Origin of the sequence: Escherichia sp. MOD1-EC6842 (assembly GCF_002965705.1) — a bacterium.
In the GTDB taxonomy this organism is placed as follows: Bacteria; Pseudomonadota; Gammaproteobacteria; order Enterobacterales; family Enterobacteriaceae; genus Escherichia; species Escherichia ruysiae.
In genome coordinates this window covers 111,398-169,068 of record NZ_PTRF01000007.1, presented here as the reverse complement: position 1 = coordinate 169,068, position 57,671 = coordinate 111,398, and the positions used below count along the sequence as shown (strand labels likewise).

47 protein-coding genes and 1 pseudogene (2 of these 48 running past the window's edge) are annotated in these 57,671 nt (G+C 49.3%); 9 read left to right on the top strand and 39 right to left on the bottom strand.

Translation table 11 applies throughout. The features are described from left to right. A protein-coding gene (locus tag A7Z29_RS11095) for a methyl-accepting chemotaxis protein (RefSeq protein ID WP_105290232.1) crosses the window boundary here: on the bottom strand, window positions 1-1,428 show its 5' portion. The gene continues 213 nt to the left of window position 1, outside the view; 1,428 of the gene's 1,641 nt are visible here — the first part of the coding sequence; its start codon is at window positions 1,426-1,428; its stop codon lies off the left edge, out of view. Window positions 1,429-1,828: 400 nt separating this feature from the next. On the opposite strand from A7Z29_RS11095, the gene A7Z29_RS11090 reads away from it, so the two are divergent. Both A7Z29_RS11090 and A7Z29_RS23925 read left to right on the top strand, forming a co-directional pair. Further along, entirely contained in the window at window positions 1,829-1,978 is a 150-nt protein-coding gene (locus tag A7Z29_RS11090; RefSeq protein ID WP_024165206.1) for a type I toxin-antitoxin system Hok/Gef family toxin, read from the top strand. Between the two features lie 346 nt (window positions 1,979-2,324). Further along, the gene (locus A7Z29_RS23925; RefSeq protein WP_024165206.1) at window positions 2,325-2,474 is read left to right on the top strand and encodes a type I toxin-antitoxin system Hok/Gef family toxin; all 150 of its coding nucleotides are present in this window, start codon (window positions 2,325-2,327) and stop codon (window positions 2,472-2,474) included. Window positions 2,475-2,547: 73 nt separating this feature from the next. Here A7Z29_RS23925 and A7Z29_RS11080 read toward each other — a convergent pair whose 3' ends face one another. Continuing rightward, window positions 2,548-2,721 (bottom strand): YdcA family protein, encoded by a 174-nt coding sequence (locus A7Z29_RS11080; protein WP_000717309.1) that lies wholly within the window; start codon window positions 2,719-2,721, stop codon window positions 2,548-2,550. Window positions 2,722-2,994: 273 nt separating this feature from the next. Then, entirely contained in the window at window positions 2,995-3,525 is a 531-nt protein-coding gene (cybB, locus tag A7Z29_RS11075; protein ID WP_105290231.1) for a cytochrome b561, read from the bottom strand. Between the two features lie 188 nt (window positions 3,526-3,713). Between cybB and gap the strand changes: the two genes are divergently transcribed. Beyond that, a complete protein-coding gene (gap, locus tag A7Z29_RS11070) occupies window positions 3,714-4,715 on the top strand; it encodes a type I glyceraldehyde-3-phosphate dehydrogenase (RefSeq protein ID WP_000048677.1) in 1,002 nt (333 codons plus the stop codon). A 95-nt stretch (window positions 4,716-4,810) separates the two neighbouring features. Here the strand turns inward: gap and A7Z29_RS11065 are convergent. The 6 genes and pseudogenes from A7Z29_RS11065 to hrpA form a co-directional block, all read right to left on the bottom strand. Then, window positions 4,811-5,051 (bottom strand): annotated as a pseudogene (locus A7Z29_RS11065) (aldehyde dehydrogenase family protein); the annotation flags it as partial. A 69-nt stretch (window positions 5,052-5,120) separates the two neighbouring features. Then, complete coding sequence (locus A7Z29_RS11060; RefSeq protein WP_105290230.1) at window positions 5,121-5,807, bottom strand: DUF2931 family protein; 687 nt, start codon at window positions 5,805-5,807, stop codon at window positions 5,121-5,123. A 10-nt stretch (window positions 5,808-5,817) separates the two neighbouring features. Beyond that, a complete protein-coding gene (locus A7Z29_RS23695) occupies window positions 5,818-6,432 on the bottom strand; it encodes a hypothetical protein (RefSeq protein ID WP_286135334.1) in 615 nt (204 codons plus the stop codon). 74 nt (window positions 6,433-6,506) lie between these two features. Continuing rightward, window positions 6,507-7,175 carry a DUF2235 domain-containing protein gene (locus A7Z29_RS23690; protein ID WP_286135333.1) on the bottom strand — a complete coding sequence of 223 codons (669 nt, stop codon included), beginning with the start codon at window positions 7,173-7,175 and terminating at the stop codon, window positions 6,507-6,509. A gap of 527 nt (window positions 7,176-7,702) precedes the next feature. Further along, window positions 7,703-8,503 (bottom strand): DUF218 domain-containing protein YdcF, encoded by an 801-nt coding sequence (gene ydcF / locus A7Z29_RS11050; RefSeq protein ID WP_105290229.1) that lies wholly within the window; start codon window positions 8,501-8,503, stop codon window positions 7,703-7,705. Window positions 8,504-8,774: 271 nt separating this feature from the next. Beyond that, on the bottom strand, window positions 8,775-12,677 hold the full coding sequence (hrpA, locus tag A7Z29_RS11045; RefSeq protein WP_105290228.1) for an ATP-dependent RNA helicase HrpA: 3,903 nt from the start codon (window positions 12,675-12,677) through the stop codon (window positions 8,775-8,777). Window positions 12,678-12,877: 200 nt separating this feature from the next. On the opposite strand from hrpA, the gene azoR reads away from it, so the two are divergent. Beyond that, on the top strand, window positions 12,878-13,483 hold the full coding sequence (azoR, locus tag A7Z29_RS11040) for an FMN-dependent NADH-azoreductase (protein ID WP_032225131.1): 606 nt from the start codon (window positions 12,878-12,880) through the stop codon (window positions 13,481-13,483). Between the two features lie 139 nt (window positions 13,484-13,622). Here azoR and A7Z29_RS23480 read toward each other — a convergent pair whose 3' ends face one another. From A7Z29_RS23480 to A7Z29_RS11020, 4 genes are all read right to left on the bottom strand, one after another. Beyond that, window positions 13,623-19,688 carry a BigA/YdbA N-terminal beta-barrel domain-containing protein gene (locus A7Z29_RS23480; protein WP_198599423.1) on the bottom strand — a complete coding sequence of 2,022 codons (6,066 nt, stop codon included), beginning with the start codon at window positions 19,686-19,688 and terminating at the stop codon, window positions 13,623-13,625. A 405-nt stretch (window positions 19,689-20,093) separates the two neighbouring features. Further along, window positions 20,094-20,417: a YdbL family probable chaperone protein gene (locus tag A7Z29_RS11030; protein WP_000831643.1), complete on the bottom strand. Its 324-nt coding sequence runs from the start codon at window positions 20,415-20,417 to the stop codon at window positions 20,094-20,096. A 7-nt stretch (window positions 20,418-20,424) separates the two neighbouring features. After that, on the bottom strand, window positions 20,425-20,610 hold the full coding sequence (locus A7Z29_RS11025; RefSeq protein WP_000706311.1) for a YnbE family lipoprotein: 186 nt from the start codon (window positions 20,608-20,610) through the stop codon (window positions 20,425-20,427). Further along, on the bottom strand, window positions 20,607-23,246 hold the full coding sequence (locus tag A7Z29_RS11020) for a YdbH family protein (RefSeq protein WP_105290227.1): 2,640 nt from the start codon (window positions 23,244-23,246) through the stop codon (window positions 20,607-20,609). Before A7Z29_RS11020 ends, A7Z29_RS11025 begins: the two co-directional genes overlap by 4 nt. A 207-nt stretch (window positions 23,247-23,453) precedes the next feature. Between A7Z29_RS11020 and ldhA the strand changes: the two genes are divergently transcribed. After that, window positions 23,454-24,443 (top strand): D-lactate dehydrogenase, encoded by a 990-nt coding sequence (ldhA, locus tag A7Z29_RS11015; RefSeq protein ID WP_000762235.1) that lies wholly within the window; start codon window positions 23,454-23,456, stop codon window positions 24,441-24,443. Between the two features lie 156 nt (window positions 24,444-24,599). Then, entirely contained in the window at window positions 24,600-25,022 is a 423-nt protein-coding gene (hslJ, locus tag A7Z29_RS11010) for a heat shock protein HslJ (protein ID WP_010348254.1), read from the top strand. On the opposite strand, the gene A7Z29_RS11005 is transcribed toward hslJ, so the two are convergent. Next, entirely contained in the window at window positions 25,019-25,285 is a 267-nt protein-coding gene (locus tag A7Z29_RS11005) for a putative hemolysin (protein WP_001200698.1), read from the bottom strand. The genes hslJ and A7Z29_RS11005 overlap by 4 nt on opposite strands. A gap of 273 nt (window positions 25,286-25,558) precedes the next feature. On the opposite strand from A7Z29_RS11005, the gene nifJ reads away from it, so the two are divergent. The 3 genes from nifJ (at window position 25,559) to uspF (ending at window position 31,158) form a co-directional block, all read left to right on the top strand. Then, the gene (nifJ, locus tag A7Z29_RS11000; protein ID WP_105290226.1) at window positions 25,559-29,083 is read left to right on the top strand and encodes a pyruvate:ferredoxin (flavodoxin) oxidoreductase; all 3,525 of its coding nucleotides are present in this window, start codon (window positions 25,559-25,561) and stop codon (window positions 29,081-29,083) included. 366 nt (window positions 29,084-29,449) lie between these two features. Continuing rightward, a complete protein-coding gene (ompN, locus tag A7Z29_RS10995; protein WP_000836968.1) occupies window positions 29,450-30,583 on the top strand; it encodes a porin OmpN in 1,134 nt (377 codons plus the stop codon). 140 nt (window positions 30,584-30,723) lie between these two features. Next, window positions 30,724-31,158: a universal stress protein UspF gene (gene uspF / locus A7Z29_RS10990; RefSeq protein ID WP_001082294.1), complete on the top strand. Its 435-nt coding sequence runs from the start codon at window positions 30,724-30,726 to the stop codon at window positions 31,156-31,158. A gap of 975 nt (window positions 31,159-32,133) precedes the next feature. Here the strand turns inward: uspF and A7Z29_RS10985 are convergent. From A7Z29_RS10985 to A7Z29_RS10865, 25 genes are all read right to left on the bottom strand, one after another. Next, entirely contained in the window at window positions 32,134-32,739 is a 606-nt protein-coding gene (locus A7Z29_RS10985; protein WP_105290225.1) for a tail fiber assembly protein, read from the bottom strand. Beyond that, window positions 32,736-34,139, bottom strand: coding sequence for a prophage tail fiber N-terminal domain-containing protein (locus A7Z29_RS10980; protein ID WP_105290224.1), 1,404 nt, complete (start codon window positions 34,137-34,139; stop codon window positions 32,736-32,738). The genes A7Z29_RS10985 and A7Z29_RS10980 overlap by 4 nt, the downstream gene beginning before the upstream one ends. Window positions 34,140-34,183: 44 nt before the next feature. Next, the gene (locus A7Z29_RS10975) at window positions 34,184-35,224 is read right to left on the bottom strand and encodes a tail fiber domain-containing protein (protein ID WP_105290223.1); all 1,041 of its coding nucleotides are present in this window, start codon (window positions 35,222-35,224) and stop codon (window positions 34,184-34,186) included. 9 nt (window positions 35,225-35,233) lie between these two features. After that, complete coding sequence (locus tag A7Z29_RS10970) at window positions 35,234-35,515, bottom strand: hypothetical protein (RefSeq protein WP_105290222.1); 282 nt, start codon at window positions 35,513-35,515, stop codon at window positions 35,234-35,236. Beyond that, window positions 35,512-37,908: a prophage tail fiber N-terminal domain-containing protein gene (locus A7Z29_RS10965; protein WP_105290221.1), complete on the bottom strand. Its 2,397-nt coding sequence runs from the start codon at window positions 37,906-37,908 to the stop codon at window positions 35,512-35,514. Before A7Z29_RS10965 ends, A7Z29_RS10970 begins: the two co-directional genes overlap by 4 nt. Before the next feature lie 58 nt (window positions 37,909-37,966). Beyond that, on the bottom strand, window positions 37,967-41,365 hold the full coding sequence (gpJ, locus tag A7Z29_RS10960) for a phage attachment tail tip protein J (protein ID WP_105290220.1): 3,399 nt from the start codon (window positions 41,363-41,365) through the stop codon (window positions 37,967-37,969). 60 nt (window positions 41,366-41,425) lie between these two features. Beyond that, window positions 41,426-41,974 (bottom strand): tail assembly protein, encoded by a 549-nt coding sequence (locus A7Z29_RS10955; RefSeq protein WP_286135332.1) that lies wholly within the window; start codon window positions 41,972-41,974, stop codon window positions 41,426-41,428. Continuing rightward, window positions 41,971-42,714, bottom strand: a complete 744-nt coding sequence (locus tag A7Z29_RS10950; protein WP_105290218.1) for a C40 family peptidase — start codon at window positions 42,712-42,714, stop codon at window positions 41,971-41,973. The genes A7Z29_RS10955 and A7Z29_RS10950 overlap by 4 nt, the downstream gene beginning before the upstream one ends. 5 nt (window positions 42,715-42,719) lie before the next feature. Next, on the bottom strand, window positions 42,720-43,418 hold the full coding sequence (locus tag A7Z29_RS10945) for a phage minor tail protein L (protein WP_105290217.1): 699 nt from the start codon (window positions 43,416-43,418) through the stop codon (window positions 42,720-42,722). Then, window positions 43,418-43,756 (bottom strand): phage tail protein, encoded by a 339-nt coding sequence (locus A7Z29_RS10940; protein ID WP_000024051.1) that lies wholly within the window; start codon window positions 43,754-43,756, stop codon window positions 43,418-43,420. Before A7Z29_RS10940 ends, A7Z29_RS10945 begins: the two co-directional genes overlap by 1 nt. Continuing rightward, a complete protein-coding gene (locus tag A7Z29_RS10935) occupies window positions 43,749-46,982 on the bottom strand; it encodes a phage tail tape measure protein (protein ID WP_105290216.1) in 3,234 nt (1,077 codons plus the stop codon). Before A7Z29_RS10935 ends, A7Z29_RS10940 begins: the two co-directional genes overlap by 8 nt. 69 nt (window positions 46,983-47,051) lie before the next feature. Further along, window positions 47,052-47,609 (bottom strand): Ail/Lom family outer membrane beta-barrel protein, encoded by a 558-nt coding sequence (locus A7Z29_RS10930; RefSeq protein ID WP_105290215.1) that lies wholly within the window; start codon window positions 47,607-47,609, stop codon window positions 47,052-47,054. 486 nt (window positions 47,610-48,095) lie between these two features. Next, complete coding sequence (gene ydaY, locus A7Z29_RS10925) at window positions 48,096-48,455, bottom strand: protein YdaY (RefSeq protein WP_122984268.1); 360 nt, start codon at window positions 48,453-48,455, stop codon at window positions 48,096-48,098. A 149-nt stretch (window positions 48,456-48,604) separates the two neighbouring features. Further along, a complete protein-coding gene (locus A7Z29_RS10920) occupies window positions 48,605-49,567 on the bottom strand; it encodes a phage tail tube protein (protein ID WP_105290214.1) in 963 nt (320 codons plus the stop codon). A gap of 26 nt (window positions 49,568-49,593) precedes the next feature. Beyond that, entirely contained in the window at window positions 49,594-49,986 is a 393-nt protein-coding gene (locus A7Z29_RS10915) for a phage tail terminator-like protein (RefSeq protein ID WP_105290213.1), read from the bottom strand. Further along, on the bottom strand, window positions 49,983-50,363 hold the full coding sequence (locus tag A7Z29_RS10910) for a hypothetical protein (RefSeq protein WP_105290212.1): 381 nt from the start codon (window positions 50,361-50,363) through the stop codon (window positions 49,983-49,985). Before A7Z29_RS10910 ends, A7Z29_RS10915 begins: the two co-directional genes overlap by 4 nt. Next, the gene (locus A7Z29_RS10905) at window positions 50,364-50,747 is read right to left on the bottom strand and encodes a glutamate 5-kinase (RefSeq protein ID WP_105290211.1); all 384 of its coding nucleotides are present in this window, start codon (window positions 50,745-50,747) and stop codon (window positions 50,364-50,366) included. It abuts the gene before it with no gap. Continuing rightward, on the bottom strand, window positions 50,747-51,142 hold the full coding sequence (locus A7Z29_RS10900) for a protein singed (RefSeq protein ID WP_105290210.1): 396 nt from the start codon (window positions 51,140-51,142) through the stop codon (window positions 50,747-50,749). Before A7Z29_RS10900 ends, A7Z29_RS10905 begins: the two co-directional genes overlap by 1 nt. A gap of 3 nt (window positions 51,143-51,145) precedes the next feature. After that, the gene (locus A7Z29_RS10895) at window positions 51,146-51,370 is read right to left on the bottom strand and encodes a hypothetical protein (protein WP_000908083.1); all 225 of its coding nucleotides are present in this window, start codon (window positions 51,368-51,370) and stop codon (window positions 51,146-51,148) included. A gap of 42 nt (window positions 51,371-51,412) precedes the next feature. Beyond that, the gene (locus tag A7Z29_RS10890; RefSeq protein ID WP_001526967.1) at window positions 51,413-52,552 is read right to left on the bottom strand and encodes a P22 phage major capsid protein family protein; all 1,140 of its coding nucleotides are present in this window, start codon (window positions 52,550-52,552) and stop codon (window positions 51,413-51,415) included. Between the two features lie 98 nt (window positions 52,553-52,650). Continuing rightward, on the bottom strand, window positions 52,651-53,415 hold the full coding sequence (locus A7Z29_RS10885; RefSeq protein ID WP_105290209.1) for a DUF6651 domain-containing protein: 765 nt from the start codon (window positions 53,413-53,415) through the stop codon (window positions 52,651-52,653). A gap of 104 nt (window positions 53,416-53,519) precedes the next feature. Continuing rightward, window positions 53,520-54,632 carry a phage minor head protein gene (locus A7Z29_RS10880; protein ID WP_105290208.1) on the bottom strand — a complete coding sequence of 371 codons (1,113 nt, stop codon included), beginning with the start codon at window positions 54,630-54,632 and terminating at the stop codon, window positions 53,520-53,522. Further along, window positions 54,616-56,022, bottom strand: coding sequence for a DUF4055 domain-containing protein (locus A7Z29_RS10875; RefSeq protein ID WP_105290207.1), 1,407 nt, complete (start codon window positions 56,020-56,022; stop codon window positions 54,616-54,618). The genes A7Z29_RS10880 and A7Z29_RS10875 overlap by 17 nt, the downstream gene beginning before the upstream one ends. Before the next feature lie 2 nt (window positions 56,023-56,024). After that, window positions 56,025-57,326 carry a terminase large subunit domain-containing protein gene (locus A7Z29_RS10870; RefSeq protein ID WP_105290206.1) on the bottom strand — a complete coding sequence of 434 codons (1,302 nt, stop codon included), beginning with the start codon at window positions 57,324-57,326 and terminating at the stop codon, window positions 56,025-56,027. Next, window positions 57,307-57,671: the 3' portion of a terminase small subunit gene (locus A7Z29_RS10865; RefSeq protein WP_105290205.1), read on the bottom strand. Its footprint extends 721 nt past the window's final position; the window shows 365 of its 1,086 coding nt (coding positions 722-1,086); the start codon falls outside the window, past its right edge; its stop codon occupies window positions 57,307-57,309. Before A7Z29_RS10865 ends, A7Z29_RS10870 begins: the two co-directional genes overlap by 20 nt.

Genomic DNA, 57,671 nt, shown 5'->3' with positions numbered 1-57,671 from the left:
CCTGCTTTGCTCATCCGAAGCAGCGGCAATTTCCTGCATGATATGTGTGACGCTCGCCACTGCATCCACAATGGCACTCATCGTTTTACCTGCTGTTGCCACTTCATCAGCCCCTTGTCCAATCAACTCAACTGATTCGCTGATTAAGCCTTCAATTTCTTTCGCTGCCTGGGCGCTGCGACTGGCAAGTGTACGCACTTCGCTGGCAACAACCGCAAATCCGCGACCTTGCTCACCAGCTCGCGCGGCTTCAACGGCGGCATTGAGCGCCAGAATATTTGTCTGGAAAGCAATACTGTTGATCACGGCGGTGATTTCGGAAATTTTTTTCGAGCTACTGGAGATATCGCCCATCGTTTTCACCACGCCGGAAACTGTCTTCCCGCCATCGCTGGCTTTAACGGAAGCCTCTTGTGCCAGACGGCTCGCGTGGTGTGCATTATCCGCATTCTGTTTCACCGTCGCGGTGAGTTGCTCCATGCTGGCAGCGGTTTGTTCAATCGCCGCCGCCTGTTCTTCAGTGCGTGAAGAAAGGTCAGCATTGCCAGCGGAAATTTCGCTGGTGCCGCGATAAATCTCCTCCGCCCCCTGGCGTACCGTCCCGACGGTCATCACCAGCGAATGCTGCATTTTCTGTAGATGGCGGCTCAAACGTCCAATTTCACTGCGCCCCGTCGGTTCGTCGTTCATTGTCAGATCGCCACTGGCGATTTGTTCAATACGGTGCGCGGCATGTTGCAGAGGTCGAATCACAATCCGACGCAAAACAATGAAGGTCATCAGCGTCATGACCAGGGCAAGCATAAACGCACCTATCATAAACATCACACCCAGTCGAGTGCGCTGATGCGCCTGCTCCGCCAGGTGGTTCGCTCTGGCGCTACGTATTTCAACGGCTTTGTTTAATATATGGGTATAAGTATTATCCAGCGTTCGGATATGCTCACTTTCATGATTAATAATCGCTTCAAACATGCCATTTTTGGCATATTTCAGCATAGGCTGGAGGCCAGTTATATAAGCCTGAAAACGTTGATTTAATTCAGCGTTCAGAGCTTCATCTGCAGCCGTTTTCACCTGGCGATTCTGGTAAGTACGATAACCTTGCTGCGATTGTTTAATCTGCAATTCCGCTTGTGCGATATTTCGCTTCATCTCTTCCATTTCTGCGATACGGCTCGCCGCCCCGGCCTGAATCATATTGATCCGGGCTGAACGCAGATAATCAGAGCTATTTGCCAGACCGGTGCGAGTCTGGATCTCCGCAGTAGCGTCACGCTGATCGCGGTCAGCCTGCCAGAGAAAATACCCAGCCAGAGCTGAACTCAGGGCAAAAAGAAGTAATATGCCGCCCAGAATACAGGCAAATAGCGGAACCAGCCTGATGTGATATAAAAAACCTAAGCGGTGTGAGGGTGTTGTATGCATGGTCGTTGTCTCTCTTCCAGATTTACTCCCGAGAGAGAATCATCGGCAATCGGTGGTAATTACTTACGACCAAAAACGTTTTCACTTCACATTTTTACAACATGTTATGCGTTAAGAGATCATCGGGCGCTGCAATGAATAAACTGGCGAATAAGAATGCTTTGTGAGGTGTATTGCGTGAAATTCTGGAAAGCGTTACGCAATTCCGTAAAGTGATTATTTCCCTGCTAAGAGAAACTGCATAGGATGATCGCGGGTGCCTGAGACTTTCTGTTTTCAGGCTAACCGGGAATCAGAAAGACGAAGGCCCCGACCGATATTTCTATCAACCGAGGCCGACGAATGAACCCAACAATTCAGATGTTAGCCTCTTACCCGCCATCCGGCAAGGAGAAAGGCTATGAAGCGCAACCCTCTGGTGGTGTGTCTGCTCATTATTTGTTTCACAATACTGGCATTCACACTTCTGACCCGACAAACGCTCTACGAACTGCGGTTCCGGGACGGTAATAAGGAGGTGGCGGCTCTCATGGCCTGTAAGTCCAGGTAAGGGCTAGCGCGGGGAGTTTTCCCCGCGCATCTGGCGGCAGGTTCATTTTCTCATGGCACCCCTTTTCATACTGCAATCGGAACCTGGCTCGCATTTAATCCTGTCGTTTATGTTATCTGATTAAAATTTGCCGGAAATCGTTACGCAATTCCGTAAAGTGATTATTTCTCTGCTAAGGGAAACCACATAGGATGCTCGCGGGTGCCTGAGACTTTCTGTTTTCAGGCTGACCGGGAATCAGAAAGACGAAGGCCCCGACCGATATTTCTATCAACCGAGGCCAACGAATGAAACTCGCAATTCAGATGTTAGTCTCTTACCTGCTATCCGGCAAGGAGAAAAGGCTATGAAGCGCAACCCTCTGGTGGTGTGTCTGCTCATTATTTGTTTCACAATACTGGCATTCACACTTCTGACCCGACAAACGCTCTACGAACTGCGGTTCCGGGACGGTAATAAGGAGGTGGCGGCTCTCATGGCCTGTAAGTCCAGGTAAGGGCCAGCGCGGGGAGTTTTCCCCGCGCATCTGGCTGGCAGGTTCATTTTCTCATGGCACCCCTTTTTTCCTTTCAGTTAGTACATGTCTTTTTCGATGCGCTGATAGATCCATCGTTACAAACAAATTTGCCACCAGCAGTACAGTGGGATATCCCACCTTTCGAACCAGAACACGGCTTGCGCCCGGCATCGGCATAAAACGAAACAAGCATTCCCACAAACAAGATAAGTGCAATTTTTTTCATATAACCTCCATTGTTTACCAAATTTTATGTTCGGTATAAAAGTTATACGCTGGGTGGATTTGATTTCACTTAGAGTGATCAAAAATTGAGGAAATTGGATTTCAATCTTAACTGAAAGATAAATTGGTTAAATATAATCCAGATAAACACATAAAGGCTAATTATGGTTTTATTTGTCATACAAATAAATATAATAGATGCTTCCGATGTAGACCCGTATTCTTCGCCTGTACCACGGGTCTGGTTTAGTACAGGCGCTTTCTTTTATTGTCGTCAGGAACGCTTACGCGGCATCATGCGCAGAAGCGTGTTGTCCTTCCAGAAATAGTGGTGTGCCAATGCAGCAGCAGCATGTAGCCCGATAACGAAATATCCCAAATTTGCCAGCGTTTCATGCCACGACTTTAAAATATCCACCAGTTCGAAATTTGGCTCTGATGTGTAAGGCATCGTTACACCGAACGCAAACCAGGGATTGCCACGGTTATACATCATCACGATACCAATCAGTGGCAACGCGATAAACAGCAGGTAAATGACCAGATGCCCAAGATGCGCAAGCCCCGTCATCATCGGTTTCGGTTTAGGCACAATTGGCGGGGTTGGGTATTTCAGTCTTAGCACAAGACGAAGCACCATTAGTACGAGAATCGAAATGCCGCAGGAAACATGGATCATGTTGATGAGCGGCCGATCGGCTCGCGGGAAAAAGCCACGAAACTCCATTGCGCAATACGCTGCAATAACCAGCAAAAAGACCAGCCAGTGAATGCCAATTTGTAACCTTGAATATTTCTTTTCCATAACATTTCCTGCTTTAAAACAATTTTCCGTTAACATAACCAGCTTTTCTTAAAATTTCATTAAATATTGTTCGCCCTTTTTCAGTACGTTACGTTTCGCTGCACGAATGTAGATTGCTCATCCCGCCATCCTGGTCTAAGCCTGGAAAGGATCAATTTTCACCCAAGAGTTCCTTACAGGAGAAAACCATGAGTAAAGTTGGCATTAACGGTTTTGGTCGTATCGGTCGACTGGTGTTGCGTCGATTACTTGAGGTCAAAAGCAACATAGACGTTGTCGCTATTAATGATCTCACATCACCGAAAATTCTCGCCTATCTGCTGAAACACGATTCAAACTACGGCCCGTTCCCCTGGAGCGTTGATTTCACTGAAGATTCACTTATCGTCGATGGGAAAAGCATTGCGGTTTACGCCGAAAAAGAGGCGAAAAATATTCCGTGGAAAGCAAAAGGTGCAGAAATCATTGTCGAATGTACAGGCTTTTATACCTCTGCAGAAAAATCACAGGCGCATCTGGATGCTGGCGCCAGGAAGGTACTGATTTCCGCCCCTGCCGGTGAGATGAAAACTATCGTTTATAACGTCAATGACGACACTCTGGATGGCAACGACACCATTGTTTCCGTGGCGTCATGCACCACCAACTGTCTTGCGCCGATGGCCAAAGCCTTGCACGACAGTTTCGGAATAGAAGTCGGCACGATGACGACTATTCATGCCTATACCGGCACCCAGTCACTGGTGGATGGTCCGCGTGGTAAAGATCTACGCGCTTCACGTGCGGCGGCAGAAAATATCATTCCCCACACCACTGGCGCGGCAAAAGCCATTGGCCTGGTGATCCCGGAACTGAGCGGCAAACTGAAAGGCCATGCGCAGCGTGTACCCGTGAAAACCGGTTCGGTCACCGAACTGGTGTCTATTCTCGGGAAAAAAGTCACTGCCGAAGAGGTGAACAACGCGCTTAAAAAAGCGACAAACAATAACGAGTCATTTGGTTATACCGATGAAGAAATAGTCTCTTCCGATATCATTGGTAGCCATTTCGGTTCGGTGTTTGATGCCACGCAAACGGAGATTACCGCCGTGGGCGATTTACAACTGGTGAAAACAGTCGCCTGGTACGATAACGAATATGGGTTTGTTACCCAGCTTATTCGCACTCTCGAAAAATTCGCCAAACTCTGACAGATACAGGCGGAGAAAAATGCCTCCGCCTGTTTTACACATTATGACTGTAAATAGACTACCTGGGTTTGAAGGTACTCATGCAAGCCATGTTTACCGGTCACTAGAGCAGGCGACATTTTGTGGGCAATAAGGAAGAACGGGAAGTTCCACGGCAGAATACCGGTGGTCACGCCAAGAGCACGTTTAAACAGAAGAATATGATCGCTTTGAATAATTTTTCCCTCATAACGCCACGCCCACTTCGATTTCAGTCAATTGCTGGCTCTTGCCCCCTTACTCGACAATCAGCGTACTGATTTCTCTGGCGCGTTCGCGGTATTGAAGTTTAACCCGTTAAAACAATCAGATTGATGCTCAAAAGGATCTCAAGAAGATCTTTTTGAGTTTTCTAATCGTTATGCCCTACCAGTTACCATACGGATAGGTTTTCCCTTTGATGAAATCTGGTGTCTTTCCGTAATAAACATACCCGTTAGGATGTTTCGTTACCCCTTTGCATATCAGCATATCATCCCCCGTCAGGGTAAGCTGCCGTGCTGGTTGCTGGAGTACGGATGGGTTCCCGTTATCCTCAAGCCAGACCCGTACAGTACCGCCTGGAGCCAGACCAACAGCCATTCGCTTCCGGTAGTAAGGTTTACCTGGATGATACGGATCAGGATATGCCGTAGCCATCTGCTGCCACGTCTCCCGGCTGAACCAGATCTCCGTTTCATACGCTTTCTTGTCGATAACCGAGTCCCAGCACACCGTCATTCGTACCGGCAGTGCTTTTCCCCGGTTAAAATACCCGCCATACCCCCCTATCAAATCATGCCAGCGCCCGACACTCAGATCACTGATGTCCATAGGATCTAACCGACGGAAGATACTTTCCCGAATATCCCCGTCCTCCAGGTACACCATCGTCACTAGTGCAGGCAGATTTTTCGGGTATATAAAACTAAAATTCCAGTTATCGTAAGGCAGCTTCTTTCCCCACTGCTCCACGCCGTCTCCCAGCAGCGTCTTTACGCCTGCCCGGCGGTCATGGCAGCCTGAAAGCAGAATGCCCCCCAGCACGGCCACCATCAGCGGTAATCGTCTCATCCCTTCCTCCTCAGAACAGTTCGTCCAGCACGTCCACGTTCGCCCGCGCCCGGTCTTCCCACTGCTGCTGGTCATCCATCCTCCACACCGTCCGCACCCACCCTTTGCCCGGAGCCATCGGCCACACGAACGAGCGGTCGTCAGTCGGCGCATAGTGGTTTCGCAGAAAAACCTCTCCCGAGGACGGACTCACCCACAGGCTCAGGTTCGAGTCGATGTTCCAGTTCGCCGAACAGTGCAGATAACGCCCGATGGTTCGCATCTCCTCCGCCGTGAAGCCCTCCGGCTCTGCGCCACGCCGGATCGCACGCCCCTGGGCTGTTGCTTTGTCACACAGGGGAACCAGCTCAGCAGGAAGAGCTGTGTCAGGGTTTTGCGGGTCAATATCTCCAAATATTACCCCGGCGTCCTGTGCCGCATCGAGCATCACCCGCATACACACCTTTTCCCAGTCGTTCGGCACCGCCCTGCGCGTCATAAACACCGCCGCGCCGGCTTTCTTCTCAAAAATAAAAGCCCGAGCCTTGTCAAGGTTAACCAGCGGCCACGAAATCATTTTTGTCTCCACCTTACCGTGTGGCATCAGGTACTTCAACGCCGGCAGTGAAAACAGCGCCTGACGCATCTTCTCCGCCTGACGGTACACCGCAGTCTGCGTCTCGTCCGCGCTCTCCGGTATCACATCAAAGTCCGGCATCGTCAGCAGGGAAATCTCATCCTCGCCCGGTTGGCAAAGTGCCGTGCCGCTGCCGCGCCGCGACTGAACCCGAACACATCAAACTGCACCTTCGCGATCGCCGCTTTATCGCGGTTACGACTGATAAATATATTCAGTGCAGAAGCTATTTCCTCAAGAACTTCATCGGTCTTAGTTACCACTCCCTCAAACTGCCGGATAAGGCTGCTGCCCAGCCCCATCCCCAGCAACGAGTCGCTTTTCCCATCTGCCGTCCCGATGCCGCTGACGTAGGCTTTCACCTGCGCCTCCATCTCATCTTCACCAAGGGCAGTATCAGATTTGTAAAGGTCATTGAGCCGGGAAATATTGGTGATGCCGCCCTGCCAGCTGGCGTTGCCTGCCCCCTCTCTGGCGTGTTCTTCATACTTCGCGCACGCCCTGGCTCGTTCTTCACCGACCAAACCGGCGCAGTGGGCATACGCCAGCCGCAGATCGTCTGCGTTTGCCCGGTTATTCCCGGTACCATCAAAGAACACCCCCACCGTCAGCGTGATCCCTCTGACCGGCACCTGCCGGCACCGGATGACTTTTCCACTGCATAAAACATCGGTGTAGTGCGTGTTCTCCCCGGTAGTTTCATACCGGTGATAGCCGGTATTACCCGGCTCAGTATTCTCGCCTGCTGCCATAAAAAATCCATTTTGTCTGAAAGGTTAAATCAGGCACATCATACTCCCCCCTTCAGTTCTTAAATAAAATCAACGCTCTATCTTCTGCACAAGATGCAGTTGCCATATTCAAATGTATGAATTCCTGGTTGTTCACTGACAGCAACGGAGCCACTGATATGCTCTGTCGCCCGGATTTAACGGGAGGATACAAGGTGCGGAGCCTGCCGTCCCTGAAGCGGAAGAGATACCGGAGTGCATCCGATCTGCTGAGCAATAGCATTCACAACAACTGAAGGTGTATTCAGGATAATGGCCCTGTATTGGTCATTCCAGCTAGCAGGGAAAGCTCGTCAGTAAGCAAACGCGACTCGTCCCGGTCAAAAAAGTCTGTTCCTGTGTAAACATCAATCATCGTAGATGACGGCATCGTGGAAAAACGATTCTGTGAAGGGCTTCATAAAAACAAGTGTGAAAGGAATAAAAGGCAGAAGTAAAAGTAAAGAATCATGCCCGTTTGCCAACGGTATTTCACAAACGGGCAATTTTTAACGTAGTGAACGACTTTCCATCGCTTCAATAAGCACAGCGTCGTGTTTCAGCGTCTGCCAGGCCTGGGTGACTTCAGCGGGAAAGTCAACGTGAACGATAAAATCGCGCCCGCGTGGCCCATAGCCATCGCTATCATCACGCAAACGAGGTAGCTCGCCAGTAAGAAGCGATAAATAACGCTCAACTGGCCATAATCCTTGCAACGGATTAACAAAGATTACACTGTCTGCGTTATTTCCTAACTGAGGAACGAATCCCGGATAACTTAACCAGCGTGGTGCATCGGGGTTGTCCCCGGTCATACGGCGGAACGTCGCCATCGTGCGCCGCTGCATGGTGGGGTCCTGCACGACGATAGCCGTGTGAACCCGTTCTTTGGCCTGATTCAGTAACGCGATACTGAAGCGGGCATTTTCTCCGCAGTTTGTTGACTGGTCTTCAATCAAGATTTTTTCATGTGGAATATGCCAGAACTGATGGGCAATATCCGCCAGGATGGTAGCTTCTGACCTGCCTGTTGTGCGAATGGTGTTGTAATGCGGATGCCGGGCGATGGCACTGTATAAAAACGTTGTCGAGTGACCGATACCACCGCTGATCAGTAAAGGAATTTGCTGATCTCTGGCAATCTTGCAAGCGGCGTCGATAGTAGGGATAACCGCATTACCTGCAAGGATCACGCAATCAGCCTGATACGGAGCAGCACCGGAGAAATCATCCTGCGCCAGCCATCGACCGATAACGTTTATGGCATCGATGGTTGCCGCCGAAAGCGTCGGAAACGGGGTAATATTCATGGTTCCTCCTTCTCGTTCCCTTAAGAATACTGCGTGAGATAATAATGAGAAGCGGAGCACTCTGAAAGGAGGAAGTCGTATTTCGTTAACCGCCTCTGCGCAAACATGGCATATGTTTTACAGAAAAGCTGTAGATAAACATTATTCATCTTGCAGCAGAGAATTGTATTTTTCTGAACTCCTGAATTTTGCCCTTACCGTTTTTAGAATTAATATAAAACCCGGCGCTAAATGCTTACCGGGTTTTAGATTTATCAACCAGATTGCAGCGTTATCCGCTAATCTGCTCCATCGCCTGCAAAATACGCTTGTCAGAAATAGGATAAGGCGTACCAAGTTGTTGAGCGAAGTAACTGACGCGCAACTCCTCTATCATCCAGCGAATCTCTTTCACGTCTTCATCCTCACGACGTGCTGGCGGCAGTTTGTTGATCCACTGCTGCCACGCCTGCTGGACGTTTTCGACTTTCAGCATCTGAGCACGGTCACGATGCGGGTCAACCGCCAGTTTTTCCAGTCGTTTTTCAATCGCCTGCAAATAACGCAGCGTGTCACCCAGACGTTTGAAACCGTTACCGGTGACAAAACCGCGATATACCAGCCCGCCCATCTGCGCTTTGATATCTGAAAGTCCCAGCGCCATCGTCATATCAACGCGCCCTTTCAGGCGTTTATTGATATTGAACACCGCTGTGAGGATTTGCTCGACCTGCTTCGCAATATCCACCACCGTATCGTTCAGTTCGGCACGCACTTTTTCATGCAGCGCAGCAAAGCCTTCTTCCGTCCAGACAGGGCCACCATTGGCATCGATCAATTTATCCACACCGCAGGAGATACAGTCGTCGATCAGATCCAGCACTTTGCCATACGGGTTAAAGTACAGCCCTAACTTGGCTTTGTTTGGTAACTTTTCATGCAAGTACTTGATCGGCGATGGAATATTCAGCAGTAGCAAACGGCGAAGACCGTTCCACATTGCCTGCTTTTGCTCCAGCGGGTTATCAAACAGTTTGATCGCCACACTGTCGCGCTCATCCACCAGCGCCGGCCACGCCTTCACTTTGTAGTTGCCGCGCTTCTGCTCGTAGCTTTCCGGCAGTTGCCCAAAGCTCCAGATATGTAAGCCGCTCTGCTCGATACCGTCATCCGCCACCGCAGACAGCGTTTCCTGCACTTTGCCTTTCAGCGCGTCTTTCAGATCTTGTAGCGAGCGCCCTTCTTTTAGCTTCTTGTTTTTGTCATCCACCACGCGGAAGGTGATTTTCAGGTGATCGGGCACCTGATCCCAGTGCCAGTCCTCGCGGTCAACGGTAACGCCGGTCATCCGCCGCAGCTCGCGCTCAAGGCTGTCGAGCAACGGCAGCTCCAGTGGCGTGACGCGGCCTAAGAACGCTTCGGCGTAGTTTGGCGCGGGTACAAAATTACGCCGTACCGGTTTCGGCAACGATTTAATCAGAGCAATCACCAGTTCGCGGCGCAGACCGGGGATCTGCCACTCAAAACCGCTCTCTTCCACCTGGTTAAGTAACGGCAGCGGAATATGTACCGTCACGCCGTCCGCATCCGCCCCCGGCTCAAACTGATAACTTAAACGCAGCTTGAGATTGCCCTGATGCCAGAAGTTTGGATAATCCAGCTTGCTGATTTTTTCCGCACCTTCTTTGATCAACATGCTCTTTTCAAAGTTCAGCAAATCAGGCGTTTCGCGGCTGACTTTTTTCCACCAGCTGTCGAAGTGACGTGCGGAGATCACATCGTGGCTGATGCGCTGGTCGTAAAACTCAAACAACGTTTCGTCGTCCACCAGAATATCGCGCCGACGTGATTTGTGTTCCAGCTCTTCTACTTCCGCCCGCAGTTTCAGGTTTTCGCGGAAGAATACGTGCCGCGTCTGCCAGTCACCTTCCACCAGCGCGTGGCGAATAAAGAGTTCACGACATAATGCCGGATCAATCTGGCTGTAGTTGACCTTACGCGCAGCAACAATTGGCAACCCGTAAACGGTGACTTTTTCCGTTGCCATCACCGCGCCTTGCGCCCGTTCCCAGTGCGGTTCGCTGTAGGTGCGTTTAATCAAATGCTGAGCGACGGGTTCTACCCATTCCGGATCGATGCGTGCCGCAATACGCCCCCACAGACGGCTGGTTTCTACCAATTCCGCCACCATTACCCATTTCGGCGGCTTTTTGAATAAACCAGAACCGGGGAAGATGGAGAAACGCGCGTTACGTGCACCGGTATATTCCTGTTTATCGGCATCTTTCATGCCGATATGGGAAAGCAAACCGGTCAGTAAGGCGATGTGAATTTCGCGATACTCCGCCGGTTCGCTGTTGACCGGAATGCCAAGTTCTTTCACCACCTGACGCAACTGGGTGTAGATATCCTGCCATTCGCGCACACGCAGATAGTTGAGATAATCGGTACGACACAGGCGTCGGAAGGCATTCGAGGAGAGCGCCTTTTGCTGCTCGCCAAGATAATTCCACAGATTTACAAACGCGAGGAAGTCGGACTCTTTATCGTGGAAACGACGATGTTTCTCATCCGATGCCTGCTGTTTGTCCATTGGTCGCTCACGCGGATCCTGAATGGATAGCGCGGAAGTGATAATCATCGCTTCCCTTACACAGCCATGTTTCTGCGCTTCCAGTACCATCCGCGCCAAACGAGGATCGACAGGCAGCTGTGAGAGCTGGCGACCGAGCGGCGTCAGTTTGTATGCGGTTTGCTGTTCGTCGGTGGTAATAGCACCCAGTTCTTCCAGTAGACGCACGCCATCCTGGATATTGCGTTTATCCGGCGCTTCGACAAACGGGAACGCGGCGATATCGCCCAGCCCCAGCGCGGTCATCTGCAAAATAACCGAGGCCAGGTTGGTACGCAGAATTTCCGGGTCGGTAAACTCCGGGCGCGAGAGAAAATCGTCTTCGGAATAGAGACGAATACAGATCCCTTCTGACACACGTCCGCAGCGACCTTTACGCTGATTAGCAGAAGCCTGCGAAATCGGCTCAATCGGCAAACGCTGCACTTTCGTGCGATAGCTATAGCGGCTGATACGCGCCGTACCGGGGTCGATAACGTATTTAATACCCGGTACGGTCAGCGACGTTTCCGCGACGTTGGTCGCCAGCACAATGCGCCGTCCGCTGTGCGACTGGAAGACGCGGTTTTGTTCGCTGTTAGATAGTCGTGCGTAAAGCGGCAAGATTTCGGTATGACGCAGATTCAGCTTGTTCAGCGCATCGGCGGTATCGCGAATTTCCCGCTCGCCGCTCATAAAGATCAGGATATCACCAGGGCTTTCCTGGCTTAGCTCTTCTACGGCATCGAAAATAGCCTGCAACTGGTCGCGTTCGGTGTCATCCGCTTCTTCAACAATCGGACGATAGCGCACTTCCACCGGATAAGTGCGACCGGAGACTTCGATGATCGGCGCATTATTAAAGTGGCGTGAGAAACGTTCAGGATCGATGGTCGCCGAGGTGATGATCACTTTCAGATCTGGACGACGCGGCAGCAACTCTTTCAGATAACCGAGCAGAAAATCAATGTTCAGGCTACGCTCGTGCGCTTCGTCGATGATGATAGTGTCATACTGCATCAGCAGGCGATCCTGCTGGATTTCCGCCAGCAAGATACCGTCAGTCATCAGTTTGACCATCGTATTGTCGCTTACGTGATCGCTAAAACGAACCTTATAACCGATACAACCACCGGGCTCGGTCTGCAACTCTTCAGCAATACGGTTCGCTACCGTTCGTGCCGCCAGGCGACGCGGCTGGGTATGGCCGATCAGCCCTTTAATCCCGCGCCCCAGTTCCATACAGATTTTCGGTAACTGGGTGGTTTTACCGGAACCCGTTTCACCGGCGACAATGACGACCTGGTGATCGCGAATCGCTTCGAGAATGTCCTGTTTTTTCTGACTAACCGGTAAATTTTCCGGATAAGTAATCTCCGGACGCGCCGCTTCACGCAGCAGGACTTTCCCTGCTGCCAGGTCAATCTCTTTTGCCATTTCCTGGAAAATAGCCTGTTGTGCATCAGGATTTTTAACCTTCTTCACACCATGCAGACGGCGGGAAAAACGCAGTCTGTCGCGCAGCATCAGCGAATCCAGCCGCTGCTGCAAAGCAGTAAAGGTCAATTTTTGTTGTTCTGTCATAACGTTAGTGGGCAGTAGTCTGCCTGATTAATTTTCTTTTAAATGATAGATATAGAGTACCACATCGCGGCTTTCTATGCGTTGTTCAATAAATTCGAACATAGACTTCGATTTATTGCGCTATCTCTGTGGCAGGATTGTGAATAAAGTGTCAACAAGCAACGGGGCATCGCCCATTCAAACATCTATAAGGAAACACCATGAGCAAGGTATTAGTTCTTAAATCCAGCATCCTGGCAGGGTACTCTCAGTCTAATTTGTTGTCCGATTATTTTGTTGAACAATGGCGCGAAAAGCACACTGCTGATGAAATCACCGTGCGTGATCTGGCTGCAAATCCGATTCCGGTGCTGGATGGCGAACTGGTTGGCGCTCTGCGTCCGAGCGATGCGCCGCTGACCCCGCGTCAGCAGGAAGCTCTGGCTCTTTCCGATGAGCTGATTGCCGAGCTGAAAGCCCATGACGTTATCGTAATTGCGGCACCGATGTACAACTTCAACATCTCGACTCAACTGAAAAACTATTTTGACCTGGTTGCGCGTGCAGGCGTTACTTTCCGCTACACCGAGAACGGTCCGGAAGGTCTGGTAACCGGTAAAAAAGCCATCGTGATTACCAGCCGTGGCGGTATCCATAAAGATGGGCCGACGGATCTGGTGACGCCGTATCTGTCTACATTCCTGGGCTTTATCGGTATTACCGATGTGAAATTCGTCTTTGCGGAAGGTATTGCCTACGGTCCGGAAATGGCGGCGAAAGCGCAGGCAGACGCCAAAGCAGCAATTGACGAAGTTGTTACAGCATAAGTTTTAAGAGGCCTCCTGCAACTGTGGGAGGCTTTTTATTGTTATCCCTGAACGACCTCTTGAGGAGGTTGTTTAGTGATAACAATAAAAAAACCGCAACCTGTATCAGCGTTGCGGTTTTTGTGTCGCAGATTAAAAATCAGAACGTTTTCTTAAAGTTCAGCATCACGCCTTTATCGCTGATGCCGTCCTCTTTCCAGTGGTAAGCGTCCAGATGCAGCGAACTTTCTTTGCTGCTGTACTTCACGCCAACGCTTGCCAGGCTATTGATACCGCCGCCCTTCTGCCCGTCGTCAACATTAAAGTACTGGCTGCCAGCTCCGGCAAGACTTGCTGTACGCTGGCTCTTCGCATAACTCAGGTTTGGGCCACCTTCCAGCGTCGCGTTCGCGCTCCAGCCGTCTTTACCTGCGTAGTCCAGTTTCAGGCCAACGATGCCGTCCACCGCCGTTTCGCTGCCGCTGTTCATATTCAGGTTAAAGTCACCGGCGTTGCGTTCCTGATAACCGCCTTCCAGCGTGTGGCGCAGTTTCACTCCGGCATACGGCGTTATTTTCAACCCTTCGCGTGGTTCAAAGGTTTTCGCCCCTTCGCTGCGGAACTCCAGGTACTGCTGTTTCACGTTGGTATCGGCTGTTTTACTGACGTCGCCGTAGGCTACGGCACGGCTGCTGTCGAGGTTATGAACATCATAACGCAGGGCGTTATTCCAGCTCATCCCGTTTTCGAACGCCATCTGGTGCTTCAGTCCAAAGAACTGGCTGTAGCCGCCGGTTACGCCGTTGTCCCCTGCCGTGTCAGAACCGTTACCATCCAGACGGGCGATCCCATACTCCAGGCTCAGGCTCTGGCTTTCACTCAGGTCGAGAGTTTTACGCAGCGCCAACATGTCATATTGCGTGTCGTTGCCCAGTTCCGCGCGCGGATCGCCTTTTGCCACCACGTTGAACGCCAGACCGTTGCCCACCTTCGGTGCGGCATCCGCCAGCATACTGAAGCGGTTGCTTAACACCCGTGCTTCACGGAATACGGTGGTCGCCTGACTGCCGCTGATTTGCTTAAGCGCACTGTTAAGCTCCGCCGTGGTGCCTACGTTCAGACTGGTGTATAGCTCGTTATTGGTGTAACCCGCGTCCAGCGCCTGCGCAACATCATTCACCGAGGCATCGGTAGTCACATCGGTATAAGCGTTTTTGTTCATGGTGACGTCAACGTTACCGCTGGCATCGGTGCTACCCTGCGCATTCCACACCACAGAGGTGGAGGTGATGGCATCAGCATCCGTCAGGTTACTGCCCTGCACCACGTTATCGAAGGTGACTGTAGTGTCTGCTGTGCCTGCGGCGAAGCCGGTGTTGATTTCCACGCCGCTCATGCTGGCATTGTTTACTTTCAGCTTACCGGCGCTACCATCAGCGTTGGTTCCCACAACGTAGCCGTTGAGGCTGTTGGTGCCGCTCTCTTCGCCCGTTGTATTATCAACAAACGATGTCACCGTGGTATTCGGCACATCCGGCAACGTGTAATCGCCGTAATGGACTTCGGTGGAGTTACCGTTGTTACCGTTAATACCTTCCACGTTCACGCTGTCGCCCTGTTTGATCAGGCCTGACCCGGTTACGCCATCGGCGATCACTACCGTACCGTTGTTGACTACGTGGCCATTCGTCCCCAGCATACTGAACGCATAAGAATCATTGGCATAGATATTAATGGTGCCATTGTTCTCAATAACTGCGTCCGCCGTGGCATTGGCATCCAGTTGCATACCAATCAGGCCGGTATCGGTCGTGCCTTCCGTTCCCAGATTAATAATGCCCTTATTGACCAGTTGCGCGTTATTATTCCCTTCCATCGCCACGGTATTATTGCCGCTGATGTTCATGGTGCCGTCATTCTGCGCGACATAGTTGGTGTGCGTGAATTTCACGGCGCTGGCGTTATCATGATCGAAATTAATCTCACCTTCACTCATGTTCCAGAAGAACGCGTCCGTAGCTGCGGCGTTACTGGCGCTGACAACGACTGATTTGGCGGTTGAATCTACTTTACCATTGTTAATAAAGCGCCCGTTACCCCCCCAAATATTGACTGCGCCGTTGTGGGAGGAGTTCGTCAGTGACATATGCCCGGTGTTGTAGAGTGTGCCAGACTGGTTGATGTGAACGGCGTTTTTGTTGTTATCGAGAATAAATTCGCCGTGGTTGTTAAAAACGGCATTGTTATCGATTTCCAGCATCCCGGCATTACTGTCTTCGCTGCTGTTGCCCAGAATCCAGGTGCCGTCGTTATTCACCACTGCATTATTGGTTAATTTAGAACCATGTTTTACAATGCCGTCTTTTTGGTTATTGAAGATGCCGTTCTGTTGGTCGATGCGACTGGTGACGGTGCCACTGTTGTTAAAGACGCCTGCTTTCTGCACCAGTTTATTAATCGTGCCGTTATTGTTCACCTGCGAAGTATTTTTGCCAGCATACATTGTTATCTGGCCAGAAACCGTGCCATCGTTATTCAGCGTGCCGCCATCAATATCGATATTGCTCAGTGTGCCCGCGTTATCGACCTCGCCACCTTCGTTCAGTTTTATCAGGTTATTGATAATTCCTGTTGCGGTATTTTCCAGTTCACCGTTCAGCACCGTCACCACTGGGCCAGAAATCGTACCGGAGTTGATGACGCTGCCTGGCGTGGTGTTAGTAATCACCACAGACTGAGCGAAATTCGTTGACTGCCCTTCGGTGCTGAGCGTGTCTCCCCCGGTGTAGACCAGGCTAACTGCCGGATCGGTCGGGTTATACTCACTGGAATTTTCACAAACGCCCAGCGTGCAAATGGTACCGTAATTAATAATGGTGCCTGAACCGTCGGTATAAAAAGCCTGGCCGACACCGGTATTAATATTAATCACGCCGGTCTTGTCGTTAATCGCCACGCCACTGCCAATCGCGCCCATCGCAAATAGCTGGTTATCCTGCTGCTTAGTGACGTTTTCATCCGCCGTCAGGTTAATGGTGCCCTGGTTTACCGCTGTACCGCCATTAAGTGCTAGCATACCAAAACCTTCATTCTTGACGTTGATGGTTCCGGTATTTAGCCCGGTAGCATCAGCCCAACCGGCGTCGGTTGAGCCTATCAGCATACCACCGCCCATCAAGTAAACAGTATCAGTTTGCCAATAAGTTTCACTGGTGATATCGCCGTTCTCATCCATAGTCGGAATAAAGCTATCGACGTTTATTTCTCCGTCATTGCTGGCGGTACCTTTTGATGCAGAAACCCCATAGGTTCCTGCGCCGTGCAGATTGATTGTCGCGCCACTTTGGTTTTCGGCTTCCCCATAACCGCTTGCGAGCACCGCGTAGTAGGTTCTGTTAAGCCATCCCAGGGGATAAGCGCCTTCTCCCCCTCCACCAACCGGAGAGAGCGTAGATGTCAGATTAATTACCCCACCTGAGGCATTGGATGCGAAGCTATCTTGCCCGTTAGAGCGCATTACTGCTGTTTTACCATCACTCGAACTGTCTGTTCCGGTTTTAACATTCATTGTTCCAGTATTGACGATCCTGGCACCGCTAACAGCAGTCATGATTTCTTTCGCCGCCGAGGCGTTAATGATTCCTTTATTCTCTGCACTCGAACCAATACCATTCGCCGAAATGATCGAGTTATGACCAAAAAAATTGGAGTCGCGAACCGGACTGAAAATATCCGTAACGGAGTTTTCATCAATTATAACCTGACCGCCTCCCGTAACATAAAAAAGCGACACTGTACTGCGCACTGCGGTAACATCCAGAACAGAATGCCCACTGATATTAACCGTACTCTTACCAGAGACATTAATACCATTAATAACATGACCGCCGGTATCCCCTGTTATATTTATACCGCCATTCAGATTAATGACATTATCATCCCCAATAACAACCACACCATCCAGTTCAGGCTGTTCGTCGTGTGCAGCACCAAATAAAGGAGAGTAGGCTTCAATATTTAAATTACCGCTTAAATTAACCGTGTTATTTTCACCGGTAACAATTAAACCGTTAAGATGTTCATCGGATGTCGTCGGCGATGTGCTCATATCTGAGGCCAGATTGATGTCACCCTCCAGCGTTACCTGGCTATCATTTCCGGCAATACTTATGCCCGTCGCCCCCTGGAAATTACCGCTGTCATCCCGCTCATGCGTGACATTTATATCGCCACGCAGAGACACCAGTTCACGATCGCCAACGAGGGAAACACCAATGGCATTTTGCGAAACATTAAGTTCACCGATGTTACCGAACTGCTCATCATCACCTTCGATCAGTACACCAACAGAATCTTTGTCGATAACGGTGATTTTACCAGTATTGCCAATTTTGGCATTTTTACCTTTTATATCAATACCATGCGAGGAACCACTGACGTAAAGATCGCCGTTCTGAAGAATGCTTACATCATCACCCATAACTCGCGTTCCGACGGTATTTTTACCATCTACGGACATATCACCGGAAATTTCAAGATTGTTGCCGTTGCCAGATAAATTTACGCCCGTCGCATTTTCGCCCGCAATGCTCAGCTCATACGTTGTCAGCGTGATGCTGTTATCGTTGCCGTTTACTTCCAGACCCGTAGTGGCGTCGTTAACAGACATCTTGCCTGAAAGTGAAACACTACCTTCGTTACCGGCAACTTTAATTCCTGTACCGCTATTGTTAGTGGTGATATCCCCCACGTTGACAAAGGTTGCATTATCGCCATCGATCAGTACACCGAATGGATTACCTTCGTGCCCCTTATCACCAACAGTAATATCACCAATGTTCATGAACGTGGCGTCACTGCCATCCAGCAATACGCCGATGGATTTATCATCCACCACGGTAATATTGCCTTTGTTACTGACAATGGTGCCATTCCCCGTAACGTCAATACCGTGTGCAGCGCCACTGACGTAAAGATCGCCTTCCTGCCTGATAAGTGCGTCATTACCAACAATTTTGGTCGCCGCCGAGTTTTCGCCATCGACGGTCATATTCCCTTTATTATCGATAGCGGCATCGTCACCGTTAATCAGACTACCTGTACCGCCGTTGGTAAATATGGCGTCGCCCTGGGTATTAATCGTCGAGTTGTTGCCGTTAACAATAACGGCTGTACCGCCATCCACTTCGGTTTCGCCATTGTTATTGATGGTGATGTCATCACCAGTCAGGATGCCCACCACGGAACCTTCGCCAATCGCAGTGGTTTTCCCGTCATTGTTCAGAACAATATTATCGCCTTCCACGGTCATTACCGTACCGCCATTCAGCGCAGTGTTGCCGCCCAGGTCGGTAATAATGGCGTCACTCACTTTGATATCGTTGCCTGTTGTTCCATCAACCACCACGCCGGCTTCTTTGGTGATGTGGATTTTGCCTTCGTCGTCGTAGCTCCAGATGATTCCGCCCGCTTTGTTAACGCCTTCGAAGACTGCCGTGTTGCTGTCTTCATTTACTTTCCACTGCTTAACGATTGTCTGGCGACCATCTTTTGCCGTCAGGGTATAGCTGCCATCCGCATTCTCGGTGTAGGTAAAGGTTGCATTACGGATCTGCACCGTTTTTTCAGCTTGATCCCAGGTAACGTTGTTGTTGTATTTGATCGGATCCGGTTTGTCATCCGGCGGTACTGGCGTGTCTCCGCCATCGTCTGGCGGTACTGGTGTGTCTCCGCCATCGTCCGGCGGTACTGGTGTGTCTCCGCCATCGTCCGGCGGTACTGGTGTGTCTCCGCCATCGTCCGGCGGTACTGGCGTGTCTCCGCCATCGTCTGGCGGTACTGGCGTGTCTCCGCCATCGTCTGGCGGTACTGGTGTGTCTCCGCCATCATCCGGTGGTACTGGTGTATTACCGCCATCATCCGGCACCGGAGACGGATCGTCGTGATGATTATTATCATCGTGTAGGGCATAGACCGCGACACCAGTTACTACCGCCGCCAGACCAGCGGCGGCCCAGGGTAAAACGGCACTGTCTTTAAGATCTCTACATTCTGCAGGTAAATGTTCAAGCTGTTCTTTATTTAATATTTGAATATTTGCCGGACATGATATTTTGCTGGATTTCCGTGTTTCGTCTGCTGACTCGGTTGTAGTGGTATCCGCAGCCCATGTCTGGCTACTTAACGCCATCGCAACACATACAGACAACAATTTTTTCCTTTGCATATATAACTCCTTAAAAAATAGTTCCCGCGTAACAAACTACGCAAAACGTAAAAACAGAAAGCACTAAATGCCTGCAACGAAACATTCATTAAATAATAGTTATGTTATTTGTATGGTGAATATTAAGTCGAAGCAGTTTAAAAACCACATCAGAGCATTTATTAAATTATATTCTGCGAGCAAGTCATTTCAAACAATAATTAAAAACAGGCGAGAAAAAGACATTAATAATCCATTTACATCATGAATAGATTATTGGCTCACATCCACACAAATGATGAATTGTAATTAACAGACGAGATAATAAGAGAATATATAAGCAGATCAGTTAATAAGACTTGCCTGGCTAAAAACACAAAGAATCATATAAACATATGTAATAAACATGTTGTTGTGAAATATAATTTATTTTCGCAACCATATACCATTAATCCCCTGTACATATTCACCCGGCTTCGCACGCGCGACAAGTTTTTGCCCTGCCAGTTTCGCTATCTCATCTGTGGATACATTATTCTGTTTTGCCAGTTGCTGGTAACTACGATTACGAGCTTCATTAATATCTCTTACCAATGCCTGTGTTTCAGCATCCGTTTCCAGCGCCACCAGGTAACCATTAAGCGTTTCACCGACCCGCCCCTGACTTCTGGCTTCATTCAGAGTTAATGCCATCGCACTGCTACTCATCAGGCCAATAATCCACACTATTATGAGTAATGTTCTTTTCATCATGACCTCAAAAAAGATCGCTACGAGTTTTAAGCAGGTCTTCAACATCTTTGTCCGCTTTGATGATGATCTCATGCTCAATTTTAACGTTCATATTAATGGTGATTGGCTCCTTCGGCGCAGCCACCTCTATGCGCGGAGTGCAACCAACCAACATAAAAGAGGACGCGAGCGCGGCTATCACTATTTTCATTGTTTTTCCTCACATTCTTTTCCTGACGGGCAGTCATTTTCCGGGATACGGGCATTCTGTTCCAGCCACGCCTGGAGATTATCGCCAAAGCGTAAACTGCGCCATAACGTAAAAATATTCTCTTCGTGACTGTAATTAAGATTCACAGTGCCTGTTTTGCCATCAACCCGACTATTACCGCTAATCGTTGCCTGCATGGTTAACACACCGAGATTATCTAAATTAATTTTTGTCGATGAACGATTAATTTCCATATAGCGCAACCAGTTGATGGCGGTTCCAGCGGTCATATTGTCTTTTGCTACTGCATCCGCAGTGTCTTTATCCAGACGTAAGGTCATTGGCCCGCTATTTGCCAGCCAACCGTCTTTCACTATCCATTTTTCATTGTTTAGCCATAACGGCAGTGCACCACTAAATGCCCCGGACATGGCGAATTGTTTCGGATTGACGGCGCTAACCAGTTCGCTGGATGAGAGATTATTCAGCCGCAACAGCGCCGGGTCATGTTGCGGCATACGTAATTGTTTCATCAGCACGTTACCGCCTAACACATCAACACTCACATTGGTCAGTAGCAAGGGTTCGTCTTCGGTCCACGGATAACGCCCTTGCAAATCAGCCGTAATATTTTTCGCTGTCACCAGATTAATCACTTCGGCAATTCGCAACGTAACGGGGCCGCGAGTCCCCAGATGCCAGGCTCCATCGGCAAAACGGAAAGGCAGGACAAAATCGACACCGTTAACCTGATTATCTGGCATCCAGGCACTGCCACCTTTTAATACGCCATGCCCCCCCGCACGGAAGCCTTGATCAGGCGCAGCGGAAAAGGCTACCTGAGCATACAGCTCGCCATCGCGTAGGTTCATCTTCCAGTCAGGTGGCACCAGCGGCTGGAATACAGTCAGTGATTGTTTAGGCCACCAGGCGTTACCGCGCAGACGAATACCGTCCCAGCGACCATTTACCCGAACCGGACCAATCTCGCCAGCATGTAAATCGCCTTTGAAGAGGAAATAAGTTGGTTCGCGCCCTTCAACACTAAATTTTAAGGTTGATGGCGGTAACACGCTGCCCCCCGTGAAAAGCGTTTGCCCTGCATCCAGCGAAAGCGCACCACTAAAAGACGGATTCTGCGTGTCGCGTACCCAGACAACAGGTTTCTCAAGAATTAAGCGCGGCTTTTCTACCGTCATCGTGCCATATTGCAACTGGTCGAAACCGGTCGAAAGATCGGTAAGCGTAATCGTGCTGTCATGCCACTCACCTTTTCCTGCGACATCCCAGGTGGCGTTCATCGGGGTAAAACTGCCTTTTCCCCAGTAACGCCACTGCCAGCGTCCTGCATCAGGGAGAAAATCATTCGCCTGACCATCCATATGCAGCACAAAGTCGCCCAGTTCATTTTCATGTGCCTGCAAAATGGCCTGTAAACGCCCGCCAATACCACGTTGGGTGACTTTTACTCCCGCTAAAGGCCAGCGAATTTCATCGATGTCTAGTGAATCGATGACTCTTCCCTTTGAACGTAATAACGCGCCAGGTTCAAAGGCCAGCGTTGGGTCAGCCAGACTTCCGCTTAGCTGCGCCGGTAAGCGAGCATATAAAATAAGATCCGCCTGTTTCGCTTCACCGGTCAGTTGCAGTGGCATCTGACTGTTATCCATGCTTAATTTTCCTGGGCCAAAATTAAGCACCGCATTGCCCTTACCTGCTTGCCCCTGGGTCAGCACACTCAGTCGACCACTAACCAATGCGTTCTCAAGCCCGGCCTGCCAGTTATCGACTTTGACACCCAATCGCCCACTAAGGGGAAAACCTTCATATGGCCAGCTCCAGCGACCATCACTGACAGTCAATTGCTGACGGGTAATTTCCCACGGTAAATCGAGCAACGGATCGCCGGTATCTCGTGCCATCACAATCAATTGCCCGCTATTTTCCTGCCACTCGAGTTCAGCATCCACCAGCGACGGTTCCTGCGGCAAATTCAACGTCGCGGTAGCATGACCACTTACAGGAAGCCCATCCGGCACTAGCGGCAGAGTAAATTCCCCCACCAGTTTTACCGGCGGCTGATTTTCAAACGCGGCAACATCCAGTTCGCTGACTGTAAATTGTTGCCCTTTAAGCAGGCCTTGAAATTTAACTTTTTCGCCCTGATAACGCAGTTGCTGGATATCAGAGGTTAATGCGAGAGAGAGTTTTCCCTGCCATTCCTGCCAGGGAGAAAAAATCAGTTTATCGATATTGATCCAGGTGTTAGGCAACATGGCCTGCCACTGCGCGAGGGTTTTCGGGGCGGCTGGAGATTGCTCTGTCTGCGGCAATTTCGCCAGGCAAGCAGAATCAAGTTCTACCGTGCCAACGTTCAATAACCAGCGGCTGGGATGTGAAAGGCTGGCGTTGGTGATATGCGCAAGCTGACAATCTCCCACCAGATAACGGAGATCGGGAATGATTAAACCTTTACGCGTAATGCGTGGGCTTTCATCTAATGCAATACGTGTCCCGAGCGGTAGCCAGATGCCCGCCAGCGTGGGAACCCACAATCCGAGCGTCATTAGCAACGTCAACGGCACAAGAATAATCAGTAATAGCAGCGCGAGAACAGCTTTATATTTACCCAACATGGGTAGTTAATATCCTGATTTAGCGAAAAATTAAGCATTCAATACGGGTATTGTGGCATGTTTAACCGTTCAGTTGAAGGTTGCGCCTACACTAAGCATAGTTGTTGATGAATTTTTCAATATGGTCATAGCTTTCAATTATATTTTAAATTTTGTAAAATATTTTTAGTATCTTAAATGTGATTCAACATCACTGGAGAAAGTCTCATGAAACTCGCCGTTTATAGCACAAAACAGTACGACAAGAAGTACCTGCAACAGGTGAACGAGTCCTTTGGCTTTGAGCTGGAATTTTTTGACTTTCTGCTGACGGAAAAAACCGCCAAAACCGCCAATGGCTGCGAAGCGGTATGTATTTTCGTAAATGATGACGGCAGCCGCCCGGTGCTGGAAGAGCTGAAAAAGCACGGCGTTAAATATATCGCCCTGCGCTGTGCCGGTTTCAATAACGTCGATCTTGATGCGGCAAAAGAACTTGGGCTGAAAGTAGTCCGGGTTCCAGCCTACGATCCGGAAGCCGTCGCTGAACACGCTATCGGTATGATGATGACGCTGAACCGCCGTATTCACCGCGCGTACCAGCGTACCCGTGACGCCAACTTCTCTCTGGAAGGTCTGACTGGCTTTACCATGTATGGCAAAACAGCGGGCGTTATCGGCACCGGTAAGATCGGTGTGGCGATGCTGCGCATTCTGAAAGGTTTTGGTATGCGTCTGCTTGCGTTCGATCCGTACCCAAGTGCGGCGGCGCTGGAACTTGGTGTGGAGTATGTCGATCTGCCGACCCTGTTCTCTGAATCAGACGTTATCTCCCTGCACTGCCCACTGACGCCGGAGAACTACCACCTGCTGAATGAGGCAGCGTTTGAACAGATGAAAAACGGCGTAATGATCGTCAACACCAGTCGTGGCGCATTGATTGATTCTCAGGCGGCAATTGAAGCTCTGAAAAACCAGAAAATTGGCTCGCTGGGGATGGACGTGTATGAAAACGAACGCGATCTGTTCTTTGAAGATAAATCCAACGACGTGATCCAGGATGACGTATTCCGTCGTCTGTCTGCCTGCCATAACGTGCTGTTTACCGGACACCAGGCATTCCTGACGGCAGAAGCTCTGACCAGTATTTCCCAGACCACGCTGCAAAACTTAAGCAATCTGGAAAAAGGCGAACCCTGCCCGAACGAACTGGTTTAATCTTGCTGCTCCCCTGCAAGTCAGGGGAGCTTATTCAGATAATCCCCAAAGATCTTTCATCCTCTATTCTTAAAATATGTTTTGCAGGACGGATAAGACGCGTCGCGTTGCATTCGGCAGTCAGCACCTGATTTATACCTTAAGTTGAGAACCAAAATGAAGAAAGTAGCCGCGCTTGTTGCGTTAAGCCTGCTGATGGCGGGATGTGTAAGTAATGACAAAATTGCTGTGACGCCAGAACAATTACAGCATCACCGCTTTGTGCTGGAAAGTGTCAACGGTCAACCTGTTACCAGCGATAAAAACCCGCCAGAAATCAGCTTTGGTGAAAAGATGATGATTTCCGGCAAAATGTGCAACCGCTTTAGCGGCGAGGGTAAACTTTCTGGCGGTGAACTGAAAGTTAAAGGGCTGGCAATGACCCGCATGATGTGTGCCACTCCTCAGCTTAATGAACTCGATCACACCATCAGCGAAATGCTGAAAGAAGGTGCGCAAGTCGATCTGACTGCGAACCAGTTAACGCTGGCCACCGCGAAACAGACATTAACCTATAAGCTGGCGGATTTAATGAATTAATAGCTGCCACAGCTTCCGGCGGCAAGTGACTGTTCGCTACAGCGTTTGCCGTTGGGTAATGCACACATGCCAATAGCCGTTCCGTCTAGCTGGCGGGCAACGGATAGCGAACCACCAATCATCGCGCAATTCGCTTCACCGCTACTGGACATGGACGCTTTTAAACCAGGCGCCACATGCGCCGCAGTTGCCTGCTGAACTGGTTCACTACTACACGCCGATAACAATAAAGCGGCACACCCGACCCACAACGCTGCTCGCATCTTTACTTCCTCTAATCTTTAAACCAAACGACACCGCCGTAAATAATAGGCAGCACAGACGACTACGTCGAGAACAACTATGTGTGTTGCAACGCATTGTTACTTTTTTATCGCTATTTTTTTGTCCACTGTTTGATCAAAACATTCATTACGCAGATATGAGGGACACAAAAGCGAAAATGCAACAGAAGGCCATTTGCTAAAATTGAGAGATAACTACTGGGCGCGCAGCTTTTTCGTGTGCCCCTCATTTGCGCAATGTAAGGGTGTCGTATGATCACAATTGACGGTAATGGCGCGGTAGCTTCGGTGGCATTTCGCACCAGTGAAGTTATCGCCATCTACCCTATTACCCCAAGTTCCACGATGGCGGAACAGGCCGATGCCTGGGCCGGAAACGGCTTGAAAAACGTGTGGGGAGATACGCCTCGTGTGGTTGAAATGCAGTCAGAAGCTGGTGCTATCGCGACCGTGCACGGCGCGTTGCAAACGGGTGCTCTCTCGACATCGTTTACATCATCGCAGGGTTTACTGCTGATGATTCCGACGTTGTACAAACTGGCGGGCGAACTGACGCCGTTTGTACTGCATGTAGCAGCGCGTACCGTCGCTACTCATGCACTCTCTATTTTTGGCGATCATTCAGATGTGATGGCCGTGCGCCAAACCGGTTGCGCCATGTTGTGTGCAGCAAACGTTCAGGAAGCGCAGGACTTCGCCCTCATTTCGCATATCGCGACACTAAAAAGCCGTGTGCCGTTTATTCATTTTTTTGATGGTTTCCGCACGTCCCACGAGATCAACAAAATTGTTCCACTGGCTGACGACACGATTCTTGAACTGATGCCGCAGGCAGAAATTGATGCCCACCGCGCCCGCGCGCTGAACCCGGAACATCCGGTGATTCGCGGTACATCCGCCAATCCTGATACTTACTTCCAGTCTCGTGAAGCTACTAACCCGTGGTACAACGCAGTTTACGACCATGTTGAACAGGCGATGAATGATTTCGCCGCCGCTACGGGTCGTCAGTATCAGCCTTTTGAATACTACGGGCATCCACAAGCAGAACGGGTGATTATCCTGATGGGATCTGCCATCGGTACTTGTGAAGAAGTGGTTGATGAGTTACTTACCCGTGGCGAAAAAGTCGGGGTGCTGAAAGTTCGACTATACCGCCCATTCTCCGCCAAACATTTACTGCAAACATTGCCAGACTCTGTGCGAACTGTCGCGGTGCTGGATCGCACCAAAGAACCGGGCGCCCAGGCAGAACCACTGTATCTGGACGTAATGACCGCGCTGGCGGAAGCCTTTAATAATGGCGAGCGTGAAACACTGCCACGCGTCATTGGCGGGCGCTATGGCTTATCGTCCAAAGAGTTTGGCCCGGATTGCGTGCTGGCAGTATTTGCCGAACTTAACACAGCCAAACCAAAACCCCGTTTTACCGTCGGTATTTACGATGATGTAACCAATCTGTCGCTACCATTGCCAGAAAATACCCTGCCAAACTCCGCGAAGCTGGAAGCCCTGTTTTATGGTCTGGGCAGTGATGGCAGCGTTTCCGCGACCAAAAATAATATCAAGATTATTGGTAACTCCACGCCGTGGTATGCACAGGGTTATTTTGTTTACGACTCCAAAAAAGCCGGTGGTCTGACAGTTTCTCACCTGCGCGTGAGCGAACATCCAATTCGTTCTGCATATCTGATTCCCCAGGCTGATTTTGTTGGCTGCCACCAGTTGCAGTTTATCGACAAATATCAGATGGCAGAACGTCTGAAACCCGGCGGCATTTTCCTGCTTAACACCCCGTACAGTGCCGATGACGTCTGGTCGCGGTTACCGCAAGAAGTGCAGGCAGTACTGAATCAGAAAAAAGCACGCTTTTATGTCATTAACGCAGCGAAAATCGCGCGTGAATGTGGACTGGCGGCTCGTATTAACACCGTAATGCAGATGGCGTTTTTCCACCTGACGCAAATTCTGCCTGGCGACAGCACCCTGGCCGAGTTGCAGGGGGCGATTGCCAAAAGCTACAGCAGCAAAGGCCAGGATCTGGTGGAACGTAACTGGCAGGCACTGGCGCTGGCGCGAGAATCCGTAGAAGAAGTTCCGTTGCAGCCGGTCAATCCACATAGTGCGAATCGACCGCCGGTGGTTTCCGATGCTGCCCCTGATTTCGTTAAAACCGTTACCGCTGCAATGCTCGCCGGACTGGGCGATGCCCTCCCCGTTTCGGCGCTGCCGCCAGACGGCACATGGCCGATGGGAACCACGCGCTGGGAAAAACGCAATATCGCCGAAGAGATCCCTATCTGGAAAGAGGAACTCTGTACCCAATGTAACCATTGCGTCGCCGCTTGCCCACATTCAGCTATTCGCGCAAAAGTGGTGCCGCCCGAAGCAATGGAAAACGCCCCTGCCAGCCTGCATTCACTGGATGTAAAATCGCGCGATATGCGCGGGCAGAAATATGTGTTGCAGGTCGCACCGGAAGATTGCACCGGCTGTAATTTGTGTGTTGAAGTTTGCCCGGCGAAAGACCGCCAGAATCCAGAGATCAAAGCCATCAATATGATGTCGCGTCTGGAACATGTGGAAGAAGAGAAAATCAATTACGACTTCTTCCTCAACCTGCCGGAAATTGACCGCAGCAAACTGGAACGTATTGATATTCGGACTTCGCAGTTAATCACACCGCTGTTTGAATATTCTGGTGCTTGTTCCGGTTGTGGCGAAACGCCATATATCAAATTGCTGACTCAACTCTATGGCGACCGGATGTTAATCGCTAACGCCACGGGCTGTTCGTCAATTTACGGCGGTAATCTGCCGTCCACACCGTATACCACTGATGCCAACGGTCGAGGCCCAGCATGGGCGAACTCACTGTTTGAAGATAACGCCGAATTTGGCCTGGGCTTCCGCCTGACGGTCGATCAGCATCGTGTCCGCGTGTTGCGTCTGCTGGATCAGTTTGCTGATAAAATTCCTGCGGAGTTACTGGCAGCGTTGAAATCAGATGCCACGCCAGACGTTCGTCGCGAACAGGTTGCCACGCTGCGCCAGCATCTCAAAGATGTGAGTGAAGCTCATGAACTACTACGCGACGCTGATGCGCTGGTGGAAAAATCAATCTGGCTGATAGGTGGCGATGGCTGGGCTTACGATATCGGCTTCGGAGGTCTGGATCATGTATTAAGCCTGACGGAAAACGTCAACATTCTGGTGCTGGACACGCAATGCTATTCCAATACCGGTGGTCAGGCGTCAAAAGCCACGCCGCTCGGCGCGGTGACTAAGTTTGGCGAACACGGTAAACGCAAAGCGCGTAAAGACCTCGGCGTCAGTATGATGATGTACGGTCATGTTTATGTGGCGCAGATTTCTCTCGGCGCGCAGTTGAACCAGACGGTAAAAGCAATTCAGGAAGCGGAAGCCTATCCTGGGCCGTCGCTGATCATTGCTTACAGTCCATGTGAAGAGCACGGTTATGACCTGGCATTGAGTCACGACCAGATGCGCCAACTCACCGCAACCGGCTTCTGGCCGCTGTATCGCTTTGATCCACGTCGTGCTGATGAAGGCAAACTGCCACTGGCGCTGGATTCACGTCCGCCATCAGAGGCTCTGGAAGAGACATTGCTCCATGAGCAACGTTTCCGCCGTCTGAATTCGCAACAGCCAGAAGTGGCGGAACAGTTATGGAAAGATGCCGCAGCCGATCTGCAAAAACGCTATGACTTCCTCGCACAAATGGCAGGAAAAACGGATAAAAGTGGCACCGAGTAGCGTCGTCGGATAAGGATTATCCAGAACGAAAAAAAAGCCCGAATGAAAGTTCGGGCTTGTCTTTTTATTTGTTGGGAAAGAAATAACTATAGCAATGACCCAACAACAAATAATATCTGTGACAATAAAGGCATATAACCCACGCAGAATAACGCATCATTTTTTAAAAGTATAATTTTTATTTTGTATGTATAACCATCAAATCATTCACCAAACCAATCATCATTTCTCAGGAATTATTTGATTAAGGTTTTACTTAAGGCGTAACAAATGACATTTATCGGCTAATGGAACTTTTCCTTTAGGATGTTTTCACTTCCCAAACGGGGAGAAAAAGGCAAATAAAATAACTAAAGGATTTTTTCAATGAAAAGCAAAATACTGGCACTCTTAATCCCTGCCCTGCTCGCCGCAGGTGCTGTACATGCAGCAGAAATTTATAATAAAGACGGCAATAAATTAGATCTTTATGGCAAAGTTGATGGCCTACATTATTTTTCTGATAGTTCTGCAAAAGATGGCGATCAGAGCTATGCACGTCTTGGATTTAAAGGCGAAACACAAATTAACGATCAACTCACTGGCTATGGTCAGTGGGAATACAATATTCAGGCAAACAATACTGAATCCTCAAAAAACCAGTCCTGGACTCGTCTGGCATTCGCCGGATTGAAGTTTGCAAATTACGGTTCTTTCGATTACGGACGTAATTACGGTGTAATGTACGACGTAGAGGGCTGGACCGATATGCTGCCAGAATTTGGCGGTGACTCCTACACCAATGCAGACAACTTTATGACCGGTCGTGCTAATGGCGTAGCGACATATCGTAATACTGATTTCTTCGACCTGGTTAATGGTCTGAACTTCGCAGTGCAGTATCAGGGTAATAACGAAGGTGCAAACAACGGTCAGGAAGGCACCAACAACGGACGTGATGTTCGTCATGAAAACGGCGACGGCTGGGGGCTTTCCACAACCTACGATTTAGGTATGGGCTTTAGCGCGGGCGCGGCATACACCTCCTCAGACCGCACCAATGATCAGGTCAACCATACTGCGGCAGGTGGCGATAAAGCCGATGCCTGGACTGCCGGATTAAAATATGATGCTAACAACATTTATCTGGCAACCATGTATTCCGAAACGCGTAATATGACACCATTTGGCAACAGCGATTACGCCGTTGCGAACAAGACCCAGAACTTTGAAGTCACTGCCCAATATCAGTTTGACTTTGGTCTGCGACCGGCAGTGTCTTTCCTGATGTCTAAAGGGCGTGACCTGAATGCTGCCGGTGGTGCTGATAATCCGGCCGGTGTTGACGATAAAGATCTGGTCAAATACGCCGACGTTGGCGCGACATATTATTTCAACAAAAATATGTCTACCTATGTTGATTATAAAATTAACTTGTTGGATGAAGATGACAGCTTCTACGCTGCCAACGGTATCTCTACCGATGATATTGTCGCTTTAGGTCTGGTTTATCAGTTCTAATCCTGCCTGCCCGCCTCTCTGGCGGGCTTTTTCTACTTATTGAATCCTGCTTAATCTAAATTAAAAATGTGAACTCCGTCATTATACAAAAGACCTCATCTGGCGTTACACTTTATGCGGATACTAAAACAGGAGGTTTTATGAACAGAACGATTCTTGTCCCTATCGATATTTCCGATTCAGAATTAACTCAACGCGTGATTAGTCACGTTGAGGCCGAGGCAAAGATTGATGATGCAGAGGTTCATTTCCTGACGGTAATACCTTCGCTGCCCTACTATGCCTCTCTGGGTTTAGCGTATTCCGCAGAATTGCCGGCAATGGATGACCTGAAAGCGGAAGCTAAATCGCAACTGGAAGAGATAATTAAAAAATTCAAACTGCCGACTGACAGAGTGCATGTTCATGTTGAAGAAGGTTCGCCAAAAGACCGCATTCTGGAAATGGCGAAAAAGATCCCTGCTCATATGATCATCATTGCCTCCCATCGACCGGATATCACCACCTACCTGCTCGGCTCTAACGCCGCCGCCGTCGTGCGTCATGCAGAGTGCTCCGTGCTGGTCGTGCGCTAAAAACTAACGCCCGCACGTCGCTGCGGGCTTTTTGATTCATTTCGCAAATGTGCTGACATTTTCCCCTCTAATCCGTACCATACACGCCACAGTTTTTATATCAGATTTCTTATGCTGGACATTCCGGCATGACGCATACTCTTCTGATGCCATATAACGAATTGAGTCGCTTTTAAATGTCGCAAAATCAAGAAATTAGTAAGAAAGAACAATACAACCTGAACAAGTAAGGGAAAAAATCACAACCATCTGACACATAAGTATTTTATTTGTTTTTCAATGTGTTAAGTTGAATCAGCGACTACAACAAGCCACGATAACCAACTCTTTTTTTGCCCCATTTCTGCCCCTTTTGCAGCGTTTTGCCCCATTTTTGCCACCATAAAAATCCTAAAAATACTCAATTCGTGAACTGCAGATTGCACCTCTGAATACTTTCCAATAGAATCCATTCCGGCTGGAAATTATTCAATATTCGCACTATCGAAAGTTAACCAGCCGACCGCAGCACGTTCTTGCATACGACGTGTCTGCGGTTTTTTTACATCTGCAAAACTGCACAAGACTCTTTTCATCCCGACCTTGTTTTAGGCCAAATTTTCACCCCGTCTTGTGTATTTATCTCATAAGCATGACTGATAAACATTTCTACAATAAATGGTGACAGGGGATTTATTTTATCGCGCTATCGGTAAACTCACCTGTCAGACACAACATCCACTCTGTACGCCTGGTACTCGTTGTGTCTTTAATTGAAATATCCCGTTTGTCAGTATGTTTGTTCAGAATTATTATGTTACCCCGTCTTTGTGTAGAGTCCTGTTATCCATGCTTCAGGCCTCGTTATCACGTACTGGAGACGGGGTTTTTTTACTATTCAGCAGAAGTCCGCTATTTTTCTTGCTCTAACTGACTACTAATTGGGCTTTAATAAATGGCGATTTGGTATTTCCGGCACAATGAAAGATGGGATTTTTACAACGCACCGGATAGCTCACCCACAATAAGAGGTTTGTCGGGAAATCTCACAGGTAATTCAGATGTGTCCGTCGCTTCAACTTTTTGGGCATACAACATCCACTCCCTGAGTAATTTTTTATCAGCTTCGCTGATAATCCCAAGTGACAGCCACGTTTGCCACAGCTGTGTTTTTTCCATTATCTCCTGAAGTAATTTTTGCTTCTCCCGTTCAGCGTCACGAATTTTCGCCGCCCTTTCGGCCTCGTCGTCTTTTATCCATTTCGCACCATCCCATCGATGGAATTCCCCCTCTGGCGGTAAAGTGGTGACATCATCCGGCAAAGCCCCCGGACGGGAAATGCACAATGTCTTCCCGGTGGCTGTGTCATATACCGTTTTCCCACGGTGATCTTCAACAACTTCCCACTGTTGCTGTGCATCGTTGAAAACGGCAACCAGGCCGGGGCCAGCCTCTGGCGGTTCGATAAGCGTGCAGTTCGCCGGTAATCCTGTATTCGGCGGAATATAAACATCTCCTGCGCCTATATACTCTTTTGTATCAGCCCGTAAGTTATAAATTTTCAGTGTCCGGGATTCCGGACTCATTTTGAAATTTGTCATGCCAGTCTCACAATGAAGTTAAACGCGATATTTTTAACTGTATTTTCTGCATTACCCGTCTCATCAACTGTGACATCATGACCATGCTCGCCCAGTGCCACGGTATGAATATGCGAGCCGATATAAACCACATGCACATGCTCGCCTCCGCTGCTGGTTGTTATATCCGCTATATATCCTGGCGTGTCCCACTTTGTTCCTCCGTTCCTCGTTGTTGAACCTGTCCAGACTCCGTTGGTAATGTGATTATGCAATCCTCCATGCTCTGTACTTTTAGAGCCATAATCAAAGGAACTTGTCTCCCTGGCCCCCAAATCCGTCGGTAATACCTTTGCCGTATGCCCGTGCCGCTTAACACCATCCTCTTCGTAAGACAGTACTGCGCGCCCGTCTGGTTTGCCTTTTATTGTCCACCCTCGCATATCAGGTATTACACCTGACGGAAATACAGCTGCCAGTTGTGGATACACAGATTTATCGAATGGCTGCCCCTGCATTATTGCAAACCCCTCCGGGGGAATATCCGCTGGCCATGCAAAAGCTATCCCTGCCGGATAAGTACCGACAGATTTCAGTTCATCGACCGCTTTTCTGGCACTGTCACTGTACTCTTTTGCATCCTCTGAACTTTTCCTGGATTCGTCGGCAAAGCGACCGGCTTCGTTTCTTAACTGCGTTGTCAGCTGTGCATTCCGCTCCACAGACTGCGCTGCATCCGTTACTGTCAGGGTATTCTGATGCACCTGGCTGGCATTCTGCGCAACTTCTGATGCCAGACGCTCGACATGCTGTACGTTCTGATAAACATCGCCTGCATTCTGTCGAATATCTGTCGCCAGGATTCCCACCTGCTTTTCAGTTTGTGCAGCATCCGAAGCGTGCTGTCCGGCATTTTGCGCGCATCCCGCAGCGATTTCGGCATTCTTCCGTGATTGTTCTTTAAATTCCTCCGCCTTATTGGTATTGTCCAGAGCCGCTGATGCTGCATTTTTTGCAGCATCAGCAGCTGCTTCTGCTTTCTCCCTGTCACTGCTCACCTGTTCAGAGAGACGGTTGACTGCATCTGCAATTTCCTCAAAACGCTTCACCACATCCGGCTTCAGGTCGTCTTCCCCAAGGGCGGTCAGAAAGTCGTTCAGCGTGCCGGGGCTTGAGTCGTCGTATACAGCAATGTCACCGACACCATATTCACGCACATCGTACCAGTCCTGTTTTAAATAAACCCTGTACTTTCCGGGTTCAATATTAAACGAATATTCACCAGCTTCATTAGTTAGTATATCAAACGATGTTTTCTGTAATACGGAATGCGTGTTTATTTTCGATTTTATTATTATATGACAATGAGGCATCGGGCGCCCAGAACCATCCAATAATTCACCAGATATTAAAACTGACACTTTATACTCCAGAATACTATAGTAGGACACACGATCCCTTAATACTATTTAGACGTAAGCGCCGCCTCAATTGCAGATAATCTTTGTTTTAATTCTGCATTTTCTTCTTCCAGTACTGTTATTCTGTCGTCTGACTCTCTGGCTACCTGAACAAGCAAACCAGTAATACCTGAATAATCTACTGTGTAATAACGTTCTCCTTCTTCACCTTCCGATCCGCTTGCACCGTCCTGATACTTCATCATAGTTCCTACGGCTTCGGGGATGGCTTCCAGGGCTTCTTGTGCAATAACACCAGCATAAGGCATACCGTTTTCTTTAAGCGTGTATGTATAGCCGTTCATTTTACGGATGCGGTCGATTGCACTATCGATCACCTGAATGTTGTCTTTCAGATCCCGGTCTGAGCCTTGATTAAATGCACTTGCATTGCACGCACCGTTAACCGTCAATTCGTAGGTATTGCTGGTAGTTTTCTGTGCATAAAACATATACAGAGCACCATCTACGCCAACTTCATAAACAACCGGACGGCCAGAGTTGCCCCATAGTCGCGTTGTTACGCCAGCGTGAGCGGTTCCCTGTGTGTTTAATGTCATGGTCGACCCATGATTAGCATATTTGATCTGTAAGGAGTCGGTGTAATCAAATTTAATAAGCGCGTTACTTCCACGCCTGCCGTATGACATAAGGCAGTTACCCATTTTGAGGTATCCGCTATCACCGGGAAAAATCATCGTACCGCCATAAAGGTTGGTAAAGTCCCAGCAAATGTTTGTCCCGTTATCGTTCAGGTTAAGGCGCGCCATTGCGTTCCCTGGGCTGTCTATCCATTTTTTAAGGTATAGTTCGCAATACGCATCCTCAACACCTGCCGTCCTGTGAGTTGAGCGAAGTTTTCGCCCAAATATAGCCCCGCTAGTTGGCAATACCTGCTGATACCATGCAGCAGACCAGTCACCAACGGTTTCATTTTTGCTGTCTACATATGATTTTGTTGCGTAGCTTCCTTGTTCGTTTTTTAATTTGCTAACATCGGATTTTAGCGTTTTGATGTCATCAGGAATTACTGTCGATGTAGCCATTATTCTTCCTCACATCCAGCCACGAAGTTGATGCTCAACAGCAACCACGTATTCATCGAATATTGACGGTGTTTTCACATCATTAATGATGCGCACGTTTACAAAATATCCGTCTTCCTTAACACATACCGGTTCGCCATCTTCATTCAGTTCTCCGGTTTCTTTGTACACGTTACCTACCACGTCAATAAGAATATCATCCTGCATCGACTCGTCATCATAATAGCCAGTGCTATCCATAAAGGCCGAAAAATCGGCCCTGTCGGCAAATTTAAGTGTTAAATCTTTCATTTAATGCTCTCCCCCATTTGCGCATCAGTTAATTCTTTATGCCAGAGACGAAGATTTCTCAAATGGCCGAATAAATGACGTGTCCCTGATGTGGCTTGACCTCCTATTCGAATAAAGGTCCGCGTTTTTACGCCCGTCCATTCCGTTTTCATAGTTTTAGTAGCCTCACCGTTAGAAACTACTCGTTTAGTACCATCAGAATAAATATTAAAACCACCAATGAATTTTCGAACATCAGTTCGACCAGTAAACAAACTAGAAACGTAAGTACTTGTCGACGCTTTATAAGTTTGCATATAAAGCTGACCGTAATATTTCTCGGTTGTGTTAAAAGCGTATGTAATTGACTCAATAGGCGGCACACCAGAAAAATCAAAAATACGCGGTGCTACATTAGGGGGGATATCGCCCCAATTCCTGTTAACCTCGACCAAACAAGTAAGCGGTCTATTATAAATGTTGTTTTCGGTCGGGATCGTAACCATATCACTCGCACGAGTCACCGCCGTCGTTCCTGATATAATAAAAGATGATACACAAGGCCCATTTTCTACTTGTGGGGTGGCCAGATAAATATAGTCACCAGATACGGTTGCCCCGCCCTGCTTAGGAGAATACTGTATCTGGGAACCTATTTTTAACTCCCCATCAATTGCCTGAATTGTTGCCTCTGCAAAAATCCATCCGGTAGCTTCGTCCTTTCTGACTCTCGCTGTAATCCTTGAGGCAGCGCCGCCTGTCATATTAATTTCAAGCGTTTGTGTATCAATATACGCATCACCAAGAAAAGTTGTTGCGCTACCGTCATATTTATCAAACCGGATACGCAACCTTACCTGCAGTTCTGTTTTAAAACGACATGATGTTGTCACGTACTTATTATCGCCTGAGACATCAACTGACTTTGTTGCAGCAATTGATGCCATATTAATGGCTGAGGTTTGCCCAATCAGAGAATCGTTGCAGACAAACTTTCCATAGGTAAAACCAAAACTATCCGTCCCGGTTTCGGGAACATCCATATTTGACGATCGCCCCCAACTGGCAGGGTTTTCCGAATTGAGCATGTAGTTTGTTCTTTGCCCCTCAATAAGCAGACCATCACGTTCAAATCGTGGCTCGTCAATGGCAGCCTCTGTCAGCACACCAGATTTATTAATATAGGTTGCTTTCGACGCTCGTTTAAATTTAACAATCTTGTCGCCAGGCATCGTTATTTCATCGTCACCAATAACAATTCTTTTATATGATGGCGAAAAGCCCGTAATCATATCCAGTGAATCGTTAAATGGTATCCACACATCGGGAAGCGGCTGTAAGACATATTTATACGGCTCCGCAGCCTGGCTTGCGTACTCTCTGGCTGCATCTTCGCTTGCTTTAGCTGCCGTCTGGCTTGCTGCCGATGCTTTCGCTGAGTTCGCAGCCGCTGTTTCGCTCACCTTTGCGTTGGTTTCACTGGTTTTTGCTGCTTTTTGACTGTTAGCTGATGCAGTGGCAGAAGCAGCCGCCGCGCTTGCAGAACCAGCTGCAGCACTCTCGCTTTCGGCTGCTGCATCCTGACTGCTTTTCGCCGCAGTTTCGCTGGCTTTGGCATTCGTTTCGCTGGTCTTCGCTGCCGTCTGGCTGGACTTTGCGTTAGTTTCGCTCGCCTTCGCAGCTTTCTGGCTGTTAGCCGCAGCAGTTGCTGATCCAGCTGCTGAAGTCGCAGAACCGGCTGCTGCGCTCTCGCTTTCAGCTGCTGCAGCCTGGCTGTTTTTCGCCGCAGTTTCGCTGGCTTTGGCATTTGTTTCGCTGGTCTTTGCTGCCGTCTGGCTGGACTTTGCGTTGGTTTCGCTCGTCTTCGCTGCTGTCTCGCTGTTTTTCGCGTTGGTTTCTGATTTTTTGGCTGCTGTCGCGGAGTTTGCCGATGCAGTCTGTGAGGCCGCTGCCGCCTGTGCGCTGTTAGCTGCATTCGTTTCTGAGCTTTTCGCCGCGTTCTTCGATGATGCCGCAGCAGCTTCGGATTTCTTTGCCGCCGCTGCGCTCTGAGAGGCGGCTTCAGCGTTGCGTGCCGCTTCTTCCACCATTGCCTCAAAACGACGCAATGCCTCCGGCATGACATCATCTTCCGTCATGGCACCGAGAAAATCATTCAGCGTACCTGGTCTGGAACCTTCATAGACGGTAATGGTCCCGGCATGTGAAGGCGGAAAACCTTCAACCAGCAGGGTGACGCTGTACTGGCCATACTCAACATCCATGCTGTAACGCCCGGCTTCATCCGGATTTTCAGAGGCCACCGTGTTCACCAGTACCGTGGTGCTGTTACGCTTTGCTTTGAGCTGAATAGTGCAGTTCTGTATTGGTTTTCCTGCACCGTCTTTCAGCACGCCTGAAATCTGTACTGCCATATTCACTCCACAAATAAAAAAGGCGCCATTTCTGGCGCCCGTATTTGGGTTATAAAATTCAACTGATACTGATACCAGCGGTTGATTTCTTCATCACGACAACAAGAAGGTCGCTGATACTGGTCGTTGGCGTCCAGTTATTAGCACCATATGATGAAACATTGAAAGTCAGGGTGACATGACCGTGTCCGGCAGGCATATCAATGACAGATGAAAATACCCTGCTGACATCCGTCGCGGGTTGCTGAAAGATTTCCTGTCCGTTCTTCAGTACCTGCAGCTTACAGGTCGAATACCAGTATGACTGTTGGTTGTTGCTGTTGAAGTTTTCATGCTTACCACCGCGAAACAGAACGGGTGGGATTACTATCTGACGGTCAAAAGCCTGGTCATCGTACACAGTGACCGTTATTGTACCGCTGGCATAACTGCCATTTCTCGGAAAGGCTTTTCCCACCGTTTTGACAATATCACCTTCAATCTGGTTGGCAGACAATTTTCCCATAATCCTACAGTTCTGGTTAATCGTGACATTATTGAGCGTCCCGGAGTTCGCATTCACGTTACCGCTGATATCGGCATTTTTCGCCGTCAACCGCCCGTCCGGTGTCAGGGAAAATACCGGCGGATTGCCGCCGCTGGTAATGGTGGGAGCCGTCAGATACTTCAGGAACACTTCGTTCATGAATATCTGGTTGCCCTGCGCCACAAACATCGGCGTTTCATTCCCGTTTGCCGGGTCAATAAACGCGATACGGTTAGCGGCAACCAGGAACTGGCTCAGTTTGCCTTCCTCCGTATCCTCCATGCTGAGGCCAAGCCCCGCGACATAATGCCTGCCGTCTTCGGTCTGCTCAATTTTGACGCCCCACATGGCATTCCATTTATCGTTGGCGTCCTTCCACTCTTTCGAAAACTCCTCCAGTTTGCTGGCGTTATCCTCCGTCAGCTCGACTTTTTCCAGCAGCTCCTTGCCGAGATGGGATTCGGTTATCTGGCCTTTGAAAAAATCTAGGTAACCTTCCGCATCATCGCTCGCCCGACCGACAGCCTCCACGAATGTCGATTTGCCGACGGTGTTCACACTGCGAACGTAAAAATAATAATCATGGCCCGGTTTGATATTGATACTGGCGGCTATCCAGTACAGCGCCGAACCAAGATAGCGGGCTGTGGTTTCAACCTGCCTGATATCCGCAATCCGCTTTTCCGAGAACCAGAACTCAAACTGTACCGTCGGATCATAAACGGCAAGATGCGGCGTGGCGGTTATCTGAAAATAGCCCGGCGTCAGCTCAATCCGCGACGGCGCTGCCGGTGCGGCAATCCGGAACGATACCGATGCCGGATCGCCCTGCTGCCCCCAGGCATTTGCCGCCCGGACTGTCAGCCTGTAGTTTCCCAGCGCCAGTTGCGTGAAGCGGTATGTGCTTTCCGTCGTCCGGGCCGTGCTGACCAGCCGCTCACTGCCGTCATCCGCTGCCACGGTCAGGCGAAGCATAAAGCTCACGCCCTTCACCACCTTCGGTGTGTCCCAGCGCGCCAGCACCTGATATTCCCCGCTGTCTGCGGTGACTTCGGCGGTCAGGTGCTGCACCGCTGGCGGCGTGACACCATTCACCGTGCCGCTCTGGTCGCCGTCAAAGTGCGCCCCGTTATCCACGATGGCTTCTTTCTCCGGTACATGCTGCACGGCAGTGATGGCATACGTACCGTCATCGTTCTCACGGATACTCACACAGCGGAACAGGCGCTGGCGCAGCGTCGGCAGCTTCAGCCCCCACACGCTGTACTCGGCAACGCCGTCAGGAACCTGGCTCACTTTCACCTTCACGCCGTCGGTGACGGACTGGACCTCCACGCTGACCGGACTCCCCTGACCGTCAACCAGGCTTATCAGCGTGGTGCCGGAGGATGGCAGCGTGATTTCACGGTCGAGCGTCAGTGTCCGCGTCTGGCTGTTCACCGCCAGCACGCGCCCGCCGATGCTGATCCCCGCATAGTCATCATCGCAGATTTCAATGACATCACCCGGTACATGGCGAAGCCCTTCAGCACCCACGCTGAAGTCCACGGTCTGCGTTTCCAGCAGTTCCGTTTTAATCAGCCACAGCCCGGCGCGGTGCGCCTGCCCCCGGCTGGTACAGCCAAAGGCATCCATCTTCGTGACGTTACGACCGTAACGGGAAATGGCCTGCGTGTCCTCCACAAGCTCTGTCGCCGTCTCCCAGCCGTTATTCGGATCAATCCAGTTCACCTCAACGGCATTATGGCGGTCCTTCAGGGCGCTGAAGCTGTAGCGGAACGGCGCGCCATCATCCGGCATCACCACATTACTGCGGTTATAGGTCCACACCTTATCCGACGGTCGGTCCTGCACGAACGTCAGCGTCTGCCCGTTCCATACCGGCATACAGCGCATCGCCGAGCAGAAATCGCTGAGAACATCCCACGCCTTACGCTGCGTGGTCAGGTACGCATTACAGGTGATGCGCGGCTCCATGCCGCCAAAACCGTCCGGCACTGACTGGTCGCAATACTGGCCGATGACATACAGCGCCCATTTATCCACATCCGCCGCACCAAGACGTTTCCCCATGCCGTAGCGCGGATGGGTCAGCATATCCCACAGACACCAGGCCATGTTGTTGCTGTATGCTGGCTTAAACGTTCCGTCCCAGATACCGCTGTATTGCCGCGTCTGCGGGTTATAGTTCGATGGCACCTGCAGAATGCGCCCGCGAAGATGATAATTACGGCTCACCTGCTGGCTGCCGAACTGCTCCGAATCCACCTGCACACCGACCAGTGCCGTGTTCGGGTAGCACTGTTTCACATCGATGATTTCGGTGTATGACGACCAGAGCGTTTTGTTCTGCAGCTGGTCTGTGGTGCTGTCCGGCGTTATCCTGCGCATCCGGATACTGAACGGGCGCGGCGGCAGATTATCCACCACCACCGAGGCAAGATACTGTGAGGTGGTTTTTCCCTTAATGGTGATGTCTTTTTCCGTCACCCAGCCACCGTTACGTTGTATCTGAACCAGCAGGCGGACTTCCGACGGATTCCGGTCCCCCTTTGAGGTGGTTTCCACCAGTGCCTGCACACCGAAGGTAAAGCGCAGACGGTCGATGTTTGCAGACGTGATGGTCCGGGTGATCGGCGTGTCATATTTCACTTCCGTACCCAGCACCGTCTCGGATCCGGAGGATTCAAAACCCTCCGGCGGTGTCTGCTCCTGCTCACCTGCCCGGAACACCACTGTGACACCGGAGATATTGGTATTCCCCTCACTGTCCAGCACCGGCGTACTGTTCAGCAGCACGCTTTTTAATCCATCCACCGGACCTTCAATCGGCCCTTCGCTGATGGCATCGATCACACTCAGCAGCTGCGTGGATTTCAGGTTGTCCTTCGCTTCGCGCGGGGTATGCCCCTTACTGCTTCCTTTACCCATTCGTCATGCTCCATAAACGACAAAACCGCCCGGAGGCGGTTTCACATAAAACATTTTGCATCAGCGACCAATCACCACAACCTGACCACCGTCCCCTTCGTCTGCCGTGCAGATCTCCTGAGATACCACGCGTGACCCCACGCGCATTTCACCGTACAGAACGGGCAGAACATTCCCCTGGGCAACCATGTTATCCAGTGACGAGAAATAGGTGTTCTGTTTGCCGTTATCTGTACTGGCTGCCGTGGGCGTCCTGGCTTTCGGTGCCAGCATCTGCGCCACACCGCCAAGGATCATACTGGCCCCCGCACTATACATTCCTGTAATTGCTGCCGCTCCCAGCCAACCCACAGGGTTCCACCATGCCACCGCAATCAGCGCCGCCCCCAGCACAGTCTGAAAAACACCGCCACTTTTAGCTCCCGCCAGACGCGGCACGATGTGGATCACGGCACCATTTGCCAGCGGTTCATTAAGACGGGCAGATAATTCGTTTTCGCCTGCATCACGCCCGGCAATGCGCACCTGATACCAGCCGTCATTCAGTTTCTGACGAAACGCCGGGAGCTGTGTGGCCAGCGCCCGGATGGCTTCGGCCCCCGTTTTCACACGAAGGTCGATGCGGCGGCCAAATCGTTGTAAATCCCCGTAAAGGCAGATGCGTGCCATGCTTGGTGACGCCAGAGGGAGTGTGTGCGTCGCTGCCATTTGTCGGTATACCTCTCTCGTTTGCTCAGTTGTTCAGGAATATGGTGCAGCAGCTCGCCGTCACCACAGTAAATGGCGGCATGATTCGGCACCGATGAACCAAAACAGCACAACAGCACATCGCCCGGTTGTGCTGATGACAACGGCACCTGATACAGCCCCGTGGCCTCCAGATTATCCAGATAGAGATTCTGGCCGTTACGCCACCAGTCATCCTCGCGATGAAAATCCGGCATCTCAATCCCCGCCAGATGGTAAGCGTCCCGGAACAGCGTGTAACAGTCCGTCACCCCGTGCTCAAAGCGCCGCCCGGTGAGATGCGGCACACAGCGGAACTTGTGAATCGCCCCCCGGCAGACCAGCCACCACGGCAAATCACTCTGCACCTGCAGCCGCCGGTCGGCCTCACTCAGCCAGGGCAAAGCACCGGGATGACTGTGGACCAGCGCCACAATCTCACCCTGCATCTCTGCCTGCAGCCAGTCCTCCGGCGACAGCCTGAAATAATCCTCCGGCTCACCGGAGATATTCACGCAGGGAAAATATCTTTCCCCCTCCGGCGTTCTCACCACGAAGCCGCACGACTCCGCTGGCGCGCATCGCCGGGCGTGCGCCAGAATCGCTGATTCTGTCTCTGTCATGGGATTTACTGCGAAAGTTTGTTAATGGAAAGGAAGCCGCCAAAGTTGCCGACGTTATTGCGGAACTTACAGCCACTCAGGCATTTGCTGCATTTATCCTTCGTGATATCGGATGTTGGCTGGTCATATTCATCCGCGACAGCCGGACCGCTATAACCGCACTCATCACCGCGATAGGTCCAGGTGCAGGTGTTGGCCAGCATGATACGTCCCGGAAAAACAGCACCATCCGTTTCCGTCGGCGTGGACAGTACAAAGGAGGCACTGACCGCGCTCAGTTCGCTGCACTGCTCGATGCGCCAGCGACTGATCACCTCCTGCTCCGGATCGGCTTCGCTGTTTCCGTTGACGAAGTTCACCGCATCCAGAAAACGGGCGTAAACCTTGCGCCGGACCACCGTTCCGCCGACCAGACTCTGCAGGTCTTCCGCCATCCCGGTGACCATACCGTACATGTTAGAAACCGTCAGCGTGGGGCGCGTACTGGTGCCTTTGCCATTCAGTTCAAAACCACTCCCCTGAATGGGATACGCCTGATACTGCCGCCCCTGCCAGGTGACCGGCTCACCTTTTTCGTTCTGCTCATTACAGAAAAAATAACGTTCACCACCGACCTCTGTCAGATCGATTTCCCAGAGCACCACGCTGGCCGACTGCTCCGCACGAACGCATTCATTCAGTGTTTCCTGTTGTATGTCCTGCATCAGATCACCACTTCGTCAAACTGACACGAAAAATCGGTATAGGTGATATGTTCTGTCGCTGACCACGTTCGACACACCACTCTGATTTTTCTGTTAATACCTGGCGGGCGCCAAAAAAAAGATTTATAGCCTTCATGCCGGGCTAAAAATTTTTCAAATGAATCACGTTCATTCGCCTCAACTTTGAAATCACAGGTGAAAACGCGCAGAGAATGATTAAGTCCATTTGGACTTCGTTGCTCATAACCATCGCCAAATCTTACAGTTTTTATCGATGGTTTATTTTCTGTTTTCATTCCATCCTCTGGTAACCAGTGAAATTCTTCCGTATTAGCCACTTAACATTCCCCCATCACGTCGCATATTTAACAGAGTGCCCTGCACCCGCTGATCAACCATCCCCATAAGTGCTTTTATTGCCTGAGGGCCAATCTCTCCATTTTGACCGTCATTTTGAATAGTGATTTGGTATACAGGGGCATAGGTAATATCTCCGCCTCCATTACCACTTTTACTATTAATAGCTCTGACACCAAGAGAACCATCGGAAGCTCGCGTTAATGGCATAATAGCTTCCGGCCCAGCCTCACCAAAAACACCAGCCCCTTTTGCAAAAGCAAAAATTTGCGGGGAATCATAAATACCGTTCGAATATGTGCTCAATGATGGAGATTCATAAACACCGCCCTTTGCATTCGGAATAAATTTACTAATAGCACTCCCGATAGTTCCTAAAATCCCCCCAGAAGAACTGTTACTAATGCTGTCGAAAATCCCAGTAATTGAAGCCTTTAATGCTATTCGACTAAGATCCGAAATCACGGAAGTAGCGAAAGAACGAAAATTTGCCTTGCCTGTCGTGACAAAATCACCCAGCGCATCGGTCATCCCATCAAACATCTGAGTCGTGGTTGATTTTATCTGCTCACTGATATCCTTAGTGTCATCCAGCCAGTTATTGAATCCCTGGGAGACACCACTAACCCAGTCTCCTGCCTGAATATCGACCTGCTCGTTTTTCTGTCTGACAATTTCTTTTTCTCGTTCCAGAGCATCATTCAGAGCCTGCATTTTCTCCTGAAAAACATGATCTGACATTCCACGGGATTTATCTGCATAGTCACGTTCAAGTTGCAGACGCTGGTTGTTATATTCACGTTCAATCCGCAGTAATTCCTGCTGACGTTGCTGATTTTTATCGCCAAGCCCATAACCAGCAATCTGAATATCATACCCCTGCTGACGATTATCAATCGAAGCCTGCAATGAATCACGCCATGCGGCTATTTCGGCGGATTCCTTGATTAGCCTGTTATTTTTTTCAATCGCAACACTTTTCTCCATCAACGCGGTTATTTCTTCCCGGTGTAAGAGAAGCGATTTCTGATCCTGGGTTAATTTCGATGACGGTCGTGACTCCAGGTCGGCAACCTGCTGACGCCACTTAACCAGTTCCTGTTCAGAGGAACTTAATTTAACGGTCAATTCAGCTTGTGAACTTAGTAACGCATTCTGTTGATTCAGATGATCAATCATTCGTTGGGCAGCATCATCCGAATAACCTTTCGCCTTTGGTTGCTTTGGTTCTTTATAACGCTCATTTATTTGAGCGATAAGATTATTATATTCTTCCTTTGAATACTGATTCTTTAGCTTTTCCAGTTTTGCAAGTTCACTAGCTCTCTGCTGCTCCCGGGTCTGATATTGTTTTGAAAAAGCATCTGCTTTCTGTCTGAGTTCAATTCCTTCCTGTTGTCGCTTGTTGTAATCGTTTATTGATGAATTTAGTACGTCCTGAGCAATTTTTTCTGCTTGAAGTACGCCCAATTGCTGCTTTAATCGTGCCAGCCTTTTATTTTGAGCTCCGCCATCTCCAATGCCACCTAACCCGAAAACTCCGGGTCGGGTATTTTTTTCTATTTCATCAATTTGACGGAGAACATCTGAAATTTTTTGATCAAGGGAAGCCTCACGGCCAATATCCAGCATGGAATCCCATGCCCATTTTGCGGAGTCTGCGACAGCTTTCCATGCAGTCTCAAGATAACCAAGATTTTCTTTAATCTGGTTGGTGCGCTGGATCATTGAGGATGAGTATTCTTCTGTCGCAATGCGGGCGGCCTCCTGCTGGTTCCCTTCATCCTGTAGCGCCTTAATCTGGTTATAAGTCGCAAGTGTCAGAAAATGGTACTGATCATTAAGTTTTGATATGGCACTGACAGGATCCTTTGCAATTTCATTGAAGTCATTAACCAGTTGTTCGGTTGATATTCCTGTTACTTCGCTCGTTTTTACTATCGCTGTCGTCACTTGCTCCAGCGAACTGCTCGCTACCTTTCCCGAACGCACAAGCTGGTTTAATACTGCCGCCGCAGCGCCAGTTGTCGAATCAGCCGCATTCCCGGCACGTTGAGCTATATCGGCCAATTGCCCGCTGGTTGTCCCCAACTGATTTCCGGTAAGAATAAGAGATTTATTAAATTCGTCCTGCTCCTGAGAGCCTTTATAGTAAGCCAGCCCTAAGACGCCAACGGCTGCTGCGGCCAGGGTAAAAGGATTAATTAATCCCAGCACATAAGAACCAACACCTTTGATCGCCGGGCCAATCCCACCGAACATATCTTTTAGCTGACCGCCCTGCTGCATTAACACCATAAACGGTGACTGGCCTGTAGACAATCCAACTACAATATCCGTCATTTGTGCAGGCAACATGCGCATAGCAAAAGCCGTTTGTTTTGCCGACATTCCGGTTTTGCTTAGTTGCGATTGAGTAGCCTCAAGCTCACTCCGCATAGCACGGAGTTTTCCTGAAAGCTCCTCATACATTTCAGGAGAAAGCACCCCCTTGGCTTTTGCTTCGCTGAGTTGCTTTTGCTGTTCTGTCAGGCGGTTAAAAGCTGTTCCGACAGGATCGAGTTGAGCAATCAGACGTTGCAAAGCAGTAACTTGTTCATCATGCGCTTTTGCAGCTTCTCGTTCTGCCTGAGCCTCTCCTGTTAGCTCTCGCCGCGTTTCCTGTATTTTTCGGCTGTAATTATCAAACTGAGAGCCATTTATTTTCCCGGATGAAAGTGCAGCATTAAGTTCATCCTGCTGTTGATCAAGATTTCTTAGCGCCGCTGCCAGAGGGTCGATCTTGTCCAGCATTCTTTGAAAGGCCTGAACCTGCGCTTCCTGCTGGGCGGCAGCAAGTTTTCCGGCCTTCTCGGCTTCTCTCTGCGCTTGCGCAACCCCACTCAATTCCTCTGTGGTTTCATTAAGTTTACGGGCAAGAAATTCATATTCTTCTTTATCAATAAGCCCTTTATCGAAATATTTCTTTAATTCAGAATAGCGTCGACCGACAGTATCAATTGCGGCACCGACAGGATCAATAGCTGCTTTTAATTTTGCGAGCGCGTTCTTCTCATCTTCTGTTGCCTTAGTCACTTTCCCTGCACTGGTGGCAGCGTGTTCTCCAGCCTGCGTCATCTTTACTAACGCAGAAGACAGATTACCCACATTTTTCTCTGCTCCAGTGCTATCAATAATTATTGCGAGACGTGAAGTTTGCTCAGTCATTTATTTATTCCGGACAAATAAAAAGCCCCGCTTGGGAAGCGGGGCCAGACAACAGAGGGGCGTGACTTATCAGAAACGGTAACCGATACCAGCCATCCAGGTACCGACTTTCACATCACCCAACTTTGAGTATTCATAAGATGCATCAATTACCAGGTTTGGCATTGGGTTAATCTGGAAACCAGCACCATACGCTGCAGAGGTTTTATCTGAAGATGCAGAAAATTCACCATCCCAGACATGAGCTTTTCCATATCCAAGACCAACCAGAGCATATGCGCTCAAATAGTCATTAAAACGATAGGACGGTCCAGCTGTCACGGAGAAATAATCAAGATCTCCAGATGCTAATTTGGTGTATTGTGGTTTTCCTTGAAGATCAGGAACATAGCCATAAGCATCTTTGTTGTAATTGGTGTGCACAAAAGAACCAACCATACCCCAGTCGTTATTCAGTTCATAACGGTATTTAATATTAAAACCGTTCAGATCCTCGCTGGCATTATCAACTTTTGCATGGCTACGAGCATAACCAGCAGAAATAGTACTCTGCAGTAATTCAGCGTTTGCAATGCCAGTTGCAAACAAAGTTGAAACTATAATGGTAGCCAACACTGCTTTCTTCATAAAATTACCTTTTTTATAAAAACATTGTTACGACAGCAAAATTTAAGCTGTGCGGCACACATTAAAATACCATGCATATTTGAAAGTCAACTATCAATTTCGCACTAAATCATATATGCGTATTAAAATATACGCAATAATATAATAAAGTCGACATTTGCTAAATATTTTGTTCATCAAAATCGTCAGTTCGCGAAAAATAATTGTCATCGAGTGCGAAAATCACGGCTTCGAATTCATCACCTTCTATTAATATCGGGTGTGCTTTTAAATAGTCGTGTATGTCAGATATTGACAAAGGTAGCGGAACCCCGGACATGCCTGCATAACGCCTGGAACGAGACATTACTGAATACGCATACAATAACTCACGGACAACGGGGTCTATTTCTGGCTCCGGGAGCAGCGGCAACCTGAGTTTTTCTCGCTTCCATCTTGCCTTTTCACCCTTTTCTCCCCCGAACTCCGATAACCACCGCTGGGCGGCTATGGCTTTTTTATCGTATCCTGCTTCTGCTGCTCTTTACCCTGGGCGATGCTGGCTGCTTCTGCAAGGATCTGCCAGTACAACTCCGGATTCTGCTTAAGCAGCGCGATCCCTCGTTCTGGCGTATATTCCAGTGCAACCTCAACACCATCAACCAGTTCACCAACCCCTTTCCAGTCTTTCAGCAGATAACGAGCAGCATTATCAATGAGTAAATCATCAACAGAATCCACCTCGGAAACCTTGGCAATATCAAACTCCTTCGTTCCGACGTGCAAACTGGCATCCATTTTCTCAATGTGGCGACGGATTAATGCATTACGGGAGCGATACTGATCGTTATCGCTGCTTGCCACCAACAGTTTTAACCCGTCTACAGGTTTTAAGTCCTTCATTGGGGTAAACCAGCGTTCACCACCGATGATAATTTTCTGATTAAGAATAAACATCCATAACCTCATTCAATGCGCCCCCTGTAGTGCAGTACCACAGGGGGAATAACGGAAAATCAACTAATCGCCTCAGCACTGGCTTTTGCGATCACGGCAGCCGGGGAGGCTTTTTTTCTGGTTATCGTAGGTGCTTCATCTGCTGCGGTAATGCTCAATTGAACCTGGATAATGTCGGTATTACCCCCATCGGGCCATTCACCTGACACCTGAACCTTCGGGAAACTGAAAGTGTATGTCCCCTCTCCATTCGAAAGTGTGAAGCTGAACGGAACTGTTTCTCCAGTCAGTGTTTTACTCCAGATTTCCCACGCGGCTTTAGACCATGAAAGCGTCACCGTACCGGACGGTGTAAAAGTAGTCGGAATATTTGCTCCTGCATAAGGCGAGCCAGTCCCGATACAACGCTGTGTCTGGAGTTTGTTATCGAACTGAATATCAAAACTGTCGATACAAAAACCGTTACCTCCGGCAACACCATTCAGGCTTACTGCTGAAACCTCCTTAAACGAATAACGTAGCTTTCCTGCACTATCCACAGGTTCGCCTTTGATAAAATTCGTATCATCGGCCTTTGATTCCCAGTCCAGCCCGGCAAAGGTTACGGTCGCCGTAATATCGCCGTCGTTAGGGATCTGCATTTTCCATGAGCCAACCTGCGCTCCTCTGACAACAGAGGCAATTCCGACATCGGACGCATAGGTCGCCAGAGAAAATGTTATTCGCTCATTCCCCATTGTCAGAGAATCACCTGACCATTCCGCGCCGAAACAGGATGCAAGAAAATCATCATGTTGACCCCAGCGAAATTTGGTACCAACATCACCGCCAACATCCACAGTGCCAGGCGTCGCTCCCTGAGCCATCCGGGAGCCACCAATCTCATTATTTTCGCCTTTATTCTGGGTGGGTTTTACTCCCCAGCTTGTGCGTTTTAATAAACTCCAGTCACCACTTGCTGGTGTGGTGCCTGCAACTGTCTCCCGGATAAATGCCGAGATAACCTTTGCACCTGAACTCACAGGAGCCTCCTATGTCATTAATTGCGCTAGAGCGCGCGATATGGAATTTGAAGATTAAGCTGGAACCAGCCATTCTTTTCGCCAACGGTTATTGAGGAAACAGCCTGGTAACTGAGACGGTCGTCATCCTGAAACTCAAACAGTTCCCGCAATTTATCGGCTGTCTCAGTAATGAGTTTTGAACCAGAACCTGCGGGGACAAATAACTGAATAATGATTATCCCCGTGCGATAAACAACCGGCCCCGCGCCAATTTCATTAACTCCAGCCTGCCCGGGAATATTACTTAACCGCGCCCAGATTAACTTACCGGAAGGATCGAACGTTGGCCCGTTCGGATACAATACGTCTTTTCCATCAATAACCATCTGTGCCGTCATTCTGGAAATGACCGTATTTCTGATTTCAGTAAACGTCATTTGTAAGCCTGTAAAACACCATTAAAAGCGTTGGCATACACGCCAGTTGGCGCTTGTTGTGAATGACCGTTTTCAAGAGCCTCTGCATAAGGAAGGTTATTCTGGATATAAATAATTCCGTAATTTGCAGCTTTCGAAATAACCCCGATCCCACGCTGAACCGCAATCGTACCGTTCGGATCCACGTTATCAGATGTACCAAAATCGGGATGCTGCAACGACACCATGTTGTTATTTCTGAAACGCCCGGTATCAACCGGAGCAGCAATATCAATAGCAGTAAGAATCTGAATAGCGATGTAGCGAATTTTCAGCCCCACATCTTCCTCAATCATCCCGGCAAATATTGACGGTTCGATATCCCATACCTTTGCCATTTACGCTCTCCTTAACTGAATTGAGTAAACTGATGCGGAAGGATCTACACTCGCTGTAATTACCTCGTATCGTTGCAACTGCCTTGATACAGAATCATAAATCTCAATAATATGGCCGACAGCGGGTTTATCAGTAACCTCGCATACCAGAGCAGTCAATTTAAGGTCACCATGCAAAATATTAATCCCATCAATTCTGCCCAGCTTATAACGCGTCAACACGCCTCGCCCGGTATAGGTTGCTGTGGATTCGCCGCCTGTTTCCGTCACAGGATCCCAGTTCCGGTGCGTAACGTAAGAACCAGAAAAATCACTCACGGCGTCTGCTAAATCCTCATCAAAAGCAGCGGCAACCTCTGACTGAATCTCTTCACGAAGCACCATCATCCCCCCCTCACAACCCTGACTTGTGAGCGACTAAGTCCGTACGGTTTCAGCAGTGCTATCGCAAGCTGTAAATCGGGTTCAAGCAATGCAGTGCTGTTTGCTGGCAATTCAGCAAATGATTTCGATACACTGACCCCGTCAACCGACACGGCTTTGCTGATAACAACGCCAGAATCATTTTTCTGCTGAAACAACTTACCGACAGAGGCAATTCTGGCTGCATATGCTCCCGCAAGTTTTACCTCTTCCGGAATACGGGATGGGTTAATTTTCAGGCTGAAGCCATTAAGCCAGGCATTAGCCATTAAAACAGCTTTATTTTTAGCGTTCTCACTCGTCCAGGCGTTCCCAAACGCATTATCAACGTCATCACAGGTCACGTAAGTGATCATGTGTTACTCCTGAGTTTTCCAGCCCAGAGCCTTCCAGTTGTCAACTTCATCAGGATGAACATTAGCGATAGTTGGTGCGCCGGGAAACATCTGATAATCGGTCACCATAACCACTAACTCAATTTGCGTTTTTTGTGGCTCCTGAATTTGCTCCACATTCTGCTCCACCACTGCATTTTTTTGCGCGGCTTCACGCTGTGCTCTTTGCTCTTTAGTTAATCCGGCCATATACCCTCCATTAAAAATGGGGCCGAAGCCCCGTTTGGATGTTTAACCAAGAATCAGACAACCATGTGCCGGTTTCACTGACGAAACACCCCATGCCAGTCCAACTTCATAGCGCACCTGGCGATACTGACGATACAGTGCAATCTGGAACGTAATCCCTGAAATTGGGTCCGTAACATTCATTACATCATCAGCATTATCGCCACCTTCCGGCATTGCCGGAGTACGGGATGCCAGCAGAAACGCGTTGCGATCAAACGCCATATTTGCAGTAAAGGAGCCAACAACTGTGATTGCAGTATCATCGGCCAGATCCTGACGCAGTCCCGGCGCTGCAAGAGTAATCAGATTGCTGGTCGCTGCTGCCACAACATACTGATTCGGATCGCCAGCGAACGTAACAATCTGACCTGCAGAAATACTCCCCGAACCAGTATCAATGGAAATAAGAACATCGCCTTCTTTTTTCTCGCCATTCACTAGATAACCAGTTGCAGCAACCTTTGGCGCTCGTTTTACACCTGCCGAACTGTGAATATTGAATCCCTCCAGACGCCCCAACACGCCCTCACGCAGTAGCTGTTCAGTGCCGGATTCATTCACTTTAAACAATACAGACTGTTTTCCGCGCAAATTAGCAATGGCAGTGGAACCAAGCACCATCTGCAGATCTGTTGTCGGTGCGCCGTTATCCTCCAGAACCTGACGAGCCAGAGCAGCATCAGAAAGATCATCTTTAACACCAAATGGCGTTGTCCCTGCGGTTCCCACGGCGCGGGAAGCACCGAAATACAACGCACCAAGATCAGCCTCAACCTCGTTTGCAAGGGCGCGAAAAGCCTGCTTGAACTGATCAGCCAGAATGGTGTTGTAAGTCCCTGAAGGGCCAAGAGCCAGTTGTTCTTCACCATTCCATTTAACCGGCGCCATTTTGGATTTAGTAATTTTTACATCAACAGTGCCAATATTTTGATCACCGGTATTCGGAGCTGACGGCCCCGGTACGATATCTTCGGTTTTCGCCTCAGGCGCAACTGGCGCGGTTACCGTCTGATCTTTTGCTGCGGCGTCAGCTTTTGCGTTTTTTGCTACCGCAGGGATAAAACCCACCTGCTCACGGGATACAACATCCAGGGCGGTGTAAATAGTCGGGATCAACCCGGTCAGGGTATTTCCAGCCATAATTAAATATTCCTTAAAAATTTGCGTAATTGTGAATGGATTGAGTAGTGAGCTATCCAGCCCTGACACCAGCTCCCATCCGGAAGCTGGCAAATGTATTAATCAACGATTGTGATACCGTCTTTCAGTGCGTTTTGCTTACCTGCAACATCCAGTGCATCAAAAGCAGAGCGTTTCATCGTTTTCTGACCAATATCATGCTGTGTTGGACGGGAACCGCCGCCATTGTTACCACTGGCTTTCAGGATGTAGTCTTTCTGAGGGTAATTTTCGACGAGGAACTCCAGCGCCTCATCAAACTGCGCCAGTTCTCCTGGCTTCGCGCGGGAATAAATTTTGTTGCCGGAAGCGTCATAAGCAACGATCTTCCCTTCTTCCACTTTGAATGCCTGTCCGAAGCGGGCTTGTAATAAATCTGCCGGGATCGCAATTTTATCGGCAATATATTTTGAACCCGCAAAACTACCGCCAATCATAGAATCGTAAAGCTGCTTCTCCAGCATCTGAGAGCGTTGCTTTTCTTCATCTAATTGCTGCTGAAAATTTTTCGTAATTTCTGCCTTAACCTGGTCAACCTGTCCCGCATCGATCAGCTTTTTCTGGTCGATTTTTGACAGCATTTCCAGTGCCTCAACCGCCTTCTTCGGGTCTTCGATAGCGGCAAACTTAGCCAGTTTTTCCTCTGCAGCTTCTTTAGCCAGGCGATGATTTTTTGCCTCGCCATTAAGCTCTGTAATTTTTTTTGTCGCCAGCGGTGCATCGAAGCCGATTTCTTTACCATCGTCGTGCACATAGACTGGCAGGCCAGCAGTATCAATTTCTGCGTATTGTTTTCCGTTAATCTCGACCGTTTTCAGTTTCATATTAGTACCTGGTTTAAGTCTTCCGACAGTTACGCTGCTCACCATCCGGATCGCAGCAATAAAAAAGGCCACCCGAAGGTAGCCTGTTGTAATAAATGATTTATTTAAATCCCTGCTTTTCTGAATGCCTGTGCATCACGCTCTCGGAGTTGCTTCAGCGTCAGCCACTCGCCTTTATCGGTGTAAAATTCATCTGGCGACATACCACCATCCCGAATCAGCTTTGCCCGGGTTTCCCCCACAATCTGTTTTTGTCTGGTGTAAGGCTGGCGCAAAAACCATTCCCTGTAGGTTGTATCTCCGGCCACCACGCCATCCATGCTGGCCCGCTCAGCCGGGGAAATATCACGAACATCAATACCCAGTTCCTTCGCTGATTTCAGAATGAACGTTTCCGTTGAGCGACAGCAGAAATGAATTTTCCCCGGCCCCTGCAAATAAGGCACGCTGTGACCTACAGGTTTATTATCCAGCGTATATTTGAGGCGATCCCTGATTCGACATTGTGGCGTAGTACGATTATCAAGCGTTGATAACCATTGCTTACCCTTAATCAAATCATTATTCGCGCTGGCAAAACTCTCACGGGCAGTAGCAGCAAGATGTCCAACCGCTGTTTTTGCAATGCTGGCCGCATTAGCCCGACTCATCTGCAATGCACCGTCCTGAAATCCCTTACTGACATGTCCCCGAATTTTTCTTGCGATCTGCTCATTGGTATCCCCCAACAAAAAACCCTGACGCACCGTATTTGTTATGCGTCTGAGCCGATCCGCCTCAAGATCTGAGGCCCACTCACTGAGCAGTCGTCCCTGGAATGGTCGCGCCATTGCAGCGGCATAAAGTGCATCAGGTGAGATACCAACCAGAGGGTGAACATCAGCAACAAAATCAGGTAGCAGAGAATCAAACAGACTTAACTGATAACCAGCCTCATAAACTGCCAGCTCGTTCAGCTCTCCGGAGAGACTGGTAAACATACTGTTAATCGCAGCGCGGTTAACCTCTCTGACACTCGCCAGAAGTGACTCCAGGCGCGTAACGGTAAAACTACCTGGATCGAGGCTGTCCAGAGCCACCAGCAGGCGAGCTGTAAGCTCCGCATCACTGTCATTCAGTGTTTTCACCATTCTGGCAGCCACACCAGTGCTATAGCGGGATACCCAGACTGCATGAGCAATTGATTCATCACGCAGCCGTTCATTCACGGTTTGCATCATTGATATCCATCAGCATCACACTCTGATTTTTTAATTCATCGATCACTTCCTCTGGACGGGAATCCTGATCAATAAATTTCAACGCCTGCAACACCCGAACCGCATCAATCTGACGTATATCACCGCCCTGACGCAATGACTGAACAGCCAGCGCGGAGGATGAGTCAAACACCTGGGCAGATACATCCAGTTCAGTGCGCACATCCACATTGCCGCCGCAACTCTCTCCGATCCATTCCGCCATTATCTGGAGAATATTATCGAGGGCATCTTCGAGGGAGTTCGCCATTGTATAAAGCGGCGAGTTTTCCTGCATCCGCTCTTCATTAGTCTGATCAACAGATTTGGTGGATGTATTTTCAGCCCGCAGAAGTTTAGCGCCGGCATGACGCATCTGATTTTCCAGCTTCTCCAGTGAGGTTTCGCCAGATTCTATCGCTGCCCCACTATGTTCAACATATTCGAGGCCATTTTTTGTTCTGTCCTCAAAAATCGTAGCGGTGGATGCACCAACCGTCAGTTCTTCATTTCTGTCCAGCCCGTAGGCCACCAGCAATGGGACGCGGGCAACATGAAGAATATTGTCCTGCTCGCTCTGGCTTTGCCAGTGCTTGATATTCAGCAAGCCAAGATTAAGCAATGGCGGTGTACCACGCATAAACCCTGTTTTCTTCGTATACAGTGTTACCAGAGGAATATCATCACGGCTGGTATTCCATGACTCGTGAAGCGTCCAGACAGATTCGCCATTAGTACCTTCGCTGCGTCGATAAATTTCAACGCAACGGGGCATAATATGGCGGATCTGCTCCACCTTCTTCTGCCCGAAATCATCACCATCAACAATGATGACCTCTTTTATACGCAAATCAGTAAGAACAACTTTCCCTTTTTCAACTTTCGATTTCCATCCAATAACCTGGCGTGGATTCAGCATCGTAACGTATGGGCGACCACCAGCCGCATTTTCATCGGCTTTTGTCCGGATCTCCTTCATATCCGTTCGTGGATAGTCCACCAGCGCATGTGCCACACCATACTGAAATGCGAGGCTGAAAAATTGCTGCGCCCACACATCCAGTCGGCTCCCCTCCATGTCGATATTTTCTGCATATTCCCTGATTTTTTCCGGCGTTTCCTCACTCAATACTGTCGGCTCTGCAAATATGCGTCCAATATTTTGCTTAATGCTTTCTTCATACACAGGAAGTAGCGTAGCCACAGACAGGCGTTTTTTATAAGCGTCTTCATCTTCGTTAGGCCATTTTGGGAGATAATTTTCCCCCTGCCTGCGCATTTCAAGCGTACCGCCCATCAGTGCGTCGTTAATATCCCACGCCTCCAGCATATCGTTATAGTCGAGGTTGGGTGTTGATATATCAGCCATAATTAAATCCGAAGTGATGTGACTCTTCCGCTCGGTTTGATAATAGGGAATTGCTTAACGATGAAATAGCCTCCGGCATCATTCGGGTGATCGTTGCCTGATTTTTTATCAGGCTCCCCCTTATCATCCCAGACCTGTTGCTCCAGAGATTCGGCATATACCGGACAACGCTTCACATTAACTTTATAGCGACGCTCGCCATTGGCATTGCAGAACATTGCATTCATTGAGTTAACGCGATCTTTTACTGGCGGGTTCGAGCTGTTCACCACAACGTTAAAACCAGCCTGCTTAAGCTGGGCTATATCCGTCGTACTTGCGTTACTTGATTTTCTGGAATCTCCTGAAGCATCTGGATAAATATAAATCTCCCTCACTTTCCGGTAATCATTCCCGTCATACAGCCAGAAGCGTTCTTTAATGATGCGGATCATGTCCGGCGTATCGTAGGCATTGATGATTTCAGTTACCGCACATGGAAGCCCCAAACGCAGTACATGGACGATCCCCGCCATCTTTCCAACGTTAAAATCCATCCCAATATAAATCGGCTCCCTTGGCTGCTCCACTTCTTCGCAATTATTCAGTTTCCGGTCAAACTGATGGTAAACAGTACCACTTGTCAGGTTAGTAAACTGTCCTCGAAGATAGGCTTTAATCAGCTCTGGAGGGTATGACTCAAGAAGCGAAGGAATGTAATCTGCTGGCAGGTTCTTTTCATTATCGAAAGTAGATGCCTGCACCAGACCATACATTGAGGCCAGCTCTGTTTTTTCACGCACGGCTTTAACAAACTGCTCGTAGACAAATTTGAATCCTTCCGGCGTGGTTGTAACGTCAATACCGTTGCGAAGTCCATCAACCTTATAACGCATACGCGCAATTATCTTGCGCCACGCTGTTCTGGCTTTTTCCTTCGGCAAAATGTCCAGTTCATCCACCAGAGCATTACCAATTTTGAAACCGACGATCGTTTGCGGCTTCTCCATCGATCTGCAGATAGTGGTTCCCCGATACTGACGTCCGTAATAAAAATGAACCTCTTTATTTCCCTCATTAATTTTTACGTTCAATCCCCAGTCAGCAGCAACTTCTTCCACTGTAGGGTAAAAAATATCGCGAATTTGGGGATACGTTGGCGCAAAATATCCCTGATTTATACCTGGATGCTCCCAAATCCCTTTGCATATGCCGCCACACCCAACCCATGTTTTACCCGAGCCAAAACCAGCAATATAGGCTTTAAATTTATGGGGCATTGAAAGAAATCGCGCCTGAGGCACATTAAGCGTCGGAGAGATCATCTTCATCACTCCTTGCTCTTGCATCAACCACATTAATATTGATCGCCACAGGCTGGGGATGTTCATTATCTTCCACCGTTTCGATCTCTTTACGCAGCTTCTGGTTTTCCATTCTGCGCCGTTCAATTTCCAGTTCCTGTAGCCGCTTATCTGCACATAAAGCCCCGCCAGCAGAAAGCAAACGCAACAATTCACGCCGGGCGGCAGCTTTATCCTCCAGCAGGATCTCAACACCGAATTTTCCTAGCTTTGCCCCTGCATATAATTGCCGTGCATCCCCATCAAGCAGAGTGGTATCAGCCATATAAAGCTGCCCCGTTCCCTCACCGCAGCACTTCGGGCAGT

Coding starts and splice junctions, on each gene's coding strand:
- A7Z29_RS10870 (WP_105290206.1), bottom strand. CDS start 57,326: ATGATCTCTCCGACGCTTAATGTGCCTCAGGCGCGATTTCTTTCAATG.
- cybB (WP_105290231.1), bottom strand. CDS start 3,525: ATGGAAAAGAAATATTCAAGGTTACAAATTGGCATTCACTGGCTGGTC.
- hrpA (WP_105290228.1), bottom strand. CDS start 12,677: ATGACAGAACAACAAAAATTGACCTTTACTGCTTTGCAGCAGCGGCTG.
- A7Z29_RS10970 (WP_105290222.1), bottom strand. CDS start 35,515: ATGAAAGATTTAACACTTAAATTTGCCGACAGGGCCGATTTTTCGGCC.
- A7Z29_RS23690 (WP_286135333.1), bottom strand. CDS start 7,175: ATGGCAGCAGGCGAGAATACTGAGCCGGGTAATACCGGCTATCACCGG.
- A7Z29_RS10885 (WP_105290209.1), bottom strand. CDS start 53,415: ATGAAACTGAAAACGGTCGAGATTAACGGAAAACAATACGCAGAAATT.
- A7Z29_RS10945 (WP_105290217.1), bottom strand. CDS start 43,418: ATGCAGGACATACAACAGGAAACACTGAATGAATGCGTTCGTGCGGAG.
- ydcF (WP_105290229.1), bottom strand. CDS start 8,503: ATGAATATTACCCCGTTTCCGACGCTTTCGGCGGCAACCATCGATGCC.
- A7Z29_RS10900 (WP_105290210.1), bottom strand. CDS start 51,142: ATGATCACTTACGTGACCTGTGATGACGTTGATAATGCGTTTGGGAAC.
- A7Z29_RS10890 (WP_001526967.1), bottom strand. CDS start 52,552: ATGGCTGGAAATACCCTGACCGGGTTGATCCCGACTATTTACACCGCC.
- ldhA (WP_000762235.1), top strand. CDS start 23,454: ATGAAACTCGCCGTTTATAGCACAAAACAGTACGACAAGAAGTACCTG.
- A7Z29_RS10905 (WP_105290211.1), bottom strand. CDS start 50,747: ATGGTGCTTCGTGAAGAGATTCAGTCAGAGGTTGCCGCTGCTTTTGAT.
- A7Z29_RS11030 (WP_000831643.1), bottom strand. CDS start 20,417: ATGAAAAGAACATTACTCATAATAGTGTGGATTATTGGCCTGATGAGT.
- A7Z29_RS11005 (WP_001200698.1), bottom strand. CDS start 25,285: ATGCGAGCAGCGTTGTGGGTCGGGTGTGCCGCTTTATTGTTATCGGCG.
- A7Z29_RS10965 (WP_105290221.1), bottom strand. CDS start 37,908: ATGGCAGTACAGATTTCAGGCGTGCTGAAAGACGGTGCAGGAAAACCA.
- A7Z29_RS10915 (WP_105290213.1), bottom strand. CDS start 49,986: ATGACGTTTACTGAAATCAGAAATACGGTCATTTCCAGAATGACGGCA.
- ompN (WP_000836968.1), top strand. CDS start 29,450: ATGAAAAGCAAAATACTGGCACTCTTAATCCCTGCCCTGCTCGCCGCA.
- A7Z29_RS10910 (WP_105290212.1), bottom strand. CDS start 50,363: ATGGCAAAGGTATGGGATATCGAACCGTCAATATTTGCCGGGATGATT.
- azoR (WP_032225131.1), top strand. CDS start 12,878: ATGAGCAAGGTATTAGTTCTTAAATCCAGCATCCTGGCAGGGTACTCT.
- A7Z29_RS23695 (WP_286135334.1), bottom strand. CDS start 6,432: ATGCGTCAGGCGCTGTTTTCACTGCCGGCGTTGAAGTACCTGATGCCA.
- A7Z29_RS23480 (WP_198599423.1), bottom strand. CDS start 19,688: ATGCAAAGGAAAAAATTGTTGTCTGTATGTGTTGCGATGGCGTTAAGT.
- A7Z29_RS10935 (WP_105290216.1), bottom strand. CDS start 46,982: ATGACTGAGCAAACTTCACGTCTCGCAATAATTATTGATAGCACTGGA.
- hslJ (WP_010348254.1), top strand. CDS start 24,600: ATGAAGAAAGTAGCCGCGCTTGTTGCGTTAAGCCTGCTGATGGCGGGA.
- uspF (WP_001082294.1), top strand. CDS start 30,724: ATGAACAGAACGATTCTTGTCCCTATCGATATTTCCGATTCAGAATTA.
- A7Z29_RS10985 (WP_105290225.1), bottom strand. CDS start 32,739: ATGACAAATTTCAAAATGAGTCCGGAATCCCGGACACTGAAAATTTAT.
- A7Z29_RS10895 (WP_000908083.1), bottom strand. CDS start 51,370: ATGGCCGGATTAACTAAAGAGCAAAGAGCACAGCGTGAAGCCGCGCAA.
- A7Z29_RS10930 (WP_105290215.1), bottom strand. CDS start 47,609: ATGAAGAAAGCAGTGTTGGCTACCATTATAGTTTCAACTTTGTTTGCA.
- gap (WP_000048677.1), top strand. CDS start 3,714: ATGAGTAAAGTTGGCATTAACGGTTTTGGTCGTATCGGTCGACTGGTG.
- gpJ (WP_105290220.1), bottom strand. CDS start 41,365: ATGGGTAAAGGAAGCAGTAAGGGGCATACCCCGCGCGAAGCGAAGGAC.
- nifJ (WP_105290226.1), top strand. CDS start 25,559: ATGATCACAATTGACGGTAATGGCGCGGTAGCTTCGGTGGCATTTCGC.
- A7Z29_RS11090 (WP_024165206.1), top strand. CDS start 1,829: ATGAAGCGCAACCCTCTGGTGGTGTGTCTGCTCATTATTTGTTTCACA.
- A7Z29_RS10880 (WP_105290208.1), bottom strand. CDS start 54,632: ATGCAAACCGTGAATGAACGGCTGCGTGATGAATCAATTGCTCATGCA.
- A7Z29_RS11025 (WP_000706311.1), bottom strand. CDS start 20,610: ATGAAAATAGTGATAGCCGCGCTCGCGTCCTCTTTTATGTTGGTTGGT.
- A7Z29_RS11060 (WP_105290230.1), bottom strand. CDS start 5,807: ATGAGACGATTACCGCTGATGGTGGCCGTGCTGGGGGGCATTCTGCTT.
- A7Z29_RS11080 (WP_000717309.1), bottom strand. CDS start 2,721: ATGAAAAAAATTGCACTTATCTTGTTTGTGGGAATGCTTGTTTCGTTT.
- A7Z29_RS10875 (WP_105290207.1), bottom strand. CDS start 56,022: ATGGCTGATATATCAACACCCAACCTCGACTATAACGATATGCTGGAG.
- A7Z29_RS10975 (WP_105290223.1), bottom strand. CDS start 35,224: ATGGCTACATCGACAGTAATTCCTGATGACATCAAAACGCTAAAATCC.
- A7Z29_RS11020 (WP_105290227.1), bottom strand. CDS start 23,246: ATGTTGGGTAAATATAAAGCTGTTCTCGCGCTGCTATTACTGATTATT.
- A7Z29_RS23925 (WP_024165206.1), top strand. CDS start 2,325: ATGAAGCGCAACCCTCTGGTGGTGTGTCTGCTCATTATTTGTTTCACA.
- A7Z29_RS10950 (WP_105290218.1), bottom strand. CDS start 42,714: ATGACAGAGACAGAATCAGCGATTCTGGCGCACGCCCGGCGATGCGCG.